Raw genomic sequence first — 57,671 nt, forward strand, 5'->3', positions numbered from 1 at the left:
CAAACAGCAGATCGCGGGTCAGGATCGGGATCGCTCTAACGACTTCAGCGTAAGCCGAAGCGCCGCGGTCCACCATATTCACACCGACGCGATACAGCTTCAGGCCAACGATAACGCCGTTGCGCAGCGTGACATCGGCGCGGTTCGTCCCTTTGTCGTAAGCGTCGCCGTAGGTCGTGTACGTGCCGTCTTTATAATTGCCTTGCGTTTTCGACGCGTTGTTCAGCAGGTCAGCGAACGCCGCTCTGGCGGCGAGGGACAGGTTTTCTTGACCTACGATCGGCGTCATGTTCGCGCCTTTTTGAGTCAAGCCTTCGGTTAACTGAGCGACAACGGTTTGTTGCTCATCCGTCAGCTTGTCGGAAGCGATCAGCTTACCGGCATCATCAAACAGGAAGACTTTTACGTTCGAAACGTGGTCTGCTTTAATGTCAGCCAAAACCAGCAATCTGGACAGGTTGTCGACACCGGCAAACGTTCCTTCAAAATACTTCGCTTTCCCCGGAACCTTCAGCGCCTTCTCGAAAGCGCGTTCTACAGCGAGGTTCCAGCTATGGCTGCTCTCGGTGGCGCCGGCAATCGCATCAACGTCATCCTTGAAGTTCTCGATGTACGAGCCGTTCGCGAGCAGTTTGGCCGTCATCGGCGCATTTGCTTTGACCACTTCGGCATAGGCCGTGTCGCCGCGGTCAATCAGGTTGGAACCCAATCTGTACAGCTTCACATCAACCAGCTTGCCGTTGCGGATGTAGACGTCGGCTCTCTCAACCCCTTTATCGCGGGCAGAACCGTAGGCGGAGTAGAATCCATCAATATATTTCGAATCGTTGTTTACCTTGGCATTTTGCTCCGCGTCCCAATATGCGTTCACAGCGGCTTTGTACTCAGCCTCCTGGCCTTTAGAACCAACGGCGCCGGTACCTTTCGCCAACAGCTCGGCTGCGATCGCTTTCACCAATGCCGCTTGCTCGCTGGTCATATTTGCTTCTTCGATGGCATTGCCGCTGGCGTCAAGCGGATATACTTTGACAGCTGTACGCTTCGTTGCATCGAAGGTCGCAAACACCATGTATTTGCCTTCCGGATCGACACCCATATGCTCGCCGGCAAAATAAGTGACACCCTTTGGCTTCTCTTTCAAAGCTCTTTGGAAGGCACGGTCAACGGACAGCTTCCAGCCCTCGCTGGAACGGGTCGCTCCGGACACAACGTCCACTTTGGCGGCCTGCTCCTGCGTTTTGCCAAGCAGGTCCGCTTTCATCGTTTCGTAAGCGTTCCAGAGGCCGCTATAGTTGTTGCGAACGTCTCTGTCGATCAGCTTAGGGCTTGTTCTGAGCAGCTCAATCGCGGCGATTTTTCCGTCCTTGATCGTGACTTTGGCCCCTTCGGTCCCTTTGGAATAAGCGTTGCCGTAGGCCACATATACACCGTCAACATACGGACTTTCCGCAGGTTTGACCGCCGAAGTTTTTGCCGGAGTTGTTTTCGTTGTTGTCTTTACAGGAGCTGTTGTCGTTTTTGTAGTTGTTTTGGTCGTAGTTTTTGTGGTTGTTTTTGTAGTAGTTTTGTTCGTCGTCGACTTGCTTGGCGTAGTTGTCTTGCTAGGTGTTGTCGTCTTGCTTGGAGTTGTCGTCTTGCTTGGTGTCGTTGTCTTGCTTGGTGTCGTTGTCTTACTTGGTGTTGTGGTTTTGCTAGGTGTTGTTTCTTTGGTTGGTGTTTCCGATTCCGATGCGGCAGACACCACGTCAATGCTGGTCAGCTTGAAACCGGACGTCCCAACCGTAAGCGACAAGGACGATAACACCAACGTCGCGCTTACTGTAAGGCTAATCAGCTTTTTCAAATGCAATCCTCTCCCTTGTGATTTTCACCGAGTTACGTAAAGCTACATCACCTGCTCGCCGTTCATGGCATGTTCTTGTTGAATTTTCGACTGTGCTCAGATCACGATTCCGATATAACGCTCTCCAAGCAATCGCGCCCCTCCCTCTTGCACGATGTCTATCCCTTGAACCGACCCGACTCTGAATTAATGTGAAGAATTTCACATAACCTGTGAAAAAAATTAGTTGGATCGGTTCCCATTAAATACTAGGTAATTTGACGCAAAAACGCTGTACGCAAAATCACATAGCCTGAAAGATATGTCACTTTGTTATGGCTTAGCTGAAGAAAACAGCCGCCGGGATGGTTCCCGACGGCTGTTATACAAGCGAGTATTCTAGCTGACTCTATTGTGTTTTAGAAGACGTTACTGCGTGTTGCCAATCGCCATCCACGTTACGATTCCGTAGTTGACGCTAGTGTCCTTCAGCTTGGATATCGTGATGACAGCCGAGCCAGGCGATTGCTCCTTCAGCGAAGTATAATACGCAGGGTGATTGGTCATCGCAACGACAACGTAGTTGGACGAAGCAAACGGCGATTCAAATTTGATCTTAACCGTCGCCTCCTCCTCATGAGGCTTCAGCAGGAACGGAACCATGCCAAATTGCATCTCCGCCGGCTGGCCTGCCAGCGTGGTTACCGGAGCAAAGTTGAGCTGCTCCACTCCAACGGAGCCCGGCTGCAAGTGGCGAGTCCCAACGGCCTCATCCGCTAGTATAGCGCTGTCGACCGCATTTGGCGCCAAATGGGCGTTCTCTACCGACGCTGGCTGCAAATGTTCCGCCCCAACCGCGCCTACAGCCAAAGCCCCTGCATCCACTGCACCGGGTTGCAGATGCCCCCGGCCGATGGAAGAAGGCTGGATGTCTTCGCCGCCGATCCCTTCCTCAGGCAGCAAACCGTGTTGCTGAATCTCGGTGGACAGATGCCAAATATTGACGGCTTCGAGAGCGATATGGTGGGCATTCACTGCTGCATCGCTTAAATGCCGGGACTCCACGCTTTCTGCTGCCAAGTTCGCACTTTGCACGGCGTCCTCGGCCAGGTGATGGCTTTGAACGGCGGCATTTGCCAATTGCTCGCTGTGCACCACGCCTTCCTGCAGATGGCGAGTGCCTACAACCGCTTCGCCCAGATGGCGTTCCGACACAACGCCTTCCGCCAAATGCTCACCTTGGACTGCTCCATGATCCAAGTGGAAGCCTTGGACCGTCCCCTCTGCCAAGTGCACGCCTTGCACGGAACCGGCTTGCAGATGACCACTACCCACCGCTTGCTCACCCAGGGCTTCGGAGCCAACCGCGCCGGATTGCAGATGCCAGCTGGTGATGGACGACGGCTTCAGATCCTCCCCGCTGATGCCTTCCGCAGGCAAGAGACCGTGTTGCTGCAGCTCAGCCGATAGATGCGAGACATTTACGGCTTCAGGGGCAAGATGCGAGCTGTCGACCACGGCCTCCCCAAGATGCTGGGAGGTGATGCTGCCTTCGGCCAAATGCCCGCTTTGCACGGCGCCTTCAGCTAGATTCCGGCTTTGGACAGACCCATTTGCCAGATGGCGGTTCAACACGGAACCTGCCTTCAGATGACCGCTGCCCACCGCTTGCTCGCTCAGCGCTTCGGAGCCAACCGCGCCGGGTTGCAGATGACGGCTGGTGATGGACGACGGCTTCAGATCCTCCCCGCTGATGCCTTCTGCAGGCAACAGACCATGCTGCTGCAGCTCAGCCGATAAATGCCAGGCATTCACAGCTTCGGGGGCAAGATGCGAGCTGTCGACCACGGCCTCCCCAAGATGCTGGGAAGTGATGCTGCCTTCGGCCAAATGCCCGCTTTGCACGGCGCCTTCAGCTAGATTCCGGCTTTGGACGGACCCATCTGCCAGATGGCGGTTCAACACGGAACCTGCCTTCAGATGACCGCTGCCCACCGCTTGCTCGCCCAGCGCTTCGGAGCCAACCGCGCCGGGTTGCAGATGACGGCTGGTGATGGACGACGGCTTCAGATCCTCCCCGCTGATGCCTTCTGCAGGCAAGAGACCGTGCTGCTGCAGTTCGGCAGACAAGTGTCCGTGATTCACGGCTTCGGGAGCGATATGGGTGCCTTCCACCACGGCCTCCCCAAGATGCTGGGAGGTGATGCTGCCTTCGGCCAAATGCCCGCCTTGCACAGCGCCTTCAGCAAGATTCCGGCTTTGGACGGACCCATCTGCCAGATGGCGGTTCAACACGGAACCCGCCTTCAGGTGACCGCTGCCAACCGCCTGCTCGCCTAGAGCTATGGCATTTACCGCACCGGCTTGCAAATGCCGGCTGGTAATCGACCCGGCCTGCAAATCATCCCCGCTGATCCCATCGGCCGGCAACAGACCCTGTTGCTGCAGTTCGGCAGACAAGTGTCCGTGATTCACGGCTTCGGGAGCGATATGGGTGCCTTCCACCACGGCCTCCCCAAGGTGCCGGGACTCCACGCTCCCCTCGGCTAAATGCTCGCTTTGCACCGCGCCTGCGATCAAGTTCCGGCTTTGAATGGACCCATCTGCCAGATGGCGATTCAACACGGAACCGCTCTGTAAGTGGCCGCTGCCAACCGCCTGCTCACCCAGCGCTGTAGCGTTCACCGCACCAGCTTGCAGATGCCGGCTGGTAATCGACCCGGCCTGCAAGTCATCCCCACTGATCCCTTCGGCCGGCAACAGACCCTGCTGCTGGAGCTCTGCGGACAAGTGCTCGTAATTTACGGCTTCGGGAGCGATATAGGTGCCTTCCACCACCGCCTTTCCAAGGTGCCGTGACTCCACGCTCCCCTCGGCTAAATGCTCGCTTTGCACCGCGCCTTCGGCCAGGTGCTGGCTTTGGACGGACGCCTTCGCCAGATGGCCGCTTTGCACCGCACCTGCCTGAAGATGGGAGCTGCCAACCGCCTGCTCACCCAGCGCTTTGGAGCCAACTGCGCCTGCCTGCAGGTGCTGGCTGGCGATAGCTCCCGGCTGCAGAGCCTCCCCGTCGATCCCGGCGACAGGCAGCAGCCCGCTTTGGCGCAAGGCAGGGATCATGTGGGCAGCGCTGATCGATTCCGGAGCGATGTGGTAAGATCCGATCACCGAGACTCCGAGGTGGCGGTCAGTCACGCTGCCTTTGGCCAAATGCTCGCTTTGTACCGCCCCTTCAGCCAAATGCCGGCTTTGGACAGACGCCTCCGCCAGGTGACCGCTTTGCACCGCCCCCTCCTGAAGATGGGAGCTGCCAACCGCCTGCTCACCTAACGCGTCCGTATCAACCGCACCGGCTTGCAGGTGCAGGCTGGTGATGGCGCCCGCCTGCAGGTCCTTACCGCGGATCCCCGCCTCGGGAAGTAACCCGCTCTGCCGCAACTCGGCAGACAGATGTCCGGCTTCGATGGCTTCGGCGGCAATATGGCGGGAGCCCACGGCTGCGTCGCCCAGGTGGCGTCCCGTTACACTGCCTTCGGCCAAATGCTTGCTCTGTACAGCCCCAGCGGCCAGATGATCGGCTCCAACCGCGCCAGCGGACAGAGCTTCCGACCCGACGGCACCGGGGGCCAAATGCCCGGCGTCCACGGCTTGCGCCGCCAGTTTCGGACCGGTCACGCTGCTGTTCGCCAGCTTCGCAACCGTGACCGCCAGATCCCCCAGCTTATCCGTTGTCACGCTTTCCGGCGACAGCTTCAAGCTGGTGACCGCATGATCCTGGAGATGCGGCGAGAAGATGACGCCAACCCCCAGGTGCTCCTCCCGAATCGCACCGGGTGCGATCTGGCCGCGGGTGACGGAGCCCGTCGCCAAATGCCGGGTCTGCACGATACCCGATCCCAAATGGTCGGCCGTGATTTGCTGTGCACCGATGGCGGACTCCGTCACCGCGGCCGGAGCGATCGCGCGGCTCGTCACACTGTCTTTAGCCAGTTTGTCGGCCGTGACGCTGCCTGGCTGCAGATGATTCGTCGCAACCGCTCCATCCGCCAGGTGCTCCGCGGTCACCTCGGCGGACGCCAGCTTCTGCCGGGTGACCGCCGCATCGGCCAGATGCCATTCCTGCACCGCTTCCGAAGCAAGGTGACTGCTTTGCACCGCTCCTTCGGACAGGTGCTTGCCGGTAACCGCTCCCCGCGCAAGCTGCGGCGATTGCACGGCCCCTTTGGCCAAGTGCCGTGTCAATACGGCTTCGTCCGCGATTTTCCCCGGCAGCACGCTTTGATCGGCGATCTTGGACGAGGTTACCGCCTGCTCGATGATATGCGAGGTGCCCACAGACTGGTCGGCCAGCTTCGTGGAAGGGATCGATTTATCGGCAAGATGCCGCGCCTGGATGACCTTGTCAGCGATATGCTCCTGACCAATACTGCCAGGCTGAACATGTTCGCTGCCCACGGCTCCTGACGCAAGATGGTGGGATTCAATCACCATTTCACCTAAATGAGCGGAAGTAACGCTCCCTTCCTGCAGCTGCTCCGCGCCGACACTGGACCAAGCCAGCAGTTCCCGGTCGATCATACCGGGTGCCAAATGCCGCGAAGTAATGCTGTGATCCGCCAGATGGCGGCTTTCCACCGCCCCTTCCGCCAGCTTCTCTCCCGTTACGGAGTGATCGCGCAGCTTCGATGTTGTCACAGAGGCCTCTCCCAGCTTAGAGGTGTCGACCGCTCCGTTGGCCAAATGCTGCGCATTTACGGCACCGCTGCGGATTTTATCCCCCGTTACAGCTTGGTCCTGCAAGAGCTCGGACGTTACGATCCATTCCGACAGATGCCGGCTCTCCACCGCCCCTTCTGCCAGCTTCTCCCCGGTGATCACCCGATCCGCCAGCTTCTCCGGGGTGATGCTGCCGTCAACCAGCTTCTCTCCGCCGATGGAATGATCCCGGATCGCCCAGCCTTCGATCGAACCGTCAACCAAGTGGCTGCCGTTCACGGAGGAAGGAGCGATTTTGGAGGAGGTCACCGCCCGATCGGCCAGCTTGATGTTCTCCACGGCGTAATCGGCGATCCAAGCGGTGTCGATCGTCCCCCGCATGATCCGCGAAGCATCGATCGTATACGGCGCAATTTTCTCCCCGGTGACGGCCTCATCGATGAGATCGTCGGTATAAATAATGCCCCGTTCTTGGTGCGGCGCGGTTTTTTCACTCAGCAGTTCCTGCAGCGCCTGGTTTCCGTCAACGTTTCCATGCTCCGGATCTGCTCCGGGTGATGCCGTCGCGGCCTCTTTCTCTTGCTCCGGCAACGCGGGCAGTACGGGCGCTGGGCTTTCATGAAGTTCAAACCTCTTGTCCCCGGATCGCGACGATTCCTTTCGTTCCTCCAGCAGCTTAAGTTCGTTGATATTCGGGTTATCTACGTAATAGAGCGATTTCTTTGGTCTACTTGATTTTGTTGATTTATGTCTCTTCAAGAGCCGCCCTCTCCTTTGCCAATATAATAATCTTTGGTATCATATGCGGGGGGTTAGGCTCTTGTCACAGCTTTTGGGCCTGATTGCCGCAGCACGCTGCCTCCTGAAAAAAGATGAAATGGTTTCCCCGATTTCTACCGTTTTTAGCAGAACGGCCGCACGTTACAATAACCTTACGCGTAAGAATTCGGAAGGTACGTCGAAGCACGCCAAAGTTCACCGAAGTTCGCGGAACATCCTTTAAGCTCAAGTCTTGGAGGCAACTAGACATGAAAACCGATCTCGCCATAAACACCGCTCAGAAAGCATCCGTTAACGTTAGCCCGGCCGTCCCAGAGGCGTCAGAGGAACCTAACACGGCCATACTCCTATCTGCTGAAAAAAGCCCCACTACTGCACCAAACCTCGGCTATCGCCGCTCGTTTGCGATCATTTTGACAAGCGTCGTGCTGTTAAGCTTCGGGGGGAAGCTCTATGAAATCATCCTTCCGCTGATGATGTACGACATTACCCATTCCTCTGTGGCCATGAGCAGTATGAAAACCGCGGAGCTGCTGCCCAACTTCTTCTTCGCCATCTTCATCGGCGTCTTAGTTGACCGCGTCAACAAAAAACGCTGGATCCTCTGGATGATCGGGCTGCAGGCGATGCTGCTCCTTGCCTTTGCCGTCTTGTTCCGAAGCGGGATTCATCTGCTGCCGGTCTATTACGCCATCGGCTTCCTGCTGATGACGCTGAATTATGGATATTTTAATGCCGAAGTCAGCCTTATCAAGCTGAGTGTCCCGGTCCGGGAACTGACAAGCGCCAATGCCAAGCTGAGCTTTGCCGAAACGTTTGTTGGCATTATGGGGCCAGCGTTGTCCGGTCTGATCCTGATGTTATCCGACATCTCCGATGGATTGCTCATCACGTCGTTCTGTTACCTGATATGCATGGGGTTATTTACTAGACTAAAATTGGCGGAGAAAAAAGAAACCCCGCGGCAATCCCGATTCGCCGCGGAGTTTCTGGAGGGCTGGCGCGCCTTTTGCGTGAACAAGCCGCTCGTGTTGATGACCGTGTTCGTCGTGTTTCTAAACTGTACGTACACGGTGATCAGTACGACATCGATCTACTACGCCAAGGACGATCTGGGATTGTCCTCGTCCCTGCTAGCCGTTGTACTCTCGGCTTCAGGTGCCGGAGGTCTTGCCGGAAGCTTGCTGCTCAGTCGGTTAAGACAATCCTGGGGCCTGGGCAAGGTGTTTGGCGCATCCATCTTGCTGAACGTCATCGCTTATCTCCTTCTGTTTCTTATCGATGGCCTCGTGATGTTTGCAGTCGCCCTTTTCCTATCCGGATTTGCCGCGACCTTGTACAGCGTGTCGGTGTACGCCTTCCGCCAAGAGCAGACGCCGGCGCCGCTGATGGGACGAATCGCCGGAATTACCGGGACCTGCTTCCGGATCGGCATGCCTATCGCCGTCTACGCTTCCGGTTGGGTCATCGCCTGGTGGGGCACAAGCGTGATCTTTATCACCTGCGCGATATGGAATCTGATCGTCCTGGCCGTTTACGTGCGAACCCGGCTGTGGAACGTTCAGTGAGCTGATACCCTTCTACAACCCATGCCGGTCCATCGCAAGCAAACATTTAGCGCTCGCGCACCCAAACCATCATTTCCCCTTCGCCGCGATTGGCCCAGGCGTAATACGGGATGAACTTAAGCGCTGCCGGTTGCTCCGTCAGACGCGGGGACGCGCTGTACAACCCGCCGTCCCAGTCCGGCCTGGTGATGCGGACCGCCTCGGTCCGCACGGTAACGATGCCGCCAAGAAGTTCGGCTTCGTATTCCGCGTGAAGCTCGGCCTCCCGCGGCAACACCAGCTCATGCAGGTTCGCGCCGTTGTCGGCCTGCTCCAGGCAATAGACGAGCGGGCCGCGCTGCAGCGCCACCTTGCCGGCGTTTCCACGTACGAGAGGATGGCTGTACATACGTGTCACCGGCATCGCCAGCTTCAGCTCCACAACATCCCCTGCACACCATTGCCGCGCCAGCCGGATGTAGCCGTCCTGAAGCAAAGCTCCCTCCAGGTCCACCACTTCTCCGTTCACCTGGAGACTCGCTTCCGGGCACCAATCCGGCAGCCGCAACGCCAGTGTAAAGCGGCCTTCTCCCTCCGGCTGCACCTCAAACCGCACGTTTCCACCCCAAGGGTAATTGGTCGTTTGCGTCAGCTTCACCTTGCCGCCGCTCGTTTGCAATTCGGCTTCCCCGCCGATATAGAGATGAGCATATACCGTATCGCCTTGCACTGTATAGATGTATTCGCCAAGCGATGCCAGCAGCCGGGCGATGTTCGGCGGACAGCAGGCACAGCCGAACCATTCCTGACGAACCGTTTTTATATGGTCAAACTTATGATTGGCGCCCCCGCAAGCCTTCGGGTCGACTTCCAGCGGATTCACATAGAAGAAATGCTTGCCGTCCCGGGCCATTCCACCGACAACCGTGTTGTATAAAGCCCTCTCCATCACATTGGCGTATCTCGAGTCCGGCGAAATCCGCAGCATCCGCTGGGCGAAGAAGATCAACCCGATGGAAGCGCAAGTCTCCGAATACACCGTGTCATTTGGCAGGTCGTAATCAAACGAAAACGCCTCGCCCTGCGGCATGGAGCCCACCCCGCCGGTAATATACATCTGCTTGCCGACAATGTTGTCCCATAGCTTGCGGCAGGCGGCCAGCATCGACTCGTCACCGGTTAACGCCGCAACATCGGCCATCCCGGTCAACATATACAGCAGCCGCACAGCATGGCCCACCGCTGTCTCCTGCTCCCGTACCGGCAGATGCGCCTGATGGTAAGTGAGGTCAACGTGATCTGCATGCCCTGCCCAGTGCGTTTGACCGCCCCGGCGCTTGAGTTCTTCCTCGAAGAAGGAAGGCTTCTGCCCCCGTTGCTCAAGGAAATATTGGCTTAGACGCAAATATCGCTCCTGTCCGGTCACCTCGTACAGCTTGACGAGCGCCAGCTCGATTTCCTGATGGCCGTCGTACCCCGGCAACTTGCCGGGCTCCCTGCCAAACACGCTGTCGATGTAATCCGCGAACTTGATGACCACGTCGAGCAGCTTTCTTTTGCCTGTGGCCCGATAATAGGCGACTCCCGCTTCGATTAAATGTCCCGCGCAATACAGCTCATGGCATTCCGTCAAATTCGTCCAGCGCTTGCCCGGCTCCTTCAGGATATAATACGTGTTCAAATACCCGTCTTCCCGCTGCGCCAAGGCCATTGTGTCAATTAACCCGTCGGCGATCGCCGCCAGCTCCGGATTTGGATCCGCTTCCAAAATATAAGCTGCCGCTTCCAGCCATTTCGCCAAATCGCTGTCCTGGAACACCAGCCCGTAATATTCACCCTGAACTTGCCCTGCGGCAATTTGAAAATTGCGTACAGCGCCGCTAGGTTCGGCTCCTTCCACCCGATCGTTTAATGCCTCCCATTGATAAGGGACAACCACATCCTTCACTAAACGGATATAGTAACTCCAAAATTCGTCGCGGATGTTCACTCGATTCAGCGCAACCCGCTCGGAACGCGGCATTTGCCCGGCTAGCTTCATCGCAAAGCCCCCTCCTTTTTTCAAAAAATCATACTGACAAATCTCATTTTATCTCATATATTTAGAACGAAATACGAATTCTATCAACCTCAAAGTTATAATATTTCACACTCGAAACGGAGGAGAGTGCCTTGCCGAAACCAACCGACCTGGTGCAGCTGACGGCGCCGCCCTTGCCCTATTTTTTGGAATGCGGACATACCGTATATCAGCCCGGAGACGAACATCCCAACCGGCGGAATATCGGTATTTTTGATTGGATCGTCGTGGAATCTGGCACGTTATACCTCGGGGAGGCGGGGCAATCCTGGAGTCTGGGGGCCGGCCAATCGCTGCTGCTGTTGCCCGATCGGCACCATTACGCGGTGAAGCCGTGCGAAGAGCCTACGTCGTTTTACTGGCTGCATTTTCATACGGTCTGTGCCTGGCAGCAGCTTCCGGCAGAGGAAGCCGATCACCTCTATCCGGACGCGGACGAGCATTACAGCCGTTTCCTGGCTTCGCCATATTCCCTGCATCTGCCGAAAGCGTGGGACCTCCCCTCTCCCGACCAGACGTTCCGCTTGTTCCGGCAGCTGCTGGAGAGCCTAGGGGAACGTCAATCCCGGGCGTTTTGGAACCGGCAGCAGCGGTTCGAGGAGCTGCTTCGTGCGATGGATCTCCGGCAGTTAGAATCACATGCCTCCCCGGTAGTGACCGTTGCGGAAAAGGCTGAAGCCTACATCAAAAGCAATTTCCGTTCGGAGCTCAACAGCGGGCAGATGGCCGATGCGCTGCATTACCACTATAACTACATCACGCGCTGCATGAAGCAGGTGTATGGCATGACGCCCAACGATTACTTGCTGCATTACCGGTTAGAGCAAGCCAAGCTGCTGCTGCTCACCACGGAGTGGCCGATTGCGGATATTGCTTCTTACGTTGGCTTCAACAGCACTCCCTATTTCTCGAACCGGTTTGCCTTCAAAAATGGCTGCTCTCCCCGCGAGTTCCGCAAGCGATATATGTCATGAGGAGGTAAAAAAACGCCCGCTGCAGAAGCCCTGCGCGGACGGTTTAGCTTTAGTTCGTGTTAATTCGTTGCCACAACGGTGTTGATGGACGCGAACGCCAGCGGGCTAAAGCCTTCCGATGCTTCGCCATGCGGCGAATTCAGCAGAAAGGCAAATCCTTGCCCGCCTATGTTCTTGACGATATACTGCTGGGTCAGCCCCTTGCCTTGGGCGATCAAGAACAGCTCGGCATCTCGCATCGTTTCGTAGAGCTGGTCGCCGGTACGCTGCTCGACTTTACCGATTTTAGACATCTCGCTTTTGGCCGACTTCGCCAGCTCCTCGATGTTGTAGTCGGCAGGCAGCTTGGTAATGACCACATGATAGTCTGAGTCGTAATTCATCATTAACTTGTTGGTTTTGGCATCAAAGGAGAAGATGTCGAACATATAAAAAGCGTAGCCCTCGCCCCTCTGCAAAGTGGCGGTTCGCGTCTCTTTCATGCCTTCCAGCTCAACCTCGATCGATTTCTCAGCCGGCAGCTCCGATGTTGCACCGGAGTCCGTCGACTCTGTGGCAGGAGCCGTCCCCTGCTTCGTTTCGGCTGCGGTGTCATCCGGCGCGTTGTTGTCTGTATCCGTCTGGTTCCCGTTCGTTTCACCGCTTGCATTCATCCCAGGCTCGGAACTGTTCCCGAAGCACGCGGTCAGCGAGAGCACCAGCAGAATCATCCCCAGCCAGCCGGTGGTCTTCTTCCATTTCGTTTTTAGTACATTCTTGTTGTTCACTTCGAACACCCCCGCATATACAGACGGGCCGAACCTCAAAAAAGTTGCCATCACGAGGGAGGGAAATATTGCAGGTATTATTGTTCCTCAGCAGTTTCTTTGCCCTCGCGAGCGGCCAACAAGAACAGGACGATCAGCACGAAAGCGACCAGCGCCATAAACGGAATCGTAATAAATCCGAGCCAGCCTTGGCCTAAGTAATCGACGTTGCAAGGTACGCCAATTTTGCAGGGAAGCAGCTTGGCTAACGCCGGGATTTTTTGCTCGCTGTAATGATAGATGGAGATCATGCCGCCGATGATGCTGAGCGGAAGCACGTATGGAATGATCTGACGGTCGTTCTTATACGCGGCGATCCCCAGCAAGATGACCTGCGGGTACATGAAGATCCGCTGGAACCAGCACAGCCGGCACGGCTCATAATGCAGCACTTCGCTTAGATACAAGCTGCCCGCCGTCGCGACCATCGCAACCAGCCAGGCGAGGTAGATGCCATAGTCCTTCAAAAACCCCCGCATCATCCCCATTCCTCCCTCATATTCTTATTCTCCGGCCAATTCGTTATCGATGGTCTTCTTCAGCGTCTCATAATCGCCTAGGTTGCCGGCATATTCAATACCGTTGATGAAGAACGTCGGCGTGCTGTCTACGCCCAGCTTGTCTCCTCGAGCCAACTGCGCTTGCACCTCGTCCTGGTACGTTGCTTCGGCGATATCTTTCTGCAGCAGGTCGTAATCGATGGGCAGCTCCAGTTCTTTGGCCAGATTGACCAAAAATTCAGGCGAAGCCCAACCGTTGTTCTCCTCCCCCTGGCGTTCAAAAATCGCATCGAAATACTTCCAGAACGCATCATTGCTTTGATGATACACCGATTGAGCGGCCAGCGCGGCCGTAAAGGAATCGGAGCCGATAAACGGCAGATTCATGAAATAAAAAGCGACTTTACCTTGATCTATATAATCCTTCACCAATTCCGGCTTAATCAGTTCATTTACATGTTTACACGACGGACATTGATAATCCCCGAACTCTACAATCTTTACCGGGGCATCAGCTTGTCCTAACACAGGCAGCGCAGCATAATCAAATTCGACAGGCTTCGGTTTCGGCTGAATCGTCAACACGACGATGATCAGAATCAGAAGCAACCCCACGGTCGAAAACCAGATCAGTCGTCTCCTCTTTAATTGCTGCTGCAGCTTTTGTTGTTCGGCTTTGCGCTTGGCCAAAGCGTTCTTTGTTGTTTTCGGCGGCATGCGATCCCTTCTTTCTATTTAATAGTTCAATTTCAAAATACGTTTTATCCTGCAACCATTCTAGTTACAAAAGCAAGATTCGTCAAGTTGAACCCAGAACCTCGCAGGACCTTCCCAACGAAAAAGTGTGATGGTTCGTACTCATCAAAGATTTATGCCTCTTCAGGCCTCTTTTACACCATTATCCCTTTCCTTCAGAAATAGGGGATCAAGATAGATCCTATTTATCCAAGCCATTCTGTGTTCCCCACCCCCTGATGCAACGGGATAATCGTTAAAAAGAGAGCCAGACACCTCTATAAAGCCGCAACCAAGAAAAAAACCGGCGCCCTAACGGCACCGGTTCAAGAGGAAACCCGTATTTCCAGTTGGAAAAGATCTTAAATTCTTACGAATCTAACAATTCTTATGCTTCGATAGAGCGAACCAGCTCGACGACTTGTTCAGCCGTCTGCATTTGCAGCGCCTTCGCCGCCAGCTGCTCCATTTCCGCTTTGGACAGCTTGGAGATTTGCGAACGAGCCGGCAGGATCGAAGTCGCGCTCATGCTGAATTCGTCCAGCCCAAGTCCGAGCAGCAACGGAATCGCCGTTGCATCGCCAGCCATTTCGCCGCACATGCCGGCCCACTTGCCTTCTTTGTGCGCTGCATCGATGACCATTTTCACCAAGCGTAAAATCGATGGGTTATATGGCTGGTACAAATAAGATACGCGTTCGTTCATGCGATCGGCTGCCATTGTATATTGAATAAGGTCGTTGGTACCAATACTGAAGAAGTCCACTTCTTTGGCGAACTGATCGGCCAGGACCGCAGTCGAAGGAATCTCCACCATAATGCCGAGTTGGATCTCGTCGGAGACTTGAACGCCTTCGGCTTGCAGCTTCTCCTTCTCTTCCAGGAGCAGCGCCTTCGCCGCACGGAATTCATCCAATGTTGCGATCATTGGGAACATGATACGCAATGTGCCGTATACGCTGGCGCGAAGCAAGGCGCGCAGCTGCGTGCGGAACAAGTCCTTCTGCTCCAGGCACAGGCGAATCGCTCGGAAGCCCAGGAACGGGTTCAGTTCCTTCGGCAAATTCAAATACGGCAGCTCTTTATCGCCGCCGATATCCAACGTGCGGACAACAACCGGCTTGCCTTCCATTTTTTCCAGCACGGTCTTGTAAGCATTAAATTGAACATCCTCTGAAGGCAGCTCTGTGCGGCCCATGTACAGGAATTCCGTCCGGTACAGGCCTACCCCTTCACCGCCGTTCTCCAGTACGCCAGCCACGTCGTTTGGCGTGCCGATGTTCGCGGCCAATTCCACGTGAACGCCGTCTTTGGACATCGTCTGCACCTCGCGCAGCTTCTTCCATTCTTTGATCTGCACCAGGTACTTATCACGTTTCGCTTTGTATTCGCTCAGGACATCCTCGGTCGGATTGATGATGACGCTGCCGTCCAATCCATCCACGATCACAAGATCGCCGCTGTTTACCTTGTCCAGCACCTCTTTGGTGCCGACAACCGCCGGGATTTCCAGCGAGCGGGCCATAATCGCCGAGTGCGACGTGCGGCCGCCAATATTCGTTGTAAAGCCCTTGACGTAATTGCGATTCAACTGTGCCGTATCCGACGGCGTCAAGTCTTCCGCAATCACGATGACTTCCTCATTGATGTCAGCCGGATTGACGTAATTCAGTCCGAGCAAATGCGTAAGCACACGCTTGGTGACGTCCCGCATATCTGCTGCGCGTTCCTTGAGGTAGGCGCTTTTCATATTTTCAAACATCGTGATGAATTCATTTGCGGTTTCATTCAAAGCGTATTCCGCACTAACGCTCTCAGCGGTAATTTTATCGCGAACCGGCGTCAACAGCTCAGGGTCGTTCAAGATCAACAAATGAGATTCAAAAATCTCCGCTTTCTTCTCACCAAGCTCTTGAAGCGTGCGCTCTTTGATCGCTTCAAGCTCTTGTTGAGATTTGGCCAAAGCTTCGTCCAAACGTGCCAGTTCCGCAGCGGAATCGGAAGCATCCCGACGATGAATCGTATAGTCGGGATGCTCCAGCTTGAAAGCTTTGGCGATGGCCACGCCAGCCGAAGCGGCAATACCTTCGATCTTAAGCATTCACTTCTCCAAGCCCTTCGTTAACCATCACTTCGGTGAGCGCTTGAAGTGCTGCCTCGGCCTCTTCGCCTTCAACGATCAGCTTCAGCGAATCGCCTTGTTCCAGACCCAAGGACAGTACGCCGAGAATCGATTTCAGGGTCACTTTCTTGCCGCCGGCTTCAGCGAAGGATTCGGCCCCCTTGAATTTGTTAGCAGTGTTCACCAGAGCCGTTGCCGGGCGTGCATGAATTCCGTCTTCATCCGTAATTTTGAACATTCTTTCCATGAGTGATCCTCTCGCTTTCTGATTATAATTTTTGGAAAATGATATATGATACGCTCCTCACCCTATTGTAAGGGAACGTGGGAACCAATGCCAAATGCACCGCCGTGATAGAACGACGGCGCATTGGAGCTTTACTTGATGGTGACGATGTCGGCTTCGCCTTTGGACAGCTTGCCGGTTTTGTTCAGCTTCACGGACGCGCCCTCTGGCAGGTTCGAGAAGACGATTGGCGAAATGATGGATGGTGCATGCTCTTTCACATAATCCAGGTCCACTTCCAGGATCGGTTGTCCAGCAGCGACCAGATCCCCTTCCTTCACCAGTACATTAAAGCCTTGGCCTTTCAGCTTGACGGTATTTACGCCGATGTGCACCAGCACTTCTTTCCCGCCGTCCGACATGATGCCGATGGCATGCTTGCTTGGGAAGACGTTAAATACTTTCCCGTAAACCGGGGAACCAATCACGCCGTCGTGCGGAAGCACTGCAAATCCGTCGCCGGTCATTCGTTCCGAGAACACCGGATCAGGTACATTGGAAATGTCCATCAGCTCACCGTCCACCGGCATCACGATATCTTCCTTGATGATCGCGTCGCCGTCTTGGGCCGCTTGTTGTTCCACTTCAGCAGGTTTAACTTCTTCGGTCTTCACAGCTGCTTCGGAGTTTTCCGCAGGCCGCGGTGTCTTGCCGCTCATAATATCGGCAATTTGCGATTTGATCGTGTCGGAACGCGTTCCGAAGATCGCTTGGATGTTGTTGCCTACTTCAAGCACACCGGAAGCGCCCAGCTTCTTGAGCTGATCCTTGTTGACGTTCGATTTATCCTTAACTTCAACACGCAGCCGGGTGATGCAGGCATCCAGGTGAACGATATTCTCTTGACCGCCCAGCGCGGATAAGATATTATGCGGCAAATCGTCCTGAGAAGTTGCTCCTCCAGCTGCACCTTCCTCATCGGCAACTTGATCTTCGCGGCCCGGCGTTTTCAGGTTAAACTTGCGAATCACGTAACGGAAACCGAAATAGTAGATGACCGCCAGGATCAGACCAACGATGATGACGTTCCACCAAGGTGTCCGGTTTGGAATCACCCCGAAAATCAGGAAGTCGATCAAACCGCCGGAGAAGGTCATCCCGATCTTCGTTCCCAGGAGATGCATGGTCATGAAGGACAAACCTGCGAAAATCGTATGAACGGCAAACAACGCCGGTGCAACGAACAGGAACGAGAACTCCAGCGGTTCCGTAATCCCTGTCAAGAAGGAAGTCAATGCTGCCGAGCCCATAATCCCGGCCACATATTTCTTATGCTCTGGACGAGCTTCGTGGTAAATCGCCAGCGCAGCGGCAGGCAAACCAAACATCATGAACGGGAATTTACCGGTCATAAATGTACCGGCTGTAAACGGCACGCCGTCACGCAGCTGAGCCATGAAGATTGATTGGTCCCCGCGCACGAGCTGACCTGCGCTATTGATGTATTCGCCGAACTCGAACCAGAACGGCGAGTAGAAGATATGGTGCAGACCAAACGGAATTAACGCCCGTTCGACCACCCCGAAAATAAACGCGGACAACGTCCGATTTTGCTCCAACATAAAGTGGGAAGCCAAGTTTAATCCGGTTTGGATCGGTGGCCATACGACAACCATCATCAAACCGAGCAGAACTGAAGTAGCGGCCGTCATAATCGGCACGAACCGTTTCCCGGCGAAGAAGCCGAGGTAAGACGGAAGCTCAATCCGGAAGAACCGGTTATACATTGCGGCAGCCAGGATACCCACGATAATACCGCCGAATACCCCCGTTGCCAGCGTTGGAATACCAAGTACATTGGCATAGGCCGGATCGGTTCCGATCATCGACGGCACCACGCCAATGACCGTCCCCATCGTCACGTTCATGACGAGGTACCCGATAATGGCAGCCAGACCGGCAACCCCTTCACCGCCTGCCAAACCAACGGCGACGCCAACTGCAAACAGCAAGGCCAGGTTCGTAAAGACGATTTGGCCGGCGTTCATCATGACTGTAGCTACAGCATGAACAGCGTGGTTATCCAATGCGGGAACCAAATTTAGGAACTCAGGGCTGACCAGCATATTACCGATCCCGAGCAGCAGGCCTGCCGCCGGAAGAAGAGCTACCGGAAGCATCAGCGCTTTACCTACCCGCTGTAAAACCCCAAACAAACGCTTAAACATAAATACCCTCCTGTAATTACATAGTGGACTAACAAAAACAGGCATGAGCCAATATAGGTCATTTGTGCTGTACCGTGATCGCTTACGGATATAATACCCCGTAACCGTCCAATACAATCCAAAAAAACCTTTATCAACTCATGCCTGATCGAATCAGTCACACATTGTGATTATGAAGTTGTTGTGTTAATGCATTAGGAATTATAGCAGACCTTCTTTTTTCGCGCAAGCAAGCTATTGAAGATTTGCCGGAGCCACACGGTGTAAATGCATGGTTAAATAACTAACCTCTGCCTTATAAACCGGCAGCTTGAGCCGTTGCTCCATAACTTTTGTCAATTTATAGGCAAGCGAATACAACACAGGATACTCCTGCTTGAGCAGCAATTCCAGCTTGTCGACTTCGCCGACTTGCTCTCCCCGCCGAATCCGCTCGATCGCGAACCGCAAATGGGTGAGCAGACGCGAATAGTCCAGCGAATTGCGGAGGATCGAGAAGCGAAGCTCCTTCTCGATGATGCCTACCAAATCGGCGATCAACTGGGCATGTCCGCGGACCTCGCTGATGTGACGGTTGGTGATGGCGCTGTTGATGTGAAGCGCAACGAAGCCAATTTCGTCTTCACCAAGATCAATGCCCAGCCTCTCCTTGATCAAACAAATGGCATATTCCGCCAATTCATATTCCAGCGGATAAATTTCCTTCGTCTCGAACAAAAATGGATTATGAAACGCGATGTCCTGCTCCGCCCGTTTTATCGCAAACGCCAAGTGGTCAGTTAACGCGATGTGAATATGCTCATTAAGCTCGGTTTGAGTTTTCCCGGAAATATACATAATAATTTCGCCGATGATCTCGATCAGCTGTTCATCCACCTGGTGCACGAGTTGCTTGTATTGCTCCTGCTCCTGCTGGTTCGTAAGGATAAACATCTTCTCGACGGCTTCCAGCGAAATGGAATCTCCCGTTTTTCGGTTAAATCCGATGCCTTTGCCGATGACAACGACCTCGCCATGCTCCGGATGATTTGCGATGATGACATTGTTATTCAACACTTTGGCCACGCGCAGGCTGTTCACAACACAGTAGCACCTCTTTTCCTATATTCCGAAAACGGTTAAGCCCATTATAATGGATTTTTTGGGCGCCGTCAGCCGATTCCCAGGCATTTCAAAGGCGTCCTCACTCTGATGATGAGCGGGACGCCGGTTTCTTTTTATCCTAGGACAAGATACACGGATGGAGGGCGGTTGTCAAGCCACCTTAGGCCCTACTTTTGGTCTGGGTCGGCTGCCTTCGAAGCCGCGGTTTCCAGCACAACCGGATCTGGCACCTTTCCGCCTGCTGCAGACTTGACGGAAGCCGTCTCAAGCTCCGGTGTTGCGGCGACAACTTTGCCTTTGGTCAGGCTTTGGATCAACCGATCGAGTTCGATCCCGGAGACGCTCTTGAGCATGTCAGGCGCTGTGGCCATCAGCTCGGTCACGTAGTTGCTGACGCGAGCGGCTCCCTCGCCTTTGCCGGTATCGACGACGGTCAGCTTGTCGATGGAGGACAGCGGTGCAGCGATCTTGCTTGCCAGCTCCGGCAGCATCTTCATTACGATATCGAGGATCGCCGCCTCGCCGAATTTCTGGAACGCTTCGGCCAGCTTCTCCTTCGCTTCGGCCTCGGCCAAGCCGCGCAGACGGATGATTTCGGCATCCGCCGTCCCTTTGGCCCGTTCGGCATCCGCAATCGCCAGGCCTTCTAGCCGCTTCTGTTCAGCGGAAGCTTTGGCCTGCGTTTCGATCGAGTATTGCAGCGCATCGGCTTCCCGCATCTTCCGGGCTTTTTCCGCTTCGGCGGCCTGCTCGACGGCATAACGATCCGCATCGGCCTTTTTCTTCACTTCAGCATCATATTGCTTCTGACGGACGATAATTTCTTTGTCCTGCAGATCTATTTCCCGTTCCTTCCGCACCAGCTCGACCTTCATCTGCTCTTCGACCATCACTTGCTTAGCCCGAGCTTCCTGAATGTGATAAGCTTGGTCGGCTTCGGCTCTGGCAGTGTCCTGCTCCTTCTTGAAGGACGCTACCTTCAGTTCCTTCTCTTTCTCAGCCTCGGCGATGTTCGTATCGCGCACCAGCTCGGCCTTCTGCCCAGCTTCCTCGGCCAGCGCTTTCTGGATCCGTGCATCCCGCTGGGCTTCGGCCTCAGCGATGTCGGCGTCCCGCTTAACCGCAGCGATCCGCGGCTTCCCAAGCGCCTCCAAATAACCGTGCTTATCACGAACGTCCTTGATCGTGAACGAAACGATCTGCAGTCCCATTTTCTTCAGATCCCGGGCTGCGACGCTTTGCACTTCCTGAGCAAACTTGTCGCGGTTGCGATAGACTTCCTCAACGGTCATCGAGCCCAGGATGGAACGCAGATGGCCTTCCAGCACTTCCTGTGCCTCGCCCTTCAGCGATTCGATGGGTTTGCCCATAAATTGTTCGGCGGCTGTTGCGACGTCTTCGATCGAGCTGCCCACTTTAATGATGGCCACGCCGTCTGCAGATACCGGCACCCCTTGCTCGGTGTAGACCTCGGGCGTCATCACGTCAAGCTTATGGGATAGCAGCGACATAAACTCGGCTTTCTGAAAGATCGGCCAGATAAATGCCCCGCCGCCGCGCACGATTTTGATTTTGCGGCCGGATTGGTCGTCGGAAATGTTTTTGCTGCCTAGAAAAGACCCCGTCACAATCATCGCCTCATCGGGGCCCACCGTTTTGTATCTTGCCCAAAACGCCAGCCCAAGCACGACAATGACTGCAATCACGATCACGGGGATCAGTAGGAAATCCGGAAAACTTTCGAACAATGACATCAGCTCCCTCTTCTTTAATTGGCATTACATCGGGTGGGGGTAAAGCTCGGAAACCTGGACGGTCCCGTCCTTCGCCGTCCCGATCACAACGACGGCTGTTCCGGCGGGAATCTCCTTCCGATCCCAGCTGGAGGCGATATGCAGCGAATTGCCGCCTACCTGCTTCACCATCACTTCGCCATACCCTTGCGCCGGAATGGGCACGGTGACTTCGCCGATTTTACCGGGCAGCTCCGATTCAGAGAATCCCGTGGAATTTTCACTGTTCTCCATCGGTTTCACATAGGCGAAATACACGGTAGCAGACAGCAGGACGGCTGCAACTATCGCTAAAACCACTACAACAGCCGTGCCAAGCCCGGTGTATCGGTCCAGCAAAATACCGGCTCCGCCAAAGGACGTGATCGCCGATGCCGTGATGATCGGCTTGAGAAAATCCGCGGACAGGAAATCAAACACGCCATCCAGCCAGCTTCCGATCAAGTCACCAAGCACGGCGCTGATGACGGCAAACAAAGCACCGCCGACGAAACAACCCCAAAACAGCGCTTCCATCCCGTTCCTCCCTCTACCCAAAATATTGTTGGACTCTACAATTAAATACGTAAATTGGTGAAATATGTTTCAAAAAAAGAAAAACCGGCCTACGACGCCAAGTCGTGAGACCGGTTATTTTAAGTAGGGATCTATGAAGTGGGGATTTACAGCGACATCCGATAAATTTCGAGCACGTCCTGTTTATCCAACACGGCAAAATTGCCAAACGAACCAAAGCGGACCGCTTTATCGGCCATAACTTCCAGTTGACTGTCGTCAATGCCGTAATCCGCCAAGCGGCTTGGTGCGCCAATCGAGTTCCAGAATGACCGCAACGCTTCGATGCCCTCAAGCGCCACTGCCTCATCGCTCTTGCCGGCAGGATCGACATGGAAGACGTTGATCGCCAGACGCTTAAAGCGGGCGACATCCTGCTTCAGGTTATATTTCATCCAGTTCGGGAACAGGATGGCCAGGCCGCCGCCATGCGGAATATCGTAAACCGCCGACACAGCATGTTCGATGTTGTGAGTAGCCCAGTCCCCGGACAAGCCCATGTTCAGCACGCCGTTCAGCGCCAATGTGCCGCACAGCAGAATCGTTTCCCGGAGGTCGTAGTTTTCCAAATCCTGTACCAGCTTCGGTGCCGTTTCGATCACCGTCCGCAGCAGCCCTTCGCAGAACTCATCCTGCAGCGGAGTGTTTGGCGTTGGATGGAAATAATGCTCGAATACATGAGACATGATATCCACCATGCCGTACACCGTTTGGTCTTTCGGCAAGGAAACCGTGAACTGCGGATCAAGGATGGAGAATGCAGGATAAGCCAGCTTGCTGCTCCAACCCAGCTTCTCCTTAGTTTCTTCGTTGGAAATGACGGAGTTTCCGTTCATTTCGGAGCCAGTTGCGGCCATCGTAAGTACCGTTCCGAGCGGCAGGGCGGCTTTCGGTACGGCTTTGCGCTCTGCGAAATCCCACATATCCCCGTCGTATTTAGCCCCGACGGCAATCGCCTTCGAGCAGTCCAGCACGCTGCCGCCGCCGACGGCAAGAACCAGCTCGATGCCGTTGGATTTGCACAGCTCGACCCCGCGGTGCACCGTCGAAAGACGCGGGTTCGGCTCAACGCCCGCAAGCTCCGTCACTTCGGCGCCGATTTCCCGCAGAATGGCCGTCACTTGATCGTACAGCCCGCTGCGTTTAATGCTGCCGCCGCCGTAGACTAGCAGCACTTTTTTGCCGTAAGCCGGCACCTCGTTGCTAAGCGCCTCCAGCTGGCCTTTGCCGAAGATCAGCTTGGTTGGATTATGAAATACGAAATTGTCCATGCCGTAACTCCTCCTAAAATTTGGTTATGTAAATGGAGCGTTTCTACAATGCGCTGGTGCTATTTCTAGCCTCTTCGAACTCCCAAACTATTATACTTCTAACTGTAACAAAATAACAAACAGAAAAAGGGATCATCCCAAACCTTTATCGATTTGGAACGCCCCTTTACTTCTAATTCGGTTATGCCTTACCGTCTGCGGTAACCAATCGATTCAACAAAGCGTTCGAAAGCCTCACAGCCTTCGGGCGTCGCTTTAAATACGCCGGCATGTCCAAGGATCTCCGCGAACTTGCGGCCAACCTCATCACGCAGCAGCGCTTCGGCCTCTTCACGACCCAACGACATGCCAACGCGTGCAACCAGTTCCTTCACCCAGTCCGCATGCACGGCCAAGCGGGCATTCGGATCGGATACAGTTTGCTCATAGAGCGCCTTATCGCCGCTCAGAATGTCAGCAACCCCCGCCAGTTCTTCCTTCAGCCGGCCCGGAAGGATGGCTACGCCCATGACTTCAATCAGGCCGATGTTCTCCTTCTTGATGTGATGCATCTCGCGGTGCGGATGGAAAATCCCTTCGGGATGCTGTTCGTCCGTCCGGTTATTGCGCAGGACGATGTCCGCTTCATACCCGCCGTCCGCGCTGCGGCGAACGATCGGCGTTACCGTGTTATGCGGCACGGATTCCCCCTCCTGCTCGGAGAAGGCCAGGACGCCAACAGATGGGTCGCTGTATTGCTTCCATTTTTCGTACAGATGATCTACCGCTTCCAACACGGCTTCCCGCTCTTGGCCGTTCACCCGCAGCACAGACATCGGCCACTTCACCCTGCCGACGGTGACGCCGGCGAAGTCCGGATGGACGTAGACAGCTTCGACTGGAGCTTTTTCCAATGGAAACATGTGGCGTCCCCCCTGGAAATGGTCGTGCGTCAGAATCGACCCGCCGACGATCGGCAGATCCGCGTTGGAGCCGATGAAGTAATGCGGGAACAACGTCGTGAATTCCAGCAGCCGCTTAAACGTATCGCGGGTCAGCTTCATCGGAATGTGATCGTGGTGGAACACGATACAATGCTCGTTGTAATAGACGTAAGGCGAGTATTGGAAAAACCACGGCTCCCCGTTCAGCGTCAGTGGAATAACTCGCAAATTCTGGCGGGCTGGATGATTCAGTCGTCCGGCATAACCAACGTTCTCGCGGCACAACTGACATTTAGGGTACACCGGAGGCGGCAGCAGCTTCGCCATCGCGATTTCCTTCGGATTCTTCTCCGGTTTGGACAGGTTAATCGTGATTTCCATGTCTCCAAACGGCGTCGGCTGCTCCCAATAGATGTTCTGACGCACCCGGTCCATCCGGATGTAATTGCTGGCTACCGACAACTTATAGAAGGCGTCGGTCGCGGCGGCAATTCCCTGCTCGCTTTCCGTTTTGCGGAAGGCGGCGATTGTTTCCGACGGGCGCGGCATGAGCAAGCCCATGATTTTCGCATCCAGCAAATCGCGGTACGTAGCGGTATCTTCCGGAATCAAGCCGATCGTAAGCCCGTAATCGATCAAGATCTCAAGCGGCTCCTGCGGTCCGGTCAGCGCCTCCTTCGCCACTTCGCCGGTGTACGGCTCATCAAAGGAGAACAGCTCCAGGAGACGATTGCGCGAATAGTCCACGTCCCACCAATCGATCAGGCCCTGCTCGAGCGCATAATTCACTAGCCGTTCAATCGCATGAAGCGCGTCTTGACGACTTCTCTCTTCTACTCCCATCCCATAACACTCCCTTAGTCGTTATAACCGTTCGGATGGCTGTTATGCCATTGCCATGCGCTTTCAATGATGCCGGGCAGCTTGTTGCGAGTCGGATTCCAGCCCAGCACGCGGCGGGCTTTGTCCGAGGAAGCGATGAGCACCGCCGGATCGCCGGCGCGGCGCGGGCTGATCGCGACCGGGAAGTCGCGGCCGGTGACCTGCTTCACGGTTTCGATCACTTCCTTGACCGAGAACCCTTGCCCGTTGCCAAGGTTAAATACGTCGCTCTCTCCGCCGCCCAGCAAATGATCCACCGCGCGCAGATGGGCATCGGCCAAATCACTCACGTGGATATAGTCGCGGACACAAGTACCGTCCGCCGTGTTGTAGTCATCGCCGAACACCTGGATGGACGGACGTTGTCCCAAGGCCGCTTGAATGATCAACGGGATCAAATGGCTTTCCGGGCGATGGTCCTCGCCGATTTTGCCGCTCTCATGGGCACCAGCCGCGTTGAAGTAACGCAGGGACACGTATTTGATCCCCAACACCTGATCGAACCAAGCCATCATCCGTTCCATCGTCAGCTTCGTTTCGCCATACACGTTCGTTGGCCGGGTCGGATCACTCTCTTCAACCGGCACTTTTTCCGGTTCGCCGTAGGTTGCCGCCGTGGAGGAGAACACGATCTTGCGCACATTCGCCTGATCCATCGCATCCAACAAGCAAAGCGTCCCGTACACGTTATTGTCAAAATATTTGACCGGATCCTTCATGCTCTCCCCAACCAGAGAGTTCGCGGCAAAATGGATGACCGCTTCGATCTCGTTCTCGGCAAACAACTTGGCCAACAGCGCCTTATCGCGCAGATCTCCTTCATACAGCTTACCGCCGAGCAACGCCTCGCGATGTCCGGTCTGCAGGTTATCGATCACGACGACCTCTCTTCCTTGCTCCAGCAGCGCCGCTACTGTATGCGAGCCGATATAACCGGCTCCCCCCGTAACCAGTATCGCCATGATGATTACTCCCCTTTCATCTCATGTACGCCGTCGCCTACGCCGCACACGTAAAATTCGCCTTCTAGCCCTGTCCGTTCCTTATAAGACCGACCAACCTCGGACACGAACCGCTCTACCGAATCCTCATGCACCAGCGATACTGTACAGCCGCCAAATCCGGCCCCGGTCATCCGGGCGCCCAATGTGCCTTCGATCTTCCGTGCTTCCTCAACCATCACGTCCAGCTCCAGGCAGCTCACCTCGTACAAGTCACGCAGCGAATCATGGGAGGCGTTCATCAGCTCGCCAAAAGCCTTCAAATCGTTGGCGCTCAGCGCATCCACCGATTTCAGCACGCGCGCGTTCTCTTCCACCACGTGTTTGGCCCGTTTATACAGCACTTCGTTCGTAAAATCTCCCCGCCACTGCTCCAACTGCTCCGGCTTCAGGTGGGCCAAGAACTCCAAGCCCGGCTCGCGTTTTTGCAAAATCTCCAGCGCAGCATCACATTCCGAACGCCGTTCGTTGTATTTGGAATCGACCAGCCCGCGGCGTTTCTTCGTATTGCCAATGACCAGCTTATACGCGCCTGTCCGGAACGGGACCAGCTTGTATTCCAAGGTGTCGCACATCAGCAGGATCGCATGGTCCTTGGCCCCGTTCGCCACCGCGAACTGGTCCATAATGCCGCTGTTTACGCCGACATATTGATTCTCAGCCCGCTGAGACAACCGGGCGATTTCCACCTTGTCGAGCTCCTTCCCTTCCATGCTCACGAACGCCAAGGCCGTTACCACTTCAATCGATGCGGAGGAGGACAAGCCCGCACCGTTCGGAATTTCGCCATGGAACAGCAGGTCATACCCGCTCGTAAGCGAGATGCCCAGCTTCTTCAGCTCCACGTAAACGCCGATCGGATAGTCGATCCATTCACCGGTTTTGCTTTTGCCGAGCTCTTCCAGTGCCAGCTCTGCCGTGTAAGGCAGGTTGCTGGAAGCAAAGGCGACTTTGCCGTCAGCGCGCTTGCGGATCGCCAGCGTCGTCCCAAATTCCAACGCCGCCGGGAACACATACCCCCCGTTGTAGTCGATATGCTCGCCGATCAAGTTCACCCGTCCTGGGGCGTTAAATACGCGAATCGGCTCAGCACTTTCCCCATATTTGAATATAAACAATTGTTCCATTTCCTGCTTTTTCATCAACGTACACCCCATCGTCATGATATCTTTGATTCTTGTACCCAGTATAATGAAATCGCTTTGCTTTGATAATGCAACTTTGCGAGAACAATATAGATAAATGTGACTTTTCGGAGTAAAATGGGAGCGGAGTCTTATGGGGCATTAACCGTCCCCCTGGTCAAAGGAGACAATCCCATGTTCAAAGAAACCTATAGCGCGGCCGCCAACCCGGATTTGATCGAGACAGATGAGCTGCATGTTCTGTTCGCCGGCGAAAGTCAGACCCTTCCCGATCACCGGCTGGGCCCGAAAATTTATGATTATTTCCTTCTGCATTTCGTAGAGCAAGGCAAGGGCACGTTCCGGACCGAATCCGCCTCCTATGAGCTGAGCGAAGGGGATGGCTTCCTGATTCTCCCCGATCAGCTCGTCAGTTATGCTTCCGATGTGGCCGAGCCTTGGCGTTATCGTTGGATCGCCTTCACCGGAGTTAAGGCGGCGGAGCTCGTGAAGCGAGCCGGCTTCACCCCGCAGCAGCCGGTGTTCCGGCAAGGCGGGAACAGCCCGATCCCTGCCATGCTCAGCAGCGTGTTACAAGCATTCCAAACGAAAAAAAACAGCTCCCATCTGCTGTCGCTGGGGCTGCTTCATCAAATTATGGCCGAAGCTCAAGAGACGCTTGGCATGGCCTCCGCGCTGCCGTCGGGCGAATCGGGCGTTCAACGGATCGTGAAGCAAATGATTCATTATATGGCCAGCCAATACGCGCATCCGGTCTCCATCGAGCAGATGTGCGCATCCTTGGGCTATAATCGAGCTTATCTTTCGCGGATTTTCAAAAAAGAAACGGGCTTCACCCCCGTCACCTACCTGCTGAAGTTGAGAATCGATAAGTCCCGCCAACTGCTGCGCGAACGTCCCGAGCTGTCGATCGAGCAAATCGCCGCTTCTGTCGGCCTTACCGATCCGCTCTACTTCTCACGGCAGTTCCGCCGGTTTCACAACGAATCACCAAGCGAATATCGCCGGGCGGTCACCCGGAATCCCGCGAAGGAGTGAGTCTACGCAAAATTCGCGAGCCTCGTCTCACTCCGCCAAGTCCAGCTTCCGGGAAACGGCCCCCAGCACCTCGCCAATCGGCTCGGTGATCAAGAGGTCAGCCCGGTTATCATACGCGGTGGACGAGGCGTTGATCAGCACCGTCCGTTCGCCGCGGAAATAGGTGACCAGATGAGCTGCGGGCTGCACCGTCAGCGAGGTTCCGCCAATCACCAGCAGGTCAGCGCCGGCGATCGCCGTTACCGTGTCCTGGATCACCTGCTCATCCAGGTTCTCCCCATACAGTACCACATCCGGCTTGATGATGCCGCCGCAGCTGCAGCGCGGCACGACGTCTTCGCTGTCCATGACGTCCTTTAACGTATAGGTGCGGCCGCATTCCATGCAGGTGTTGCGGTGCACCGATCCGTGCAGCTCCAGCACGCGGCGGCTGCCCGCCTGTTGATGGAGCCCGTCGATATTTTGCGTCACCACAGCGCTTAGCTTCCCTGCTCGCTCCAACTCAGCCAAACAGCGGTGCGCGGCGTTGGGCTGCGCCTCCGGATGGAGCATTTTCGTCTTATAGAAATCGAAAAATACGTCCGGATGCCGATCGAAGAACCTCCGGCTCAAAATCTCCTCCGGCGCATAAGGCGACGCGTTCTCCATCTGATAGATGCCCGCCGCCGAACGGAAGTCAGGGATTCCGCTTTCGGTAGATACCCCGGCCCCTCCAAAAAATACAATGTTTGAACTCTCCTCAATCCATGCTGCCAACGTGTCGATCTCTTTGCTCATCCGCTCGAACCTCCTATGGATGTATCGTCAACTCGCGATAATTGGATATAATAACGTCCGCGTCCCGCAAATAAACTGCTTCCTGGGCCTCTTCACCGTACTCCTCCGACACGCCAATGGTCATCACGACGCCTGCACGCTTTCCCATTTGCATATCGGCGTTGCTGTCGCCAATGACCACCGCTTCGCTTGGCGATAGCCCCAGTTCACGGCAGGCGAGCAGCGCCATGTCCGGCCCCGGCTTGCCCCGGGCAACGCGATCCCGGCCAACCACGCTGGCGAACGCATCCCGGATGCCAAGCCATTCCAGATGCTCCAGCGCCTCCGAGGTTGAGTCGGAGGTGACGACCGCCAGCTTCACACCCGCCTCACGGCAACTCTGGACAAAATCGCGCAGCCCGGGCAAAGGCACCGCTTCCCGCCGCCGCTTGAGCTCCGCCATCGCCGTTGCATTTAATTCGCGAACAACGGTTGTCGCTTCGTTCCAAGGCAGCCCTGCGGCATATAACGTCGATGCCAGTAGCGCAATGATCTCTTCTTCCGTCCCCATCGCAATCGGACCGGTTTTGTCGTAACCGATCACCCGGTTTCGCTCATCCGTTTGAAGGCCTAGCAGCGCGGATTTGTTGAACCCGCCAGGCGAGCCCAACTCAGCCAGCTTCCGCTCCATCAGATCGGTTAAGACCGCGGCCCAGCTGCCCCATAGCCCCATAAAATTCAACAGCGTTCCATCTTTATCAAACAAAATGGCCTTGCAAGCTGCTTTCTGCCCGCGCACTTCGATCGTGGCCATCCTCGCTCCCCCTTCCCTACATTGTCCTTATTATACCATTTTCACAGGTGTGGGCTGCGGCGGCTCCTAAGTTCATCTCATTACTTCCTAATTATTTAATAGATATCTTTTGGCGAATCCTTAAAATTTTAGATAAATCCGTTTCAACATGGAAATCCGTGGTAAATAAAACATACGTACTCCAAAATAAAATCCAAGGAGGGATTCGATGGCACGAAGCCAAAGCAAGATGACCCGGGAAGAAGCAGGACGTCTGGGAGGACTGGCCACGGCCAAAAACCACGGCAAAGCCTTTTATAAGCAAATCGGGCAAAAAGGCGGCGAAGCGACCTCGAAAACCCACAACCGCGAATTTTATCAGGAAATCGGCCAGAAGGGCGGCGAGGCGACATCCCAGAAGCATGATAAAGGCTTTTACCGGGAAATCGGCCGTAAAGGCGGGATCGCCCGCAGTAAACCCGGAATCGAAGCGTAAGTCTTAAGAAATCTCCGGAACCCCCGGAGATTTTCTTTGTTTTTTATAGACCCGATCCACACCATTCCCCATGCTTTTTCCTGTGATCGATAGGTAGAAAATCATAACCACTTATGATAGACTTTAGAGAAAACCTTTAGCGGTGTAAAGCTCCAAAACTATAATGAATCATGGGAGGATCGGAGATCATGCCAGCCAAGAAAATGCGTTCTGATATGATCAAAAAAGGCTTCGACCGCGCGCCGCACCGCAGCTTGCTGCGTGCTGCAGGCGTGAAGGAAGAAGATTTCGGCAAACCGTTTATCGCGGTCTGCAACTCTTATATCGATATCGTGCCTGGACATGTGCACTTACAAGAGTTCGGTAAAATCGTTAAGGAAGCGATCCGCGAAGCGGGCGGCGTTCCGTTTGAATTCAATACCATTGGTGTAGACGACGGGATCGCGATGGGACACATTGGGATGCGTTATTCCCTGCCAAGCCGGGAAATCATCGCCGACTCGCTCGAGACTGTAGTTTCCGCGCACTGGTTCGACGGGATGGTTTGCATTCCGAACTGCGACAAAATCACGCCAGGGATGATGATGGGCGCCTTGCGCGTCAATATCCCAACCGTCTTTGTCAGCGGCGGTCCAATGAAAGCCGGCGTCGACAGCAAAGGACGCAGATTGTCCTTGACCTCCGTCTTTGAAGGCGTTGGCGCCCACCAAGCCGGACAAATCAGCGACAAGGACTTGCTCGAACTGGAACAATACGGCTGTCCGACCTGCGGTTCGTGTTCCGGTATGTTCACGGCCAACTCGATGAACTGCCTCGCTGAAGCGCTGGGCTTGGCGCTGCCGGGGAACGGCACCATCCTCGCTGTCGCCGAAGAGCGCCGCGAATTCGTCCGGAAGTCTGCGCAGCAGCTGATGAAGCTGATCGAGCTTGATCTGAAACCGCGCGACATCGTGACGAAGGAATCGATCGACAACGCTTTTGCGCTGGATATGGCTATGGGCGGCTCCACGAACACCGTCCTGCATACGCTGGCTTTGGCCCAAGAAGCAGGAATCGATTACCCGCTGGAACGGATCAATGAAGTGGCCAACCGCGTGCCGCATATTGCAAAGCTGGCTCCGGCGTCCGATATCTTTATCGAAGACGTGCATCGGGCTGGCGGTGTCAGCGCCGTGCTCAACGAGCTGCTGAAGAAGCCGGGAGCCATCTACGGCGATCAAATCACCGTTACCGGCAAAACGCTCGCCGAGAACGTCGCCGGATGCGAAATCCTCGACCACAACGTCATCCGTCCGATCGACAATCCGCATTCCGAGAAAGGCGGACTTGCTATCCTGTATGGTAACCTGGCGCCGGAAGGCTCAGTCATCAAGGTGGGAGCTGTTGACCCTTCGGTTGGCGGATATCATAAAGGCCCGGCGATCTGCTTCGACTCGCAGGAAGAAGCGCTCGAAGGGATCGCGAACGGTAAAGTCAAAGAGGGTTGCGTTGTTGTCATCCGCTATGAAGGACCAAAGGGCGGTCCAGGCATGCCTGAAATGCTGGCTCCAACGTCGCAGATCGTCGGCATGGGTCTGGGCGCGAAGGTCGGTCTGATCACCGACGGACGCTTCTCCGGCGCTTCCCGCGGAATCAGCATCGGTCATATCTCTCCTGAGGCTGCTGAAGGCGGCCCAATCGCTTTCGTTGAAGACGGCGACATCATCGAGCTGGACTTGAATAACCGCAAAATCGAGCTGCATGTCAGCGATGAAGAGCTCGCTCGCCGCAAAGCCAATTGGAAAGGCTTTGAGCCGAAGGTCAAAACCGGTTATCTGGCCCGTTATTCCAAACTGGTCACCAACGCCAGCTCCGGCGGCGTGATGAAAATTTAATTTAGCTTAACTCAAAAGGCCGTACCCGGATCATTTTAGATTCGGGTACGGCCTTTTCTTTTAGAGTTAACAAAAATAATGGATAAGAGCGATTAACGCGTAGGCAAGGATACGCTAAGCAAAGACTCCTCTTCCACGGCCTCCGGCTTCTCATCCACCGTATGGCTGCTGCGATGCGAGCCGTTCTCGGCGAACCGCTCCAACAACACATCCATCGGCATCACGATCATCTTCGGTACCAGCTCCTGAGGTTGCTCTTTTAATCTTGAGGTACCGGCAGGGTGAATAACACTCATTAATAATTTCAAATAGATTTTCGTCGAGCTGGCAAACCAGCCCTTCGGTAAATCCTTAATTATAAACCCAAATTGCTCCGGACCCCGGTTAATCATGCTGACGCCATACAGCGCCTTAACGTCTTTTAACTCAGGATGCTCGATCACATATTTGGCAAAAATGGGTAGTGTCTTCTCCATTTTGCGGATCATTTGAATCGCCAAATGCACGCTTGTTCTGGAGCGAGCCCCATACTCAAACAATTTTTTGTTGTCAAAATGAAGCTCCATCACTTGATCTCCAGATTCCAATGTCTTCCCATTGTTCATCGCCACCGGCTCTCCATGATAGGATCGGACTCGGAAATGAAGGAAAGGATCCTCCGGTTCGGGAGCTTTCAATTGAAAAAGGATGTGGAAGATCTTCTCCCAAACGAGCCATAAGGCTACGATACATCGCTTAAACCAGGTAATCTTCACTGGCGTTCTCCCCTTCGGCGTTGCAGTTTCAACCCGTTTGCCTTGAAGCTTGGCCTCTTCCGTCGCCTGAATCAATTCATCAATGCGGATGCTTCGCAATCCGCGGCGATCCGCTTCCGTCAGCACGCGCTCGAGCGCGATCAGCATTTCCGCCGGCGCTCCGGTGTTCGCGCCTAGTGTGGCACCACAGTCGTGCAGGAGAAAGACCTCACCGCCCCGCAGCTTCTTCAGCATACGCTCCGTTAACCGGTCAGCGCCGACCTTGACCCGCCAATCGCCGAACATAGCCGACCACAGCACGATCTGTGTATTGCCGCGGTTCGCAAAATCAAACAAGTTGACAATGCCCCACGGCGGACGATAGTAATGAGAATTGAAGCCCGTCACGTCATGGATGATCTGATTCGTCTTCTGAATCTGCTTCTTGACGGCCGCCGGCCCCATGAGCCAATTGGTTTTGTGCACATAGTTGTGCGACCCTATCAAATGGCCTTCCTCATGAATCCGTTTAATCAATTCGGGGTGTCTCTCCGCATTGGAACCAACGAGGAAAAACGTTGCTTTCGCTCCGTGGCGCTTGAGCAGATCAAGCAATTGTGGAGTATATTTCGGATCGGGACCATCGTCGAACGTTAGCGCAAACGCCTTCTCGCTGATCCCGCGCTTAAATACGCGAAAACCGAAAATCCGAGTGATCAATCCGGGTATAAAAGCGTACAGCGTAGAGATATAAAATAACCATAGCAGCAAAGTCTCCATATGCTTTCCCCACTTTTCTATGATCAATGACTTTGGCATGCTCCGTGAAAAGCATAGCATCTACACTATTTTATCACAGACATCTTCAGTTTAGGCGCATTTTTTTGGGGAAGGCATAGGGAATCGGTCAACTTTCCGCAGCCAGTAAATCCATTGTTCGCCGGAACAATTCGGCGGCCAGATGCTTGGATCCTTCCGGCTGGTTTTGAACGAGGACGGCGACAGCATACTTGGGGTGATGGGTCGGTCCGTAACCGATAAACCATTGATGATTCAGCTGCTTATGATTCTTTACAACCTCAGCTGTTCCCGATTTTCCAGCCAACGGCCATTTGGCTTTCTGCAAAGTTCGCCCGGTGCCGTCTGTGACAACCAGCCTCATCATGGACAACAGCCGTTGTGCTGTTTGCGGAGTAATTTGTCCAGCGGAGGAGGGCGAAGCTTGAACCGGCAATGCGGAGAGCAGCGAACCTTCCTTATAACGGATCTCGCTGACTAAGCGGGGCGCCATAACCTGTCCGCCGTGGAGCAAAGTAACAACCAGATTGGCCGCTTGCAGTGGAGAGACAAGCACGTCCCGCTGACCAATCGCTGTCTGTGCCCGCACCCCGCCGTCCGCCGCCGCCAGATTGCTAAAGACCGCCCCGGCTTCTTCCTGATCCAGCGGCCGCAAGGAATCCCCTCCAAGGAAGGACGGATCGTGCCAGCCCACGGTGCGCCCCAGCCCCAGCTTGGCGGCTGTCCGGGCAATCGCCTCCGCACTCAGCCGTTCTCCCAGTGTGGCGAATACCACGTTACACGACCTCGCAAAGCCTTCCTCCAGCGTAAGGTTTCCATGTCCGCCTTCCTTCCAGCATGACAAGCCGTATTTTCCGTAATGCCCGCTGCAGTGGAACATCTCCCCGGGAAATGTCACCTGCTCCTCCAGTGCAGCCGCCGCAATCACCGTCTTAAAAATCGAACCCGGCACACTGGCCTTAACCGCCTTATTACTCCAGTTCTCTGCTGCCGGATCAACGTGATGCGGATCGTAGAAAGGCAGCGATACCATCGAGACGATATCGGCGGTTTTGGCGTCCAGCACGACCACTGCTCCATCCGTCACTTTCATCTCATCCGCTAACCGCTCGATTTTTTGTTGGAGGGTGTCATCAACTGTCGTTTGGATTTGCAACGGATAGTATCGGCTAGCCTCCGCATTCACCCGCGTCCCCATCCCAACTAGCGGATCCTTGCGGCCATCAACCGTGTAGGCCGCTCTGACGCTGCCGATTCCACGGAGCAAGTTATCCAGCGTTTTCTCCAACCCCGAAGCTCCAACCTGCAGCGTTAACGCGAAGTCCGGTTGGTGCTTATCTTCTCGCAACTTACGGATGATGTCCGGCCGTTGCGTCACGAAGCCAAGCCATTGATTCCCCCGTTCGCCCGGCCCGTAACGCGTCATATACGGCAGCACCTCCAGCCCTTCCAAATGAGGCAAAGAACGGGCTATCTCTTCGCTGAGCCGAAGCGGTTCCCCCGGCTCCCCGCCAGGCTTGGGCCAGACGTAAGGGCGCTCCAACTGTTCCCACTTCCTTTGGAGTTCGGGAATCGTTGTCCCCAATACGGCCGCCAATCCGGTAAGCTGATCTGCTGCGGGCAACTTGCGGACAGGGAACAGAATTGGTGTCCATCCGACTTCGCCCGTCAGCGCCTTTCCGTTGCGATCAACAAGTTGACCTCGCCCCGGATCCAACTCAATACTCTCTTCCCGTTGCCGGACGGCGAGTTCATTGATTGTCTTGCCGCTTACGGTCACCGCCTTAAACGCTGAAGCCATCTGAATCCAAGCGATCCGCAGCGCAAATAGTCCCAGCACCGCCGCAAAGGAAAGTAACAGATAAAATATCCGTTTTTTGCGCAATAACGACATCGTTCGCCCTCCATTCTGTTCCCATTATTTCCTGGGAAAAGTCGGGCTAAACAAACACCAAGCTATCTTGATCCCCTGCAAAGTAAAAGCCCGGCTGCACCTGCATCGCAGATGAGCCGGGCTTCTCCCCGCCCCCGGAACCCTCGGGGATGGGCCAAGCTTTGATTTCCGTCGCTTAAGCCTGCTATCTATACGGTGAATTTCGACAACGACTCTTTCAAGCCAGCCGACACATTCTCCAGTTTGTTTGACAGCTGTACCAGTTGATCGCCGACCGTTTGCTGTTCGCTGGAGAGCGATGCAACCTCTTCGGACGTGGCGGACGATTGCTGTGCGACGGCACTGACGTTGCTCATCGCTTCCGACAAGACCGCTTGCGATTCGTTTAGCTGGTCGATGGAAGCCGTTACGGAATCCAGGTGACGCACGAAGCCTTCCATTTGTTGCTGCACCGATACGAAAATTTGGTTGGTTTCCTGCACCGATGCGATTTGCTCTTGGAAGATCGGGCTCGCCTCGGACAAGGTCTTCACCGTTTCATTCATCTCTTTCTGAATCGTATCTGTGATTTCGCCGACCATGGTGATCGACTGACGCGACTGATCGGCCAGTTGGCGAATTTCATCGGCAACGACCATAAATCCGCGGCCTGCAGCACCTGCGCGGGCTGCTTCAATCGTAGCATTAAGCGACAGGATATTCGTTTGCTGCGTAATGTTCTGCATGACATCAAGCACTTTCAAGACGGAGCCAGTGCTTGCTTTGAGCGAGTCGACCTTGGCGGTCAAAGCGTTGATCATTTCGACCGTCATATTGGTTTTCTCCATCAATCCGTTCAAATACTGAGTCCCTTGCTGACTGGACTTCTCCACCTGACGAGCCGAAATCTCCATCTCTTTGTTCGATTGGACAACGCGTTCCATTTGCCGGGAAATATTCTCGGTCAGCTCATTACCGCGTTCCGCTTCGTTAGCCAGGCTGGTTGCCCCGTTAGCAATTTCTTCAGTCGCCACGGCGATTTCTTTCGCAGACAACGCCGTTTTGTTCGACGCTTGTGTCAATTCAGCAGCCGTATCCAATACATCCTGTGCGGAGTTATTGGTTTGCTTAACGAGGGCTGTGATATTTTCCATCATCACATTAAAGCTTACTGCCAATTGACCAATTTCATCTTTCGATTTCGTGTTCATCCGAACGTTCAGATTCCCTTTGGAGCCTTCCTCCATCAGGTTTCTCAGCTTGCCAAGCGGATAAGCGATCATCCGAACCATCCATACCCCGATCAGAATGGCAATGATCGCAACCACGATCAGCGAGAAGATCGTAAACATCAGAATGCGATTTGCGCTCTTCGTCAGTTCAGCCGTATCGACGGTACCGATTAACTTCCAGCCGGACGACTGGGTGCTATAGGAAGCAAGGACAGCGTTGCCGTTGGCATCCTTCGTCCGGAAAGTACCCGAAGCCTCGGTGGCTTGTCCCATATCAAATTCGGACGGATTTCCTTGATCTCTTTCAACGGAAGAACCTACAACGATGTTATCTTGAGTCACCATTTGCAGCTTGGAGTTATTCCCCAGCTTAACCTCTTTCAAATAGCCGTCTAGGATTTCCAGGTTGATATCAGCAATCAGAATAAAGCGTTTCATGCTGTTAACGCTCTGTACCGAGCGAGCTAAACGGAAGACTTCCGTGCCCTTACCTTTCGATGGCACTTGCATCCATAAAGTTTTAGTGGCGCTGGTCAGATCTTTAAACCAGGCTTCTTCCCGCACGGTATCCAAGAACGTGACATCGGCACTGCCCGAAGTGACGTCGTCCACAACGTTGTCAGCCGACAACATGTAAACGGCGGAAACCCCCTTCGTGGAGAAGGTCAACGTATTCAGACGTGTTCTCATTTTGTTGGTTGCCGTAAACTTGTCATAATCCGAAATGTTCGCCAACGAAGCATCCATGATTGCATTTTGCATCTCATCGTCCAAGAACATTTGCTGAAGGTTCTCCTCATACTTCTGCATGACAATATCTAGCTTCTGCGAGGTTTGAACGATGGTCTGCAGGTTGGCTTGTTCCGCATTGTCCTGAATGGTTCCCTTCGCCATTTGGGAGGACATAATCCCGATCGTCAGGACGAAAAACATGATTGCGACAAAGAAGATCAGGAACAACCGTACCCCTACTGCTTTCGCGGGGTTGAATTGTTTCGGCAGCTTGTCCAGCAAATTAGCCAGTAAAGCTTTGGTATCTCGCGTTGCTTTTCCTCCTGGCTGAACCGCCTTGGATTTCGTCCGCTCTCCCTTTTGTTTCTTTTCCTTCTTTTTGCTGTTGGTTTCTTGGTCCTCGTTCTTCGGAACCAGACTCATGTTGATCACCCACCACTCATAATAGTTGCAGACCTCAATTTTTAGGCTTGAGGTCATACATAATGCTGTTGGTTTCTCACATTTCTCGTCAGCTATTGAAAATATTCGACAATACCTGACGTTCTCCTCTATAATATCGGTTTCATATGTGGTGGATTTTAAATAATATTGACAAAAGTCACAAAAAAGGGCCTTTCGTCCTAGAAACGAACAGGCCCTAAAGCATATTGATTTTTTCCATTACTTTCTTTTACGCATCATATCGAAATAGGAAACCGGTTGGTCCACCTTCATTTGGATCCGCTGCAGCGGGTGGCGGGCGGCATCCAATTCATTGCCGTCTTCGTCGTAGATGGTCCCGACCTTCTGCTTAAAGAACGTCCCGTTTGGACCAAAAAATTCGACTTCTTGTCCCGGTTTGAAATGGTTGCGCTGCTGGATCGTTGCCATTCCCGTCGATTCGTCATACGCCATCACCAATCCGGCAAAATCATAAGGCGCCGCCTTCTCTTCCGGTTCGTAAATATGATCTTCATGATCCGGCGTATCGTAGAAAAATCCGGTATTCAGCGGCCGGTTCGCCGCTTTGTTGATTTCTTCGATCCACTCCGGCTTCAAGACGTAATTGTCCGGATCCGCCATGTAAGCATCAATCGCTTGGCGATAGACATTCACCACCGTCGCCACATAGTGGATGGACTTCATCCGCCCTTCGATTTTGAAACTGTCTACCCCGACGTCGATGAGATCAGGAATATGCTCAATCATGCACAAGTCCTTCGATCCCATCGTAAATGCATGATCGTTTTCCTCAAACATCGGTAGCTGAGTTACGCCAAGACGGAACTTCTCCAGTACCCTGTTATCGCGGGCTTCTTCCTCGGAAATCCATTCGCCATCCGCACGGGCGTCCGTGAACAGGTCGTATTTCCAACGGCAGGATTGGCAGCAACCCCCACGGTTGGAGTCACGGTCGGTAAAATGGTTGGACAACACGCAGCGTCCCGAGTACGAGGAGCACATCGCGCCATGAATAAACGCCTCGATCTCGATGTCGACATGACGTTTAATTTCCTCGATTTCCTCAAGGCTGGTCTCCCGTCCCAGTACGACCCGCGGCAAGCCTTGGTCTTTCCAGAATTGTACCGCTTGCCAGTTCACCGTCGATTGCTGAGTACTCAGGTGAACCTCCAGTTCGGGGACGACCCGCTTCGCGGTCTCTATGATCACCGGGTCGGCGACGATAATGGCAGCGATGCCTACCTCGTATAAATTACGCAAATACTCCTCGATGCCCTCCAGATCCTCATTATGGGCATAAATATTCGTGGCGACAAACACCTTGGCGCCGTACTTCTTGGCAAATTCCACGCCTTCCCGCATTTCTTCAAAGCTGAAATTATCTGCATTGGAACGAAGGCCGTATTGTTGTCCCCCGATATACACGGCATCGGCGCCGTAATGGACAGCGAATTTCAGCTTCTCAAGATTGCCTGCCGGGGCAAGCAGCTCGGGTTTCGCCAGCCGATAACGTTTTCCCGTATATTTCGGGATATGCTTCTCCGCAGTTTGCATCTTCGTTCACCTCTCATCATTTTTTGGGTTTTTAAATTTAAAATATAGGTCAAAAAAGTCGGCTTTTCAGCACTCTTAATAGACCTGTTCCTTATAAAAGAAGCCGAAGGTCAGCTCCCGCTCCGGATCTTGAATCTCGCGAATGGCCTCAAGCCAGCTCTCATCGAGCTCATAGCCGTCCGGATCGCGGAAATAAGCTTCGATGGCTTGGCGATACGAAGCAATGACCACTTCGTTATAGGATGCCGGCTTCAGCAGCGTCTCGATTTTGAAGCTGTCCACGCCAGCCGCCATCAGCAGGTGCAAATCCTCCAAGATACAAATATCGTCCGAACTCATAATATGCGTTCCGTTGATATCCTCGAAGATCGGGAACTTCTCGTCCGGCCGTTCGGCCTCGATCAGGAACAGCCCACGGCTCATCCCCAGGTTGCTGTCCGGATCAACCGGCCGCCCTTGAGACACCATGTAGCTATGCACCAAGCGCCGCTTCGAGTGATAAATATTGGTCATTCCATGCACCTGAACCTCTGCTTCGATGTTCAGCTTCGGAGGCATTGCAGTGATCTCGTCCATATTCAGCTCACGAGCGAGCACAACTCGGGAAGCTCCCTTCGTGCCCCAGTAATTGGCCGTGGCATAGTTGGTGGAGGTCATCTCCGCGTTCCAATGCAGCTTCAGCTGAGGCGCAACCGTGCGCACCGTTTGAAGCACGGCCGGGTCACCGAATTCAACGGCGTCTACGCCGCACTCCGCCAACTGCTTCACATAATCGGGCAACCCCTCCAGCATGTCATTGGTCATCAGGTTGTTCAGGCTAACATAAATTTTAGCTCCGTACTGGCGCGCTACCTGAACCGCTTCAGCGATGTCTTGGGGCGTCATATCGCCAGGGAGACGCATTCCGTAGCGGGCTTCGCCAACCAGCGCCGCGTCAGCCCCTGCCGCAAAGTAGCGCTTCAGTTCTTCCAGCGAACCGGCAGGAACTAACAATTCCGGTTTTTTACTCATGTTGATACTACCACCTTTAAAAGGTTGTTCAAAACGTTATCTACATTTTGAACTTCCACCTTATTCATTGATTGGCCATCGCCTTGCTTGTTTCGATGTTCTTTAAGTGCTCCTTGTAAGTCTTGGCGAACAGGTGCTCCCCGCTGCCGTCTTTTTTCGTCACATAAAATAGATAGTCCGAGGATTTCGGCTCAAGCACCGCTTCGATCGATTTGAGGCTAGGCGCAGCGATCGGCCCCGGAGGCAGCCCTTCATACAAATAGGTATTGTAGGGGCTGTCCACGCTTCGTAAATCCGAATTGAGCAAGCGCTCCTTGGGTTTATCCAGCACATACTGCACCGTGGCGTCAATTTCCAGCTTCATGCCGTCCTTTAGCCGATTATAGATGACTCCGGCCACCAATGGCCGTTCAGCATCAACAACCACTTCTCGCTCTACCAGCGAAGCTATCGTCATCAGCTCACTTAACGTAAGGCCGCGAGCCTGCAGCTTTTGTTCAAAATCGGGGATTTTACCGAGCCGGGTACGGGTTTCCTGCAGCATCCGAGCGATGATGTCCTGCTCGTTGCTGCCTTTTTTCAGCTCATAGGTTTCCGGGAACAAATACCCTTCCAGCCGGTACGTCAACCGCTCGTCCGTCGGGATTTGCGATAACAGCTCATCGTGAAGACCCGCTGCATCCTTCGCCAGCTGCAAGAACGCGGCTTGATCAACCAAGCCTTCCTCCGCCAGCTTGTCAGCCATTTGTTTGACCGTGAAGCCCTCGGGAATCGTAAACCGGATCATCTCGGCCTTAACCACGTCGCCGCTGTTCAGCTTGGCGATGATCTCGTCATACGTCATGCCCGGCTGCATCTCATAGACCCCGGCCTGAAACCGGCTGCCTTCCGACTTCCATTTTAAATACGAAACGAACAAAAAGGAATTTTTAATTAGTCCCTGGTTTTCCAGCAACTTTGCGATGTCGGCCGTTCCCGTTCCCGGTTCGATCGTAATCTTGACTGGCTGTTCCTTCGCTTCAACCGGGAGCATGCTTGTGTACACATAAAATCCGGCCGCCCCTGCTCCGATGATCACGATCAGCAGCAGAACGGCCAGCCATTTCAGCGCTTTCCTCAAACCGCCTTCCCCCTTAACAGCCAAAAAGAGCGGAAATCTCCCGCTCTTCCCGGACTGATCTATCGTGCTCTTGCAATGCCTTCCCGTTACTCCGGAAAGGTCAATTCATCGTACAGCTCGGATACGTTCTCCCATTCCTCGTCGTCATCAATCGTGACCAGTTCCAGCTTATCGCCGCTCGTCACGATCTTGAAAATCTCCGGCTCTTCATCCTTGGACGCGTCCTCCGGCAATAATACCGCGTAGGCCGCTCCGGCGACGTCAAACTCCTCAACGACTTGATAATAGGAGACATTGCCCGATTCGTCTTCAAGTTCCACGACTGGGCCAAATGTGTCGCGAACCCGCGACGTCATTACTGCTTGGTCTGCTGTAAATTCAGTCATTGCCATCTTCTCCATCAAACTCGTCGATAAGCGTATTAAAGGTCTCCTCAACGATTTCCCATTCTTCGTCGCTTTCGATCGTGTACAGCTTCAGGTCATCGCCGTCTTCCTCGTAACGGAACGCGTATACCTCTTCGCTCTCTTCATCTTCATTCCCATCGGAATCCAAAGGAACGACCATCATATACTTGGCGTCCGAACCGTCGACTTCGAATTTCATAATCACTTCGAACTCTTCTTCATTGCCCTCTTCATCGGGGATATAAATAATTTCCGGTTCTTCTTCATTTCCGATACGATCTTTAGACATACGCGATCACCCTCACTTTATACTCTTAGAGTCCAAATAATTTTGCAAAATCAAGCTGGCGGCCATCTTGTCGACGACACCTTTGCGTTTCTTCCGGCTGACATCCGCATCCAGCAGCGTACGCTGCGCAGAAACGGTGGTCAGCCGTTCATCCCAGAGATGCACGGGCAGATTCAGCTTAGCCCGCAGATCCTCGGCAAACGCCATGCATATTTCTCCACGGGGACCAATCGTACCGTTCATATTCTTGGGCAAACCCACAACGATCTCTTCCACCTCGTGCTGCTTCACAAGCTCGGCGATGCGCTCAAATTCGCTGCCTTCCTTGCGGCGCTCGATGGTTTCGAGCCCTTGGGCGGTCCAACCCAAGCTGTCGCTCACAGCCACTCCGATCCGCCGGTCCCCGTAGTCTAGGCCCATGATTTTCATGTATTGCTCCTTTAAATGCGGATCCACCGCTTATCCGTTCTTGAGAAGGTTCGCTGCCATCAACGGTGATTCGCCATGTAAAAGCGCACCAGCTCTTCGATCAGCTCGTCGCGTTCCTTCTTGCGAACCAAACTTCTCGCATTGTTATGACGCGGTATATAGGCCGGATCCCCCGATAACAGATATCCGACGATCTGGTTTACCGGATTATACTCCTTCTCCTGCAAAGCCTGGTAAACCGTAAGAAGAATCTCCTGCGCCGACGCTTCTAGTTCATCGCCCTTGACGTTAAATTTGACGGTTTTATCCATGGAGTCCATGATGACACCTCGCTTCTTCGACATACGCCTTTATGATCGCAGCTGTTTTCCTCTTAGCCTAATCATACTATACCATATCATGGGTTCCATAAGGAAATTTTCAGTGATATGCCCCGTCAAATTTCACCACCTTCTCAGGCTTGGGAAGCAATCCACTCCGCTGCTACTTTTAATGCTTCGTCCAGCTTGCTGGCATCCTTGCCTCCGGCCTGAGCCATATCCGGACGACCGCCGCCTCCGCCGCCGCATACCGCCGCAATTTCCTTGACGAGCTTGCCGGCATGCAATCCGCGAGCCACTTCTTCCTTCGGAACAACGACGACAAAATTTACTTTGTCTTCGTTTGGCGCGCCCAACACCAGCACGGCATCCGGCAATTTCACCTTCAGCTCGTCAGCCAGCGTGCGCAGCGCATCCATACTGCCGGCTTGCACGCGTGCAGCCAACAGCTTGGTTTGGCCAACGCTCACCACTTGGCTCGTCAATTCGCCGGCTTCGATGTCGCTCAGCTTGCTTTGCAGCGATTCGTTCTCACGACCCAATTCCTTAAGCTGCTGGAACAATCCCTCAACCCGCTTCGGCACATCGTTTACGTTGGCTTTCAACAGGCCAGCCGCTTGCTTCAGCAGGTCCAGCTGTCCATCCATAAACAGATATGCGCCGCGTCCAGTCACCGCTTCGATCCGGCGTACCCCGGAACCGATGCCGCTTTCGCTGACGATTTTGAACAGGCCGATCTCAGCCGAGTTGTTCACGTGGCAGCCGCCGCAAAGCTCCAAGCTGTAGTCGCCAACCTTGACGACGCGGACGATGTCCCCGTACTTCTCACCGAACAGCGCCATTGCCCCCATCGCTTTCGCTTCATCAATTGGCTTCAGCGAGGTCGTTACAGGCAAGGCATTCCAAATCTGTTCGTTGACGCGGCGTTCGATTTCCGCCAGTTCCTCCGGCGAGATGCTGCCGAGGTGGGAGAAGTCGAAGCGCAAGCGCTGCGGTTCAACGAGGGAGCCGGCCTGGTTCACGTGTTCGCCAAGCGTCTCCTTCAACGCTTTATGCAGCAGATGGGTTGCCGTATGGTTCTTCACCGTATGGCTGCGTTGTTCCCGATCCACGGAAGCGGTAACTTCGGCACCAACCCGCAGTTCGCCGGTCTTCACCGTGACTTGATGGACATGCTGCCCATGAGGGGCTTTAAACAAGCCTTCCACGGTTGCGCTAGCGGAGTCGTTGTGAATCGTCCCCTGGTCGCTGACCTGACCGCCGCTTTCCGCATAGAACGGCGTGGAAGCCAGAATCACTTGACCCGATTGGCCCTCACCAAGCGTATCCACGAAAGCGTCGTCGACCACAATAGCTACAATGCTGGTGGTAACTTCAAGCTCATTATATCCAACGAATTCGGTTTTAGTCGTAAAATCCGCCAAAACGCCGCCCTGCACCTTCATGCTGCCGCTTTCGTGACGGGCTGCCCGGGCGCGTTCACGTTGTTCTTCCATCGCTGCTTCAAAGCCTTCGCGATCGACGCTAAGACCATGCTCCGCTGCGAAATCCTCAGTCAAATCCAGCGGGAAGCCGTAGGTGTCGTACAGCTTAAACGCATCGTCCCCGCTGATCTGCGTGCGGCCTTGCGCTTTCGCTTCGGCACTGATATCGGCCAGAATAGCCAAGCCGTCGCTCAACGTTTCATGGAAGCGTTCCTCTTCGGTGCGGATGACTTTCTCAATAAACTCGCGTTTAATAACAACATCCGGATAATAGGTGCCCATAATGTCGCCAACCGTCTCTACCAAGCTGAACATAAACGGTTTGTCCAATCCGATCAGCTTGCCATAACGTACCGCACGGCGCAGCAGGCGGCGAATGACATAGCCGCGGCCTTCGTTCGACGGCAGGACGCCGTCAGCTACCGCAAAGGTCACCGTACGGATATGGTCGGCGATAACCTTAAGTGCGACGTCACTGTCCTCAGCAGCGCCGTAAGTTACCCCAGCCAGGCTTGTCGTTTTTTGGATAATCGGTTGGAACAGGTCGGTGTCGAAGTTGGAGTTCACGTCCTGCAAAATCGACGCAAACCGCTCGAGGCCGGCCCCGGTATCGATGTTTTTATTCGGAAGCGGCGTATAGCTGCCGTCCTTGTTGTGGTTGAATTGCGAGAACACCAGGTTCCACACTTCAAGGAACCGTTCATTTTCCCCGCCCGGGTAACATTCCGGATCAGATAGATCGCCGTAAGCTTCGCCGCGGTCGTAGAAAATTTCCGTACAAGGTCCGCAAGGCCCTTCACCGATATCCCAGAAGTTGTCCTCCAGCTTAATGATGCGATCTGCAGGGATCCCGATTTTTTCATTCCACAGCTTAAACGCTTCTTCATCCTCAGGATATACGGTGACCGACAGGCGATCCGGATCAAAACCGATCCATTTCTTGTCCGTCAGGAATTCCCAAGCCCAAGTAATCGCTTCTTCTTTAAAATAGTCCCCGATCGAGAAATTGCCCAGCATCTCAAAAAACGTATGGTGCCGGCGCGTCTTCCCGACGTTTTCGATATCGTTCGTGCGAATACATTTTTGCGAGTTGGCGAGGCGCGGATTTTCCGGCTTTACCCGCCCGTCGAAATAAGGCTTCAGCGGCGCCATCCCTGCATTGATCCACAAGAGCGAAGGATCGTTATGCGGGACGAGTGAAGCGCTGGGTTCGATTTTATGGCCTTTGCTGGCAAAGAACTCCAGCCATTTGGAACGGATTTCACTTGCTTTCATCGTCTTGACCTCCTAAATGTTCCTCTAAAAATAAAAACGCCCCTGAAAATCAGGGACGATTGCATCGCGGTACCACCCTGGTTATCGCTTCCGATGCGGCTGGACGGGTTGTCCGCCGGCGTTCTAAAGCGATCGCCTCGTCGGTCCGATAACGGGGACCTGCCGGTGAATTTGTAGCCCACACTCCGAAATTAGCTTTCCGTCCGCGCGAGATTTCAGGTTCTCTCAGCCACCGCCTCGGCCCCCCTTGCGGGACGCCGCCTGCAGCGGAACCCTTCTCTGGCAAATCCGCTTGCCGAACGTACTTGATTTCATCAACGCTTTGAAAATTTTCACATAACATTTTAAGTATATAAGGCGAGGAACGCCGTGTCAATGCAGCTTGTCCACCTTGCGTTACATCGCTTTGCGGCGAACGTAGTAGGCATAGAAATGCTGAATAACTACCTTCACCACGGCAAAAAACGGCACCGCCAAAATCAACCCGGGCACCCCCGCCAACTCCCCGCCAATGAGAAGCGCCAAAATGATCAGCATCGGGTGCATATGTAAGCTACGTCCAACCACCTGCGGGGAAATGACGTTACTTTCGATCGTTTGGCACAGCATGTTGACGAGCAGGACCAGCAGCACCATTTTCCAAGAAATCGTTGTCGCCATAACCAAGGCCGGGGCAGCCCCGAGAAATGGGCCCAGGTAAGGGATGATGTTGCACAGAGCAACCACTCCCGCCAGCAGCAGCGCAAACGGCATGCCGATTAACATATAGCCGATATAGGCGAGCACACCGATAATGACGCATACCAGCAGTTGCCCCCGGACATAGTTACCCAGAGCCATATCGATTTCCTTCAGCAGCGTGATGATCGACTTGCGCCGCGAGCGCGGCAAGTACTGCAGGATCAGCCGCTCGATCAGCTCGATGTCCTTCAGCATGTAGAAGATCAGGAACGGGATAATAAACGCATTAAACACGACGCCGATCGTTGTTCCGATATTGTCCAGGAAGCCGGAGATAGCGCTTGCCAAGCGGTTTTCAAATTGATAAAACCAGTTGTTCATCCCCATGCGGATGCTCCCCGGCAAAATACCGTTGTCCCAACGATTCATCATTTGCTGGGTGTGAAGGGTAAGCTCCGGCAAATGCTCGCCCAGCTCCTCCAGCTGTTCGACGAACATCGGAATCACGTTCATGAGCACCACGGACAAGCCGGTCAGAAACACCGCATAGATCAGCAGCACGGCCATCGTCCGCGGCACCCTCCGCCCGCCAAGCATCCGAACGATCGGATTTAAGACATAAGAGATAATGATGGCGATGACAAACGGAGCGAAAACGGCCTTCAAAAATCGGTAGACGAGCGCAAACATCGGCCGCAGCTGCCACACAAAAAACAGGATCACCAGCCCCAACAACAGCCAAACGCCATATTGGAACAGCTTGCTTTGGGTGATCGGTACCAGCGGTTGCTTCTGCTCTTCCCGCTCTTCTTGCTTTTTCGGTTCCTTTTGCGCTTGCTCCTTCTGCTGCTTGTGCGCTTGCTCCTTCTGCTGCTTGTGCGCTTGCTCCTTCTGTTCATTGGGTCCCATCGATGCTACGCCCCTCCCTACTTCACAGCGAATTACTCGTATAGATCAGTATTTGTCTGGGAAGGTAAATTTATGAGAGGGGGCGGCGAAGAGGCGGGGATGTGGGGTACGAGAGCTTGAAAAGAGTTGAAGTTTAGTTTCTCCAGAATCATTTCCCCCTCTGGCCTTTGGTGCTCTTCTTCATCGCTCCCACCAATCCCCGGTTCTTCGCCGCCGGGGGGTGTAGCTGTGGCCCGGCAATCTGCAAGGCATGATTGTCCGGGCATGTAAGTAAGGATTGCGTGGAGCCGCTTGCTCGTAACGGACCTGAGAGACGCTATTAGGTCATTTCCCGTCCATTTCCCGATGTAACGGACCCAGTGGCCCTTAATCAGCTCGAAATGCAGCTAACAGGGGCAACTCCAGTTGAATAAGGTCTTCTCAGTCCGTTAGATTCCCGACTACCGGATCCAGAAGCGAATAAGGTCTCCTGGGTCCGTTAGACCCCCCACGGACATCCACAACCAAAAAGCCCGGATACATCTGGTGTTACCGATGCATCCGGGCTGCTGAAGCGAGCCGGAGAAGAGCTTCAAGCCTCTCATCTCATCCGTGACAAACGGCGGACAAGAGCGGCCCGAGGTCGTTATTCACATGCCCTGAATAAGCTCTTCCCCTGCTTGCCACCGCTTAGCGGCTCTTCAACTCCTCATAATGCGCCAGCACCGCTTGATGGATCGGGTGCTCGGCGTCGAGGCCGGTGTATTTGGCCAAGGTCTGCGAAGCGCCAACTTCTCGCAGCGACGCCTGCAGCTCCGCGGCTTCCGGGTCGTCCGGAACATCGAAACAGAGCGCCATCGCCATCGTCAGCGCCAGGTAGCCGTATCCAAACTCCCGTTCATACGCCTGCGTTGCCGGGGAGACCAGCCGATCGCCGGCGGACAGCTTGCGGATCGGTGAACGGCCGACCCGCGAAACCTCGTCCGTCAGCGCCGGATTGGCGAAGCGCTCCAGAATCGTATCGATATACGCCTGATGCTCGGCTGGCGAAAATCCATGTTTCGCCACAAGCACCGCCCCGGTCTCCGAGAGGACGGCGCGCACATGCTGGGCGACTTTTTGATCATTCATCGCTTCCTGAATCGTGGCATGGCCCTGCAGATATCCCATATAAGCGGCCGAGCAATGGCCGGTATTTACGGTAAACAGCTTGCGTTCGATATAAGGCTCCAACCGGTCAACATAGTGAACGCCTTCGACCCGATGGAAGCCGTCAAACATTTGCGATTGGTCAACCGCCCATTCATAAAAAGGTTCCACCACAACCTGCAGCGGGTCCTCATGCTGTTGCAACGGAACGATCCGGTCGACCGCCGCATCGGGAAACGCTACATGACGGTCCGCCCACTGCCGTGTGGCTTCATCCAACTGGGCATAGACATGCTCCTTGAGCTGGGAGCTGCCGCCGATCGCGTTCTCGCAGGCAATGATATGCAGCGGGGAAGCCGCAGCTTCGTTTTTCCGCAACACCAGCCCTTGGGCGATCGTACCGGCGATATGCTTCAGGATGGTCACACCAACCGCCGTCGTGACCAAATCGGCCTCAGCAATCGCCTGGGCAGCAGCAGCGGGATCACTCATACTGTTAATCGCCGTCACGCCTTTTACGATGACCGTCTCCTGCTGATCGCTCGCCAGGGTAACAGGGTATTCCTTACGCCGTGCCAACTCCGAAACGAGCTTCTCGTTCACATCGACAAAGCATACTTCGTAACCGGAACGGGACAACAGCAAACCGATAAATCCTCTGCCGATATTGCCTGCACCAAAATGGACCGCCTTCATCCTTCCATGCCCCCTTCAAGGATCTCCGCAATTTCTTCTTCCGTTGTGGCATTCATAATTCGTTCCAAATTGGATTCGTCCGTGAACACCATAGCGACATTGGTCAGTACTTCCATGTGATCCCCGCCGGCTGCGGCGATGCCAATCACGATAAAGGCCGGCTCATCCCCGCCGAAATCAACGCCTTCAGGGAAGCGGACAACCGACAGTCCGGTCGAGAAAATCATGCCTTTGGCTTCTTTCGTCCCGTGCGGGATCGCCAAACCTCCGCCCATATAGGTGGAGACGATCTCTTCACGCTCGATCATTTTGTCCACGTATTCTTCCGTCACATGACCCGCGTCAACCAGCAGCTTTCCGGCGAGGCGGATCGCTTCATATTTATCGCTCGCTTTTCCATTTAATATAATTTTCTCTTTAGACAATAATTTCATGATTGTTCTCTCCCTTTCCACGTTATCCTATCTTCTCTTTTGTTTACAAATTCTCAAAATAAACCAACAGCTCGGTCGCCAAAAAATTTCGGATCTCCTGACGTTCTCCGGTTTCCAGCAGCTCCACCAGCTCCGGCTTCAGCAGCAAGGCGCTGATTTCGCTCAGCACTTCCAAGCTCTCGCGCGACAGCTCCCGCGGCGCGAGCATAAATAGCAGCGCACTAACTTCTGTTCCCCCGTCCAACACCACGGGTTCTTCCAGCCGAAACAACGCCAGCGAACGGTAATTCACGAACCGGGTTCGTGTATGGAACAGCGCCAGCGAAGTCCCCGGAATCACCTGGCTGGCCATTTTCTCCCGTTCCAGCAAACGGTCGGTTACAGCCTGCACATCGGATACAGTGTGCTTCGTCTGCCACTCCTCCGGCCCAAAGCTTGCGGAACCGGACGGCGGGACGAATAACCGGTTCATTTCCTCCAGCGCCACCGTAACTGTCTCCCGCAGTGAAAATCCCCTGTTATTTAGCACACGCACGTCGAATTGCTCCAGCAGGCTGACAACCTCGTTCAGAGACACCGACAGCGACCGTACCTTGTCAAAAGCCCTTGTTTTTGTGGATTCCGGCTCAGGTGTCATCTTCCGCGATTTTAATACCGTACGCTGGACGTACTCGAGCAGCCGCTCGGTGTCCTCGTCCGTTAACAACGGACTTAGCTTCACGTAACGATCCTCTGGAAGAGGCAAATCAATCGTCGAGATGATTAAGTCGTAATCGGATTCGGGAAGCCGCTTCGCCTCGTACCACGAGACATTGCCCAGCACTTCGATTTGCGGCATTTCTTTGGCAAGCCGCGTGGCCAGCAGCTTGGAGGAGCTTAGCCCGCTCGAGCAGACCAGAATCGCCCGTACGCTGAGGCCAAGCTGGTTCAGACGCTCCATGGAGGCTCCGAAATGCATCACCAGGAAGCCGATCTCTTCGTCCGGGATTTCTAAGCCGGCCACACTTTCGTTCATCGCCTCACGTACGATGCCATACAATTCATCGTAGTCTTTACGAATGGCGCCCAACAACGGGTTGCGGATGCGGGAGCCTTCGCGGATGCGTTTGAAAGCCGGGCCCATATGCTCTAGCAGACCGCTTCGGAGCAGTCGATCCTCCTGGAACGGAATTCCGGTACGCTTAACGACGTTCTCGGTCAGCCGATACACCGTATCGACCAGCTCCATATCCGCTTGGACGAGCTCGGGTGAAGCTTCTTTGGCCCGGCTGAACAAGCCGTTCATATAAGCGATTTCCTCCGGCGGGAATGTCAGCTCGAGCTTCTCGGCCAAACGAGAAGCGAATCGGGCCGTTTCGGCCTCATCCTGCTCTCCGCCCCCGGCGGGAGGTAGCTTGCGGTTCTTGCCTGCGCAACTAACCAGCCTTCCTGCCTTGATCCGATTCACTGAAACGGAGAGACGAATGAGCAGCTGCGTGTAGGCATTTTCGGACAAATGCTCCGTCCAGCTCCAATTCATCGCCCATAGCGTGTTTTCTACCGTCATCAGGTTATCCGTCCCAACGACCTCGAGCAGTCTGGCCGTGGCGGAGGAGACTTGGTTTTCCGGCGAGCCTCCAATCAAGTCGGAGTAATCCAAATGCTCAGCCGCCAGTTGGCATAACGCCGCGCGTTTCTGCTGTTCCTCGCCAAGCAACTCGACGCCGTAGCCGCGGCGGCGAACCAGTTCCAGCCCAAAGCGGCTGAACCAGGGCTCCACCTCGTCCAAATCGCTGCTGATGGTCGCTACCGTCACCTTTAGGCCATGGGCCAGCGTAAATAGCTTACACGGCTCCTGCTCCTCAAGCAAACGGCAGATCAGTAAGAGATGCCGCTCCTCGACGGAATAGTCGCTGGGCTTATCGACCAGCAGCAATCGTTTGGCCTCTTGCAGCTTCTCGCCCTCCTCGCTGCCTTCGGCATTGCTCCAGACAGAGATTCCGGTACCGGATTTACGGTGCAGGACTAAGCCGAAATAGGCTAATATTTTTTCAATCTCGTCCAGTTCCCGGTGAACCGTTCTGACGCTGACGTTGATCTCCGCTGCGATTTCCGCAGCGGTCATCCCGTGCTTGCGTCCGAGGAGGAGAACGAGGATTTGCTTTTGTCGTGCGGTCATTTTCCGCATATCAAGTCTCTCCTAATATAGACGCAAAACACCGGCGAAAATCGCCAGTGTTCTGCCCCCGCATCGTAACTGGCGTTGCTTAGCCTTTCAAACGCTCAACCAGTTCATCGTATTTGGGACTCTTCAGGAAATTATCAATGGAGATATGCTCGGCGTCCGGTTTGTTGGCGATCGCGCGATCCGTCAGCGTTTTTTGCGTAATGACGATGTCGGCGTCGCTTGGAATTTCGCTGACTGCCGAGTTCACGACCGTCACCTTCACGCCGGCGTCCTGCATTTTCTTCCTCAGAACGGATGCACCCATCGCACTGGAACCCATACCAGCGTCGCAAGCGAACACGATTTTGTTCACCGTTTGTTTCTTCACGCCGCCTGCAGCAGCAGGGGCTGCCGCCGTGTTCTTCGTACCTGCAGCTTTCATTTCTTTCACTTTCGCCGAAGCTTCTTCCAAGTCCATTTCTTCATCCGTTTGTTTACCCGTTTTGAGCAGCAGCGACGCAACAAGGAACGAAACGACTGCCGCAACAATGACCCCGCTTAACATTGGGACGTATCCGCCTTTTGGCGTCATCAGGAAGTAAGCAAAAATACTACCCGGAGAAGGAGAACCTACAAGACCTGCACCGGTCAATTGGAACGTAAACGTACCGGCAACGCCGCCAGCCATTGCAGCCAGCACCAGAATCGGTTTCATCAAAATGTACGGGAAGTAAATCTCGTGAATCCCGCCCAGGAAGTGAATCACAACCGCGCCTGGAGCCGATTGTTTCGCCATGCCGCGACCGAAGATCCAGTAGGCCAGCAGGATCCCCAGACCTGGGCCTGGGTTCGATTCGAGCATAAACAGCATCGATTTGCCAACCCGAAGTGCTTCTTCCGCAGCGATTGGCGTAATTACGCCGTGGTTGATTGCATTGTTCAGGAACAATACTTTCCCCGGTTCAATAATAAGGTTGACCAGAGGCAGCAATTTCGCGTCCACCAGGAAGTCAACGCCCGAAGACAACGCTTTGCTGATCGCGGTTACAACCGGTCCAATGCCGGAGTATGATCCCAATGCCATGAGACCGCCCAGAATCCCGATCGAGAAGTTGTTCACCAGCATTTCAAAGCCGGATTTAATTTTTCCCTCGACCAATTTGTCGAACTGCTTAATGACCCAAGCGGACAATGGACCAACGATCATCGCGCCGAGAAACATCGGGATGTCGCTGCCGATGATAACCCCCATCGTCACAATGGCTGCCGTTACCGCACCCCGTTTCCCGTGAACCATTTGCCCACCGGTGTAGCCGATGAGGAGCGGCAGCAAATATTTGATCATTGGATCGACCAGTTTGCCGAGATACTCGTTCGGAATCCATCCGGTCGGGATGAATAATGCGGTAATGAGCCCCCATGCGATAAACGCGCCGATATTCGGCATCACCATACCGCTGAGCGCACGACCGAACTGCTGAACCTTTACCCGGGCTCCGCCGGTTCCTGCAGACGGCTGTTTGGTTTGTGCTATAGCCATAAAGAGTAACCCCCTTATAAAGATGCACGGATCATCAACAGTCTTGCTTGTTGGCTTACCGTGTTTCTACCCTCATCCTAATTCAAAGCGCTTTCTAACTCAATCAAATCAAAACACGGTTTCGTCATGATTATTGTTGTCAACATTTGAAGAGTGATTCCTGCCTAAACAAAAAAAAGCCGCCCCCTTCGATATAAAAAAGGGGACAGCTTGTGCATCTTCACAGCATAGCAGCAATATATTGTTACGAGGAAGCGTGCATTTGCGGGAAGTCCTGCACCATTTCCTCGCCGAAGAACAGATCATCCAGAGAGCTGAGCGTTCCATCTTCTTCTACTTGATATACGGACATTTTATCGCCGTTTACCGTCAATTCGATAAAGCAACCCCAGCAGTAGAACTGGTGGGAGCCGATTTTCCCAATATCCTTGGAATTGCAATTTGGACATTTCATCATAGAACCATCACCTATCCATCCACAAAAAATTCACGGCTTTTCAAGCAGCTGTTCGCTGCCCAGGGGCACCATGATCGCGTTTTCCCCTCGGGTCATTTCCGGCATAAATGGCAGCAGCTTGCGCCCTTCCATCAGATCGGTGAAAAACCCGTCGCTAATTTCAATTCCAGTAATTGTATTTCCCAATTCGTGTTCAAAATAAACATCCGTTACATGGCCTAGACGTATTCCGTCTTCAGTCAGGACAGGCAGTTCTTTTAATTTTCCATTTCCCGTTAAGAAGGTATTCTGTATATTCTCGGCTTCCCACTTGCGGACAGCCTGTTGATTGCAGATCATCACGGCATCTTCACCGTAAGCCACGATATCCTCCCATCGCACGGCCTTGACGCTGGAATTCCAAAACAATCGATTCTCCAGTTGGATGCCGACGATCGACCAATTGTGGTCCAGGAGGAGGTCAACGACTTTCCCGACCTTCTTGCCACGCTCCACATCATAGACGGTCAGACCGATCATTTCTTGCATTCTCATGTTGAAATGGACACTCCCTGTTTGGGCATCTCATACTAATACCGAAAAAACTAACCTCCCCTCCGCAAAAGCCGATTTGAGCCCAAAAATATGCCCATTATTTTTTTCTACGGAGACGTTCCAGGATGGTTCCAATTTTTTCGGTGATTTCGTAAATTTCTTCCCTAGTATTACCCATTCCGACGCTAAATCGAATCGCAGAACGCAAAAAACTTTCCGGAAGATGCATCGCTTCCAGCACATGGGACGGCTCCAGAGACCCCGAGGTGCATGCGGAGCCGCTGGAGGCAGCGATGCCCTCCATATCCAAATTCATCAGCATCGTCTCCGAATCCACCTCTGGGAAGCTGATGTTGATGATATGCGGCAGCCGATTCGTCGGATGGCCGTTGACATGGAAAGCCTCCCGGGTGATCCGCTGTTCCAGTGCGGACAGCAGCTCCCGGATCAGCTGCTCATCGTGAGCGACGCGCGTCTCCCGCTCCGCCGCAGCCAATTCCACGGCCTTGGCAAAGCCGGCGATGCCGGCCATATTTTCCGTGCCAGCGCGGCGCTTGCGCTCCTGCAGCCCGCCGTGTTGAATCGGCTCCAGCACCAGATCCTTACGTACATACAAAGCCCCGACGCCTTGGGGACCGTTGATTTTATGCGAAGAGAAGCTCATCAAGTCGACCGGCAGATCCCGGCAGGAGATCGACAACGCGCCCAACGCCTGCACGGCATCCACATGAAAAACGATACCCCGCTCCCTCGCGATCGCGCCGATTTCAGCAATCGGCTGAATCGTTCCCACCTCGTTATTGCCATACATCACGCTGATCAAGATCGTATCGGGCCGGATGGCCTCCCGCACTTGCTCCGGATGCACCTGTCCATAACGATCCACAGGCAAATAGGTCACCTCAAACCCGTCCTTCTCCAAGCGCTCGCAGGAGTGCAGCACCGCATGATGCTCGATGGAGGTCGTAATAATATGACGTCCCTCCGCTTTCCGGGCAAACGCCGTGCCAAACAACGCCAGGTTATCGCTCTCCGTCCCTCCGCCGGTAAACACCAGCTCATCCGGGCGGCAACCGATGCGTGCGGCAACCGTATCCCGCGCCCCGTTCACCAAACGTTTGGCCTCCCGACCGAAATAATGAACGCTGGAGGCGTTGCCAAATTGCTCCCGCATCACCTTCAGCATCGTTTCCGCTACCTCCGGATGGATCGGCGTGGAAGCGGCATGATCTATATAAATATGCTTCATGGCTCTCACCTTGTCCCAAAAACTTTTTGATAAAACGTAAATCACCGCCCCGGAATCGGGACGGCTACCGAATTGTTCGTTGATTGTATCTTATTTCATTGTGGATGGCAAGTCGGTTCGCAGACTAAATGTAGAACATGTAATTTTCTTTGGTTCCATGTTCCTCGTAGTTCACCAGATTCTCCAGCGTCGTCGAATCCAGCACTTCAGCGATGCTGTCGCGGATGCGCAGCCACAAATCCCGTTTGGCCGGATCGTCCTCCTCGGTAAAGTCCACCGGAGAAATCGGCCCTTCCAACACACGAATGATGTCTCCCGCCGTAATTTCACTAGCTTCTTTGGAAAGAATATAACCGCCATAAGCACCGCGCACGCTCTTCACCAGACCGGCATTGCGCAGCGGCGCGATTAATTGCTCCAGGTAATGCTCGGATAATTGGTTTTTCTCGGCGATGCTTTTCAGGGAAGTTGGCCCTTCGCCGTATTTAGCGGCCAGCTCCATCATAATCGTCAATCCGTAGCGTCCTTTTGTCGAAATCTTCAAAGAAGGCACCTCTTTCAATTTTCAAATAAACTTTATATAATTAATCCTTGATCCTTAAAAAACAGTATCAGGCCATTCGCCGCGTTCTTCCGCGACATACGCGCCCAAATCCGGGGATTCCTCCCTATTCCTATCTTTACCCTGTGCTTATCGTAACATATCATATGTGTTTTGGGAAATAAAGCGACAATTGTGGTAAAATAAACGACGAGCGATTCGCCGCTCAAAGGAGTGATAATGATGGCTAAGCCTAACAGCGAAACCCGCGTCGTCGTCGGCATGTCTGGCGGCGTCGATTCCTCGGTGACGGCACTCCTGCTGAAGCAGCAGGGCTACGACGTCATCGGTATATTTATGAAGAACTGGGACGATACCGACGAGTTCGGTTACTGCACAGCCGAAGCGGACGCTGAAGACGTTCGCCGCGTCTGCGAGCAGATCGATATCCCTTACTATACCGTGAACTTCGAGAAGCAATATTACGATAAAGTATTTGCCTATTTCCTCGAAGAATATAAGCGGGGCCGGACGCCTAACCCGGACGTCATGTGTAACCGGGAAATCAAGTTTGGCGAATTCTTGAACAAAGCGCTGGACCTCGGCGCGGATTACGTGGCGACCGGGCACTATGCACGGGTCGTGGAAGAGAACAAGACGTACAAGCTGCTGCGCGGCGTTGACAGCAATAAGGATCAAACGTATTTCCTCAATGCCCTGAATCAGGAGCAGTTGTCCAAAGCGATGTTCCCGATCGGCCACCTGCCGAAGCCGGAGGTAAGACGGATCGCCGAAGAAGCTGGCCTCTATACAGCGAAGAAGAAGGACAGCACCGGCGTCTGCTTTATCGGCGAACGGAATTTCAAGGAGTTTCTGAGCAATTACTTGCCGGCCCAATCCGGCGATATGATCGACATTGTCACCGGCGAGGTCAAGGGCCGCCACGACGGCCTGATGTATTATACGCTGGGACAACGCCAAGGGTTGGGCATCGGCGGCTCCGGCACCGGTGAACCTTGGTTCGTGGCCGACAAGGATCTGGAGCGCAACATTTTGTATGTTGTGCAAGGCGACAAGCACCCGAGCCTGTACTCGACATCGCTGATCGCTTCCGGCGTCAACTGGATCGCCGGCGCTGACAAGATGCCGGAGGGGCCGTACAAATGCACCGCGAAATTCCGGTACCGTCAGCCCGATCAAGGCGTGACGCTGACGAAGCAGCCGGACGGCACTGTGCATGTCGCATTTGATGAGCCGCAAAAAGCGATCACCCCAGGCCAAGCCGTCGTGTTCTACCAAGGCGAAGAATGCCTCGGTGGCGGCACGATCGAAGCCCCGGTGAAGCTGCGGACTGAGATTCCGGCAGTACAAGCTTAAGCAACAAAGCGGGAGCCCCGCGTCAGCGTATGATGTGGGGCTCCCGTTTTTTATGCAGGGCAGGGCTCTTGCAACTTCGCTTGCGAGAGTCTTGCCTTTTGCTTTTTCTC

General features: G+C 54.2%; 44 protein-coding genes (1 of these 44 running past the window's edge). 6 read left to right on the plus strand and 38 right to left on the minus strand.

Annotated features, from left to right (window positions below):
* Together U9M73_RS11090 and U9M73_RS11095 are read right to left on the minus strand one after the other, a co-directional pair.
* Nucleotides 1–1,843: the 5' portion of an FMN-binding protein gene (locus U9M73_RS11090; RefSeq protein ID WP_323077313.1), read on the minus strand. 437 nt of this gene lie to the left of the window's left edge; 1,843 of the gene's 2,280 nt are visible here — the first part of the coding sequence; its start codon is at nucleotides 1,841–1,843; its stop codon lies beyond the left edge, outside the window.
* Nucleotides 1,844–2,251: 408 nt separating this feature from the next.
* A complete protein-coding gene (locus U9M73_RS11095) occupies nucleotides 2,252–7,297 on the minus strand; it encodes a WIAG-tail domain (protein ID WP_323077314.1) in 5,046 nt (1,681 codons plus the stop codon).
* A gap of 269 nt (nucleotides 7,298–7,566) precedes the next feature.
* On the opposite strand from U9M73_RS11095, the gene U9M73_RS11100 reads away from it, so the two are divergent.
* Nucleotides 7,567–8,886: an MFS transporter gene (locus tag U9M73_RS11100; RefSeq protein WP_323077315.1), complete on the plus strand. Its 1,320-nt coding sequence runs from the start codon at nucleotides 7,567–7,569 to the stop codon at nucleotides 8,884–8,886.
* A 46-nt stretch (nucleotides 8,887–8,932) separates the two neighbouring features.
* Here U9M73_RS11100 and U9M73_RS11105 read toward each other — a convergent pair whose 3' ends face one another.
* Nucleotides 8,933–10,906 (minus strand): glycoside hydrolase family 127 protein, encoded by a 1,974-nt coding sequence (locus U9M73_RS11105; RefSeq protein WP_323077328.1) that lies wholly within the window; start codon nucleotides 10,904–10,906, stop codon nucleotides 8,933–8,935.
* 131 nt (nucleotides 10,907–11,037) lie between these two features.
* On the opposite strand from U9M73_RS11105, the gene U9M73_RS11110 reads away from it, so the two are divergent.
* Nucleotides 11,038–11,919 (plus strand): AraC family transcriptional regulator, encoded by an 882-nt coding sequence (locus U9M73_RS11110; protein ID WP_009224354.1) that lies wholly within the window; start codon nucleotides 11,038–11,040, stop codon nucleotides 11,917–11,919.
* A 59-nt stretch (nucleotides 11,920–11,978) separates the two neighbouring features.
* Here the strand turns inward: U9M73_RS11110 and U9M73_RS11115 are convergent, their stop codons facing one another.
* The 13 genes from U9M73_RS11115 to U9M73_RS11175 form a co-directional block, all read right to left on the minus strand.
* Entirely contained in the window at nucleotides 11,979–12,686 is a 708-nt protein-coding gene (locus U9M73_RS11115) for a hypothetical protein (protein ID WP_323077329.1), read from the minus strand.
* A gap of 77 nt (nucleotides 12,687–12,763) precedes the next feature.
* A complete protein-coding gene (locus U9M73_RS11120; RefSeq protein ID WP_397376586.1) occupies nucleotides 12,764–13,213 on the minus strand; it encodes a disulfide oxidoreductase in 450 nt (149 codons plus the stop codon).
* 15 nt (nucleotides 13,214–13,228) lie between these two features.
* Nucleotides 13,229–13,942 carry a DsbA family protein gene (locus U9M73_RS11125; RefSeq protein WP_009224357.1) on the minus strand — a complete coding sequence of 238 codons (714 nt, stop codon included), beginning with the start codon at nucleotides 13,940–13,942 and terminating at the stop codon, nucleotides 13,229–13,231.
* Nucleotides 13,943–14,348: 406 nt separating this feature from the next.
* The gene (gene ptsP, locus U9M73_RS11130) at nucleotides 14,349–16,061 is read right to left on the minus strand and encodes a phosphoenolpyruvate--protein phosphotransferase (RefSeq protein WP_323077331.1); all 1,713 of its coding nucleotides are present in this window, start codon (nucleotides 16,059–16,061) and stop codon (nucleotides 14,349–14,351) included.
* Entirely contained in the window at nucleotides 16,054–16,329 is a 276-nt protein-coding gene (locus U9M73_RS11135; protein WP_009224359.1) for an HPr family phosphocarrier protein, read from the minus strand. Before U9M73_RS11135 ends, ptsP begins: the two co-directional genes overlap by 8 nt.
* Before the next feature lie 131 nt (nucleotides 16,330–16,460).
* Complete coding sequence (gene ptsG / locus U9M73_RS11140) at nucleotides 16,461–18,536, minus strand: glucose-specific PTS transporter subunit IIBC (RefSeq protein ID WP_323077334.1); 2,076 nt, start codon at nucleotides 18,534–18,536, stop codon at nucleotides 16,461–16,463.
* A gap of 234 nt (nucleotides 18,537–18,770) precedes the next feature.
* Nucleotides 18,771–19,616, minus strand: coding sequence for a glucose PTS transporter transcription antiterminator GlcT (gene glcT / locus U9M73_RS11145; protein WP_323077335.1), 846 nt, complete (start codon nucleotides 19,614–19,616; stop codon nucleotides 18,771–18,773).
* Nucleotides 19,617–19,807: 191 nt separating this feature from the next.
* On the minus strand, nucleotides 19,808–21,394 hold the full coding sequence (gene floT, locus U9M73_RS11150) for a flotillin lipid rafts scaffold protein FloT (protein ID WP_036644703.1): 1,587 nt from the start codon (nucleotides 21,392–21,394) through the stop codon (nucleotides 19,808–19,810).
* A 24-nt stretch (nucleotides 21,395–21,418) separates the two neighbouring features.
* A complete protein-coding gene (locus U9M73_RS11155) occupies nucleotides 21,419–21,949 on the minus strand; it encodes an NfeD family membrane protein (RefSeq protein WP_009224363.1) in 531 nt (176 codons plus the stop codon).
* A 146-nt stretch (nucleotides 21,950–22,095) separates the two neighbouring features.
* Nucleotides 22,096–23,259: an iron-containing alcohol dehydrogenase gene (locus tag U9M73_RS11160; protein ID WP_323077337.1), complete on the minus strand. Its 1,164-nt coding sequence runs from the start codon at nucleotides 23,257–23,259 to the stop codon at nucleotides 22,096–22,098.
* 188 nt (nucleotides 23,260–23,447) lie between these two features.
* Nucleotides 23,448–25,025: a UDP-glucose--hexose-1-phosphate uridylyltransferase gene (locus U9M73_RS11165; protein WP_323077339.1), complete on the minus strand. Its 1,578-nt coding sequence runs from the start codon at nucleotides 25,023–25,025 to the stop codon at nucleotides 23,448–23,450.
* A 14-nt stretch (nucleotides 25,026–25,039) separates the two neighbouring features.
* On the minus strand, nucleotides 25,040–26,026 hold the full coding sequence (galE, locus tag U9M73_RS11170; RefSeq protein ID WP_323077340.1) for a UDP-glucose 4-epimerase GalE: 987 nt from the start codon (nucleotides 26,024–26,026) through the stop codon (nucleotides 25,040–25,042).
* Between the two features lie 5 nt (nucleotides 26,027–26,031).
* Entirely contained in the window at nucleotides 26,032–27,207 is a 1,176-nt protein-coding gene (locus tag U9M73_RS11175; protein ID WP_323077342.1) for a galactokinase, read from the minus strand.
* Nucleotides 27,208–27,384: 177 nt separating this feature from the next.
* On the opposite strand from U9M73_RS11175, the gene U9M73_RS11180 reads away from it, so the two are divergent.
* Complete coding sequence (locus U9M73_RS11180; protein ID WP_260070231.1) at nucleotides 27,385–28,248, plus strand: AraC family transcriptional regulator; 864 nt, start codon at nucleotides 27,385–27,387, stop codon at nucleotides 28,246–28,248.
* A 27-nt stretch (nucleotides 28,249–28,275) separates the two neighbouring features.
* Here U9M73_RS11180 and U9M73_RS11185 read toward each other — a convergent pair whose 3' ends face one another.
* Together U9M73_RS11185 and U9M73_RS11190 are read right to left on the minus strand one after the other, a co-directional pair.
* Nucleotides 28,276–29,025, minus strand: a complete 750-nt coding sequence (locus tag U9M73_RS11185) for an NAD-dependent protein deacylase (RefSeq protein WP_323077344.1) — start codon at nucleotides 29,023–29,025, stop codon at nucleotides 28,276–28,278.
* Between the two features lie 13 nt (nucleotides 29,026–29,038).
* Complete coding sequence (locus tag U9M73_RS11190; RefSeq protein WP_323077346.1) at nucleotides 29,039–29,818, minus strand: HAD family hydrolase; 780 nt, start codon at nucleotides 29,816–29,818, stop codon at nucleotides 29,039–29,041.
* Between the two features lie 208 nt (nucleotides 29,819–30,026).
* On the opposite strand from U9M73_RS11190, the gene U9M73_RS11195 reads away from it, so the two are divergent.
* Complete coding sequence (locus U9M73_RS11195) at nucleotides 30,027–30,293, plus strand: KGG domain-containing protein (protein WP_009224371.1); 267 nt, start codon at nucleotides 30,027–30,029, stop codon at nucleotides 30,291–30,293.
* Nucleotides 30,294–30,481: 188 nt separating this feature from the next.
* Nucleotides 30,482–32,167: a dihydroxy-acid dehydratase gene (gene ilvD, locus U9M73_RS11200; protein ID WP_009224372.1), complete on the plus strand. Its 1,686-nt coding sequence runs from the start codon at nucleotides 30,482–30,484 to the stop codon at nucleotides 32,165–32,167.
* Between the two features lie 92 nt (nucleotides 32,168–32,259).
* Here ilvD and U9M73_RS11205 read toward each other — a convergent pair whose 3' ends face one another.
* The 20 genes from U9M73_RS11205 to cymR form a co-directional block, all read right to left on the minus strand.
* Complete coding sequence (locus U9M73_RS11205) at nucleotides 32,260–33,681, minus strand: polysaccharide deacetylase family protein (protein WP_323077347.1); 1,422 nt, start codon at nucleotides 33,679–33,681, stop codon at nucleotides 32,260–32,262.
* 127 nt (nucleotides 33,682–33,808) lie between these two features.
* Nucleotides 33,809–35,593, minus strand: a complete 1,785-nt coding sequence (locus U9M73_RS11210) for a peptidoglycan D,D-transpeptidase FtsI family protein (protein ID WP_260070227.1) — start codon at nucleotides 35,591–35,593, stop codon at nucleotides 33,809–33,811.
* Nucleotides 35,594–35,781: 188 nt separating this feature from the next.
* On the minus strand, nucleotides 35,782–37,959 hold the full coding sequence (locus U9M73_RS11215) for a methyl-accepting chemotaxis protein (protein WP_323077348.1): 2,178 nt from the start codon (nucleotides 37,957–37,959) through the stop codon (nucleotides 35,782–35,784).
* Nucleotides 37,960–38,199: 240 nt separating this feature from the next.
* Entirely contained in the window at nucleotides 38,200–39,534 is a 1,335-nt protein-coding gene (locus U9M73_RS11220; protein WP_009224376.1) for a peptidase U32 family protein, read from the minus strand.
* 75 nt (nucleotides 39,535–39,609) lie between these two features.
* The gene (locus tag U9M73_RS11225) at nucleotides 39,610–40,545 is read right to left on the minus strand and encodes a peptidase U32 family protein (RefSeq protein WP_323077349.1); all 936 of its coding nucleotides are present in this window, start codon (nucleotides 40,543–40,545) and stop codon (nucleotides 39,610–39,612) included.
* Nucleotides 40,546–40,609: 64 nt separating this feature from the next.
* Nucleotides 40,610–41,665: an endolytic transglycosylase MltG gene (gene mltG, locus U9M73_RS11230; RefSeq protein ID WP_323077351.1), complete on the minus strand. Its 1,056-nt coding sequence runs from the start codon at nucleotides 41,663–41,665 to the stop codon at nucleotides 40,610–40,612.
* 86 nt (nucleotides 41,666–41,751) lie between these two features.
* Nucleotides 41,752–42,051: a DUF1292 domain-containing protein gene (locus U9M73_RS11235; RefSeq protein ID WP_036644712.1), complete on the minus strand. Its 300-nt coding sequence runs from the start codon at nucleotides 42,049–42,051 to the stop codon at nucleotides 41,752–41,754.
* Nucleotides 42,044–42,361, minus strand: a complete 318-nt coding sequence (locus U9M73_RS11240) for a DUF1292 domain-containing protein (protein ID WP_009224380.1) — start codon at nucleotides 42,359–42,361, stop codon at nucleotides 42,044–42,046. Before U9M73_RS11240 ends, U9M73_RS11235 begins: the two co-directional genes overlap by 8 nt.
* Nucleotides 42,362–42,373: 12 nt before the next feature.
* Complete coding sequence (ruvX, locus tag U9M73_RS11245; protein ID WP_009224381.1) at nucleotides 42,374–42,790, minus strand: Holliday junction resolvase RuvX; 417 nt, start codon at nucleotides 42,788–42,790, stop codon at nucleotides 42,374–42,376.
* Nucleotides 42,791–42,849: 59 nt separating this feature from the next.
* On the minus strand, nucleotides 42,850–43,110 hold the full coding sequence (locus tag U9M73_RS11250) for an IreB family regulatory phosphoprotein (protein ID WP_016311191.1): 261 nt from the start codon (nucleotides 43,108–43,110) through the stop codon (nucleotides 42,850–42,852).
* 134 nt (nucleotides 43,111–43,244) lie between these two features.
* Entirely contained in the window at nucleotides 43,245–45,869 is a 2,625-nt protein-coding gene (gene alaS / locus U9M73_RS11255; protein WP_323077353.1) for an alanine--tRNA ligase, read from the minus strand.
* A gap of 396 nt (nucleotides 45,870–46,265) precedes the next feature.
* The gene (locus tag U9M73_RS11260) at nucleotides 46,266–47,459 is read right to left on the minus strand and encodes an AI-2E family transporter (protein WP_407673916.1); all 1,194 of its coding nucleotides are present in this window, start codon (nucleotides 47,457–47,459) and stop codon (nucleotides 46,266–46,268) included.
* A gap of 669 nt (nucleotides 47,460–48,128) precedes the next feature.
* Complete coding sequence (locus U9M73_RS11265; RefSeq protein WP_260070224.1) at nucleotides 48,129–49,283, minus strand: mannitol-1-phosphate 5-dehydrogenase; 1,155 nt, start codon at nucleotides 49,281–49,283, stop codon at nucleotides 48,129–48,131.
* Complete coding sequence (locus U9M73_RS11270) at nucleotides 49,280–49,717, minus strand: PTS mannitol transporter subunit IIA (protein WP_009224387.1); 438 nt, start codon at nucleotides 49,715–49,717, stop codon at nucleotides 49,280–49,282. Before U9M73_RS11270 ends, U9M73_RS11265 begins: the two co-directional genes overlap by 4 nt.
* Before the next feature lie 43 nt (nucleotides 49,718–49,760).
* The gene (locus tag U9M73_RS11275) at nucleotides 49,761–51,884 is read right to left on the minus strand and encodes a BglG family transcription antiterminator (RefSeq protein ID WP_260070223.1); all 2,124 of its coding nucleotides are present in this window, start codon (nucleotides 51,882–51,884) and stop codon (nucleotides 49,761–49,763) included.
* A gap of 79 nt (nucleotides 51,885–51,963) precedes the next feature.
* Entirely contained in the window at nucleotides 51,964–53,403 is a 1,440-nt protein-coding gene (locus tag U9M73_RS11280; RefSeq protein WP_009224389.1) for a PTS mannitol transporter subunit IIBC, read from the minus strand.
* Nucleotides 53,404–53,647: 244 nt separating this feature from the next.
* On the minus strand, nucleotides 53,648–53,857 hold the full coding sequence (locus U9M73_RS11285) for a hypothetical protein (RefSeq protein WP_026263546.1): 210 nt from the start codon (nucleotides 53,855–53,857) through the stop codon (nucleotides 53,648–53,650).
* Nucleotides 53,858–53,890: 33 nt separating this feature from the next.
* Complete coding sequence (locus U9M73_RS11290; protein ID WP_009224391.1) at nucleotides 53,891–54,394, minus strand: PRC-barrel domain-containing protein; 504 nt, start codon at nucleotides 54,392–54,394, stop codon at nucleotides 53,891–53,893.
* Between the two features lie 97 nt (nucleotides 54,395–54,491).
* The gene (locus U9M73_RS11295) at nucleotides 54,492–55,643 is read right to left on the minus strand and encodes a cysteine desulfurase family protein (RefSeq protein ID WP_009224392.1); all 1,152 of its coding nucleotides are present in this window, start codon (nucleotides 55,641–55,643) and stop codon (nucleotides 54,492–54,494) included.
* Nucleotides 55,644–55,767: 124 nt separating this feature from the next.
* Entirely contained in the window at nucleotides 55,768–56,187 is a 420-nt protein-coding gene (gene cymR, locus U9M73_RS11300) for a cysteine metabolism transcriptional regulator CymR (protein ID WP_036644716.1), read from the minus strand.
* A gap of 240 nt (nucleotides 56,188–56,427) precedes the next feature.
* Here cymR and mnmA point away from each other — a divergent pair, with 240 nt between their 5' ends.
* Complete coding sequence (gene mnmA / locus U9M73_RS11305; RefSeq protein ID WP_036644718.1) at nucleotides 56,428–57,561, plus strand: tRNA 2-thiouridine(34) synthase MnmA; 1,134 nt, start codon at nucleotides 56,428–56,430, stop codon at nucleotides 57,559–57,561.
* Nucleotides 57,562–57,671 lie beyond the last annotated feature (110 nt).

Source organism: Paenibacillus phoenicis (assembly GCF_034718895.1).
GTDB lineage: Bacteria > Bacillota > Bacilli > Paenibacillales > Paenibacillaceae > Fontibacillus > Fontibacillus phoenicis.

Bases quoted from the DNA above. Each gene is read 5' to 3' on its own strand.
- U9M73_RS11270 (WP_009224387.1), bottom strand. From the start codon at position 49,717: ATGAAATTATTGTCTAAAGAGAAAATTATATTAAATGGAAAAGCGAGC.
- U9M73_RS11190 (WP_323077346.1), bottom strand. From the start codon at position 29,818: ATGGCCACGATCGAAGTGCGCGGGCAGAAAGCAGCTTGCAAGGCCATT.
- U9M73_RS11125 (WP_009224357.1), bottom strand. From the start codon at position 13,942: ATGCCGCCGAAAACAACAAAGAACGCTTTGGCCAAGCGCAAAGCCGAA.
- U9M73_RS11220 (WP_009224376.1), bottom strand. From the start codon at position 39,534: ATGCAAACTGCGGAGAAGCATATCCCGAAATATACGGGAAAACGTTAT.
- galE (WP_323077340.1), bottom strand. From the start codon at position 26,026: ATGGCGATACTGGTTACGGGGGGAGCCGGTTATATCGGCTCGCATACA.
- U9M73_RS11290 (WP_009224391.1), bottom strand. From the start codon at position 54,394: ATGAGAATGCAAGAAATGATCGGTCTGACCGTCTATGATGTGGAGCGT.
- ptsG (WP_323077334.1), bottom strand. From the start codon at position 18,536: ATGTTTAAGCGTTTGTTTGGGGTTTTACAGCGGGTAGGTAAAGCGCTG.
- floT (WP_036644703.1), bottom strand. From the start codon at position 21,394: ATGTCATTGTTCGAAAGTTTTCCGGATTTCCTACTGATCCCCGTGATC.
- mnmA (WP_036644718.1), top strand. From the start codon at position 56,428: ATGGCTAAGCCTAACAGCGAAACCCGCGTCGTCGTCGGCATGTCTGGC.
- U9M73_RS11210 (WP_260070227.1), bottom strand. From the start codon at position 35,593: ATGTCGTTATTGCGCAAAAAACGGATATTTTATCTGTTACTTTCCTTT.
- U9M73_RS11215 (WP_323077348.1), bottom strand. From the start codon at position 37,959: ATGAGTCTGGTTCCGAAGAACGAGGACCAAGAAACCAACAGCAAAAAG.
- U9M73_RS11275 (WP_260070223.1), bottom strand. From the start codon at position 51,884: ATGCGGAAAATGACCGCACGACAAAAGCAAATCCTCGTTCTCCTCCTC.
- U9M73_RS11285 (WP_026263546.1), bottom strand. From the start codon at position 53,857: ATGAAATGTCCAAATTGCAATTCCAAGGATATTGGGAAAATCGGCTCC.
- ptsP (WP_323077331.1), bottom strand. From the start codon at position 16,061: ATGCTTAAGATCGAAGGTATTGCCGCTTCGGCTGGCGTGGCCATCGCC.
- U9M73_RS11155 (WP_009224363.1), bottom strand. From the start codon at position 21,949: ATGGAAGCGCTGTTTTGGGGTTGTTTCGTCGGCGGTGCTTTGTTTGCC.
- U9M73_RS11235 (WP_036644712.1), bottom strand. From the start codon at position 42,051: ATGACTGAATTTACAGCAGACCAAGCAGTAATGACGTCGCGGGTTCGC.
- U9M73_RS11250 (WP_016311191.1), bottom strand. From the start codon at position 43,110: ATGGACTCCATGGATAAAACCGTCAAATTTAACGTCAAGGGCGATGAA.
- U9M73_RS11195 (WP_009224371.1), top strand. From the start codon at position 30,027: ATGGCACGAAGCCAAAGCAAGATGACCCGGGAAGAAGCAGGACGTCTG.
- U9M73_RS11185 (WP_323077344.1), bottom strand. From the start codon at position 29,025: ATGAGCAAAGAGATCGACACGTTGGCAGCATGGATTGAGGAGAGTTCA.
- U9M73_RS11205 (WP_323077347.1), bottom strand. From the start codon at position 33,681: ATGGAGACTTTGCTGCTATGGTTATTTTATATCTCTACGCTGTACGCT.
- U9M73_RS11175 (WP_323077342.1), bottom strand. From the start codon at position 27,207: ATGAAAAAGCAGGAAATGGAACAATTGTTTATATTCAAATATGGGGAA.
- U9M73_RS11265 (WP_260070224.1), bottom strand. From the start codon at position 49,283: ATGAAGGCGGTCCATTTTGGTGCAGGCAATATCGGCAGAGGATTTATC.
- U9M73_RS11160 (WP_323077337.1), bottom strand. From the start codon at position 23,259: ATGGACAATTTCGTATTTCATAATCCAACCAAGCTGATCTTCGGCAAA.
- U9M73_RS11295 (WP_009224392.1), bottom strand. From the start codon at position 55,643: ATGAAGCATATTTATATAGATCATGCCGCTTCCACGCCGATCCATCCG.
- U9M73_RS11135 (WP_009224359.1), bottom strand. From the start codon at position 16,329: ATGGAAAGAATGTTCAAAATTACGGATGAAGACGGAATTCATGCACGC.
- U9M73_RS11105 (WP_323077328.1), bottom strand. From the start codon at position 10,906: ATGAAGCTAGCCGGGCAAATGCCGCGTTCCGAGCGGGTTGCGCTGAAT.
- U9M73_RS11100 (WP_323077315.1), top strand. From the start codon at position 7,567: ATGAAAACCGATCTCGCCATAAACACCGCTCAGAAAGCATCCGTTAAC.
- U9M73_RS11180 (WP_260070231.1), top strand. From the start codon at position 27,385: ATGTTCAAAGAAACCTATAGCGCGGCCGCCAACCCGGATTTGATCGAG.
- U9M73_RS11225 (WP_323077349.1), bottom strand. From the start codon at position 40,545: ATGAGTAAAAAACCGGAATTGTTAGTTCCTGCCGGTTCGCTGGAAGAA.
- U9M73_RS11260 (WP_407673916.1), bottom strand. From the start codon at position 47,459: ATGGGACCCAATGAACAGAAGGAGCAAGCGCACAAGCAGCAGAAGGAG.
- alaS (WP_323077353.1), bottom strand. From the start codon at position 45,869: ATGAAAGCAAGTGAAATCCGTTCCAAATGGCTGGAGTTCTTTGCCAGC.
- U9M73_RS11240 (WP_009224380.1), bottom strand. From the start codon at position 42,361: ATGTCTAAAGATCGTATCGGAAATGAAGAAGAACCGGAAATTATTTAT.
- ilvD (WP_009224372.1), top strand. From the start codon at position 30,482: ATGCCAGCCAAGAAAATGCGTTCTGATATGATCAAAAAAGGCTTCGAC.
- U9M73_RS11280 (WP_009224389.1), bottom strand. From the start codon at position 53,403: ATGGCTATAGCACAAACCAAACAGCCGTCTGCAGGAACCGGCGGAGCC.
- U9M73_RS11120 (WP_397376586.1), bottom strand. From the start codon at position 13,213: ATGGGGATGATGCGGGGGTTTTTGAAGGACTATGGCATCTACCTCGCC.
- ruvX (WP_009224381.1), bottom strand. From the start codon at position 42,790: ATGAAAATCATGGGCCTAGACTACGGGGACCGGCGGATCGGAGTGGCT.
- U9M73_RS11165 (WP_323077339.1), bottom strand. From the start codon at position 25,025: ATGGGAGTAGAAGAGAGAAGTCGTCAAGACGCGCTTCATGCGATTGAA.